The 57,671-nt window shown below is 62.3% G+C and carries 49 protein-coding genes and 1 pseudogene (2 of these 50 cut by a window edge); 28 read left to right on the forward strand and 22 right to left on the reverse strand.

Features of this window, described 5'->3' with window-relative positions; genetic code table 11:
* The 4 genes in view from J4E63_RS11240 to J4E63_RS11255 are tightly spaced (at most 46 nt apart) and all read right to left on the reverse strand, a layout consistent with a single transcriptional unit that may run on beyond the window.
* On the reverse strand, positions 1–12 hold the 5' end (the start) of the coding sequence (locus J4E63_RS11240; protein ID WP_207281997.1) for an IucA/IucC family siderophore biosynthesis protein. Its footprint begins 1,836 nt before the window's first position; only the first 12 of its 1,848 coding nucleotides appear in the window; it begins with the start codon at positions 10–12; the stop codon falls past the left edge of the window.
* Between the two features lie 46 nt (positions 13–58).
* Positions 59–1,207 carry an NAD/NADP octopine/nopaline dehydrogenase family protein gene (locus J4E63_RS11245; protein ID WP_207281998.1) on the reverse strand — a complete coding sequence of 383 codons (1,149 nt, stop codon included), beginning with the start codon at positions 1,205–1,207 and terminating at the stop codon, positions 59–61.
* Positions 1,208–1,235: 28 nt separating this feature from the next.
* Positions 1,236–2,279 carry a PLP-dependent cysteine synthase family protein gene (locus J4E63_RS11250; RefSeq protein ID WP_192260732.1) on the reverse strand — a complete coding sequence of 348 codons (1,044 nt, stop codon included), beginning with the start codon at positions 2,277–2,279 and terminating at the stop codon, positions 1,236–1,238.
* A 14-nt stretch (positions 2,280–2,293) separates the two neighbouring features.
* Positions 2,294–3,688 carry an alanine racemase gene (locus tag J4E63_RS11255; protein WP_207281999.1) on the reverse strand — a complete coding sequence of 465 codons (1,395 nt, stop codon included), beginning with the start codon at positions 3,686–3,688 and terminating at the stop codon, positions 2,294–2,296.
* Positions 3,689–4,296: 608 nt separating this feature from the next.
* Here J4E63_RS11255 and J4E63_RS11260 point away from each other — a divergent pair.
* The 3 genes from J4E63_RS11260 (at position 4,297) to J4E63_RS11270 (ending at position 7,951) form a co-directional block, all read left to right on the forward strand.
* Complete coding sequence (locus J4E63_RS11260; protein ID WP_060742737.1) at positions 4,297–5,187, forward strand: CoA ester lyase; 891 nt, start codon at positions 4,297–4,299, stop codon at positions 5,185–5,187.
* A 26-nt stretch (positions 5,188–5,213) separates the two neighbouring features.
* Positions 5,214–5,618: a ParB N-terminal domain-containing protein gene (locus J4E63_RS11265; protein ID WP_060742736.1), complete on the forward strand. Its 405-nt coding sequence runs from the start codon at positions 5,214–5,216 to the stop codon at positions 5,616–5,618.
* A 110-nt stretch (positions 5,619–5,728) separates the two neighbouring features.
* Complete coding sequence (locus J4E63_RS11270) at positions 5,729–7,951, forward strand: TonB-dependent siderophore receptor (RefSeq protein WP_207282000.1); 2,223 nt, start codon at positions 5,729–5,731, stop codon at positions 7,949–7,951.
* Between the two features lie 134 nt (positions 7,952–8,085).
* Here the strand turns inward: J4E63_RS11270 and J4E63_RS11275 are convergent, their stop codons facing one another.
* The 3 genes from J4E63_RS11275 to J4E63_RS11285 all read right to left on the reverse strand — a co-directional run bounded on the left by J4E63_RS11275 (position 8,086) and on the right by J4E63_RS11285 (position 11,455).
* The gene (locus J4E63_RS11275) at positions 8,086–8,304 is read right to left on the reverse strand and encodes a tautomerase family protein (RefSeq protein WP_207282001.1); all 219 of its coding nucleotides are present in this window, start codon (positions 8,302–8,304) and stop codon (positions 8,086–8,088) included.
* Positions 8,305–8,441: 137 nt separating this feature from the next.
* Positions 8,442–10,226: an IlvD/Edd family dehydratase gene (locus J4E63_RS11280; protein WP_060742734.1), complete on the reverse strand. Its 1,785-nt coding sequence runs from the start codon at positions 10,224–10,226 to the stop codon at positions 8,442–8,444.
* Positions 10,227–10,273: 47 nt separating this feature from the next.
* The gene (locus J4E63_RS11285; protein ID WP_207282002.1) at positions 10,274–11,455 is read right to left on the reverse strand and encodes a fumarylacetoacetate hydrolase family protein; all 1,182 of its coding nucleotides are present in this window, start codon (positions 11,453–11,455) and stop codon (positions 10,274–10,276) included.
* 114 nt (positions 11,456–11,569) lie between these two features.
* Here J4E63_RS11285 and J4E63_RS11290 point away from each other — a divergent pair, with 114 nt between their 5' ends.
* From J4E63_RS11290 to J4E63_RS11305, 4 genes are all read left to right on the forward strand, one after another.
* Positions 11,570–12,508, forward strand: coding sequence for a LysR family transcriptional regulator (locus J4E63_RS11290; protein WP_207282003.1), 939 nt, complete (start codon positions 11,570–11,572; stop codon positions 12,506–12,508).
* Between the two features lie 328 nt (positions 12,509–12,836).
* Positions 12,837–14,219, forward strand: a complete 1,383-nt coding sequence (locus tag J4E63_RS11295) for an MFS transporter (RefSeq protein ID WP_207282004.1) — start codon at positions 12,837–12,839, stop codon at positions 14,217–14,219.
* On the forward strand, positions 14,216–14,956 hold the full coding sequence (locus J4E63_RS11300; protein ID WP_207282005.1) for an SDR family oxidoreductase: 741 nt from the start codon (positions 14,216–14,218) through the stop codon (positions 14,954–14,956). Before J4E63_RS11295 ends, J4E63_RS11300 begins: the two co-directional genes overlap by 4 nt.
* 30 nt (positions 14,957–14,986) lie before the next feature.
* Positions 14,987–15,835, forward strand: a complete 849-nt coding sequence (locus tag J4E63_RS11305) for a fumarylacetoacetate hydrolase family protein (RefSeq protein WP_207282006.1) — start codon at positions 14,987–14,989, stop codon at positions 15,833–15,835.
* A 209-nt stretch (positions 15,836–16,044) separates the two neighbouring features.
* Here J4E63_RS11305 and J4E63_RS11310 read toward each other — a convergent pair whose 3' ends face one another.
* From J4E63_RS11310 to J4E63_RS31250, 4 genes and pseudogenes are all read right to left on the reverse strand, one after another.
* A complete protein-coding gene (locus tag J4E63_RS11310) occupies positions 16,045–19,140 on the reverse strand; it encodes an efflux RND transporter permease subunit (RefSeq protein ID WP_060742728.1) in 3,096 nt (1,031 codons plus the stop codon).
* Positions 19,141–19,143: 3 nt separating this feature from the next.
* The gene (locus J4E63_RS11315; protein ID WP_060742727.1) at positions 19,144–20,313 is read right to left on the reverse strand and encodes an efflux RND transporter periplasmic adaptor subunit; all 1,170 of its coding nucleotides are present in this window, start codon (positions 20,311–20,313) and stop codon (positions 19,144–19,146) included.
* 101 nt (positions 20,314–20,414) lie between these two features.
* Positions 20,415–21,170: a methyl-accepting chemotaxis protein gene (locus J4E63_RS31245; protein ID WP_404943332.1), complete on the reverse strand. Its 756-nt coding sequence runs from the start codon at positions 21,168–21,170 to the stop codon at positions 20,415–20,417.
* Between the two features lie 102 nt (positions 21,171–21,272).
* Positions 21,273–22,466: pseudogene (locus J4E63_RS31250) on the reverse strand (HAMP domain-containing protein); the annotation flags it as partial.
* Between the two features lie 479 nt (positions 22,467–22,945).
* On the opposite strand from J4E63_RS31250, the gene J4E63_RS11325 reads away from it, so the two are divergent.
* From J4E63_RS11325 to J4E63_RS11340, 4 genes are all read left to right on the forward strand, one after another.
* Positions 22,946–24,394 carry an APC family permease gene (locus J4E63_RS11325; RefSeq protein WP_060742725.1) on the forward strand — a complete coding sequence of 483 codons (1,449 nt, stop codon included), beginning with the start codon at positions 22,946–22,948 and terminating at the stop codon, positions 24,392–24,394.
* A gap of 82 nt (positions 24,395–24,476) precedes the next feature.
* Positions 24,477–25,898, forward strand: coding sequence for an aldehyde dehydrogenase family protein (locus J4E63_RS11330; RefSeq protein WP_207282008.1), 1,422 nt, complete (start codon positions 24,477–24,479; stop codon positions 25,896–25,898).
* An 11-nt stretch (positions 25,899–25,909) separates the two neighbouring features.
* Complete coding sequence (locus tag J4E63_RS11335; protein WP_103308351.1) at positions 25,910–27,259, forward strand: aminotransferase class III-fold pyridoxal phosphate-dependent enzyme; 1,350 nt, start codon at positions 25,910–25,912, stop codon at positions 27,257–27,259.
* An 82-nt stretch (positions 27,260–27,341) separates the two neighbouring features.
* A complete protein-coding gene (locus J4E63_RS11340; protein WP_207282009.1) occupies positions 27,342–28,667 on the forward strand; it encodes a hypothetical protein in 1,326 nt (441 codons plus the stop codon).
* A 187-nt stretch (positions 28,668–28,854) separates the two neighbouring features.
* Here the strand turns inward: J4E63_RS11340 and J4E63_RS11345 are convergent, their stop codons facing one another.
* Positions 28,855–29,607 carry an IclR family transcriptional regulator gene (locus J4E63_RS11345; protein ID WP_060742721.1) on the reverse strand — a complete coding sequence of 251 codons (753 nt, stop codon included), beginning with the start codon at positions 29,605–29,607 and terminating at the stop codon, positions 28,855–28,857.
* Positions 29,608–29,880: 273 nt separating this feature from the next.
* On the opposite strand from J4E63_RS11345, the gene J4E63_RS11350 reads away from it, so the two are divergent.
* The 10 genes from J4E63_RS11350 (at position 29,881) to J4E63_RS11395 (ending at position 40,256) form a co-directional block, all read left to right on the forward strand.
* Positions 29,881–31,422, forward strand: coding sequence for an acetolactate synthase large subunit (locus J4E63_RS11350; RefSeq protein WP_207282010.1), 1,542 nt, complete (start codon positions 29,881–29,883; stop codon positions 31,420–31,422).
* A gap of 10 nt (positions 31,423–31,432) precedes the next feature.
* The gene (locus J4E63_RS11355; protein ID WP_207282011.1) at positions 31,433–32,923 is read left to right on the forward strand and encodes an aldehyde dehydrogenase family protein; all 1,491 of its coding nucleotides are present in this window, start codon (positions 31,433–31,435) and stop codon (positions 32,921–32,923) included.
* A 26-nt stretch (positions 32,924–32,949) separates the two neighbouring features.
* Complete coding sequence (locus J4E63_RS11360) at positions 32,950–33,744, forward strand: SDR family NAD(P)-dependent oxidoreductase (RefSeq protein WP_060742718.1); 795 nt, start codon at positions 32,950–32,952, stop codon at positions 33,742–33,744.
* A 12-nt stretch (positions 33,745–33,756) separates the two neighbouring features.
* Positions 33,757–34,797 (forward strand): YCF48-related protein, encoded by a 1,041-nt coding sequence (locus J4E63_RS11365; RefSeq protein WP_207282012.1) that lies wholly within the window; start codon positions 33,757–33,759, stop codon positions 34,795–34,797.
* 11 nt (positions 34,798–34,808) lie between these two features.
* Positions 34,809–35,258, forward strand: coding sequence for a VOC family protein (locus tag J4E63_RS11370; protein ID WP_060742716.1), 450 nt, complete (start codon positions 34,809–34,811; stop codon positions 35,256–35,258).
* A gap of 13 nt (positions 35,259–35,271) precedes the next feature.
* Positions 35,272–35,874 (forward strand): amino acid synthesis family protein, encoded by a 603-nt coding sequence (locus J4E63_RS11375; protein WP_060742715.1) that lies wholly within the window; start codon positions 35,272–35,274, stop codon positions 35,872–35,874.
* 26 nt (positions 35,875–35,900) lie between these two features.
* Positions 35,901–36,764, forward strand: coding sequence for an alpha/beta fold hydrolase (locus J4E63_RS11380; protein ID WP_207282013.1), 864 nt, complete (start codon positions 35,901–35,903; stop codon positions 36,762–36,764).
* Positions 36,765–36,766: 2 nt separating this feature from the next.
* Positions 36,767–38,374, forward strand: coding sequence for a bifunctional 3-(3-hydroxy-phenyl)propionate/3-hydroxycinnamic acid hydroxylase (locus tag J4E63_RS11385; RefSeq protein ID WP_207282014.1), 1,608 nt, complete (start codon positions 36,767–36,769; stop codon positions 38,372–38,374).
* Complete coding sequence (locus tag J4E63_RS11390) at positions 38,371–39,135, forward strand: 2-keto-4-pentenoate hydratase (protein ID WP_207282015.1); 765 nt, start codon at positions 38,371–38,373, stop codon at positions 39,133–39,135. Before J4E63_RS11385 ends, J4E63_RS11390 begins: the two co-directional genes overlap by 4 nt.
* A gap of 179 nt (positions 39,136–39,314) precedes the next feature.
* Positions 39,315–40,256 carry a helix-turn-helix domain-containing protein gene (locus tag J4E63_RS11395; protein WP_060742711.1) on the forward strand — a complete coding sequence of 314 codons (942 nt, stop codon included), beginning with the start codon at positions 39,315–39,317 and terminating at the stop codon, positions 40,254–40,256.
* Between the two features lie 117 nt (positions 40,257–40,373).
* Here J4E63_RS11395 and J4E63_RS30875 read toward each other — a convergent pair whose 3' ends face one another.
* On the reverse strand, positions 40,374–40,496 hold the full coding sequence (locus tag J4E63_RS30875) for a hypothetical protein (protein ID WP_257720542.1): 123 nt from the start codon (positions 40,494–40,496) through the stop codon (positions 40,374–40,376).
* Here J4E63_RS30875 and J4E63_RS11400 point away from each other — a divergent pair.
* The 5 genes from J4E63_RS11400 (at position 40,495) to J4E63_RS11420 (ending at position 45,293) form a co-directional block, all read left to right on the forward strand.
* Positions 40,495–41,163, forward strand: a complete 669-nt coding sequence (locus J4E63_RS11400) for a GntR family transcriptional regulator (RefSeq protein WP_207282016.1) — start codon at positions 40,495–40,497, stop codon at positions 41,161–41,163. The genes J4E63_RS30875 and J4E63_RS11400 overlap by 2 nt on opposite strands.
* A 76-nt stretch (positions 41,164–41,239) precedes the next feature.
* Positions 41,240–42,046 carry an ABC transporter substrate-binding protein gene (locus tag J4E63_RS11405; RefSeq protein WP_207282017.1) on the forward strand — a complete coding sequence of 269 codons (807 nt, stop codon included), beginning with the start codon at positions 41,240–41,242 and terminating at the stop codon, positions 42,044–42,046.
* Between the two features lie 12 nt (positions 42,047–42,058).
* On the forward strand, positions 42,059–42,835 hold the full coding sequence (locus tag J4E63_RS11410) for an amino acid ABC transporter permease (RefSeq protein ID WP_060742708.1): 777 nt from the start codon (positions 42,059–42,061) through the stop codon (positions 42,833–42,835).
* A 2-nt stretch (positions 42,836–42,837) separates the two neighbouring features.
* Positions 42,838–43,617 carry an amino acid ABC transporter ATP-binding protein gene (locus J4E63_RS11415; protein ID WP_192260755.1) on the forward strand — a complete coding sequence of 260 codons (780 nt, stop codon included), beginning with the start codon at positions 42,838–42,840 and terminating at the stop codon, positions 43,615–43,617.
* Positions 43,618–43,682: 65 nt separating this feature from the next.
* Positions 43,683–45,293 (forward strand): gamma-glutamyltransferase family protein, encoded by a 1,611-nt coding sequence (locus J4E63_RS11420; RefSeq protein WP_207282018.1) that lies wholly within the window; start codon positions 43,683–43,685, stop codon positions 45,291–45,293.
* A gap of 20 nt (positions 45,294–45,313) precedes the next feature.
* Here the strand turns inward: J4E63_RS11420 and J4E63_RS11425 are convergent, their stop codons facing one another.
* The 3 genes from J4E63_RS11425 to J4E63_RS11435 all read right to left on the reverse strand — a co-directional run bounded on the left by J4E63_RS11425 (position 45,314) and on the right by J4E63_RS11435 (position 48,390).
* Complete coding sequence (locus J4E63_RS11425; RefSeq protein WP_192260757.1) at positions 45,314–46,330, reverse strand: NADP-dependent oxidoreductase; 1,017 nt, start codon at positions 46,328–46,330, stop codon at positions 45,314–45,316.
* A 99-nt stretch (positions 46,331–46,429) separates the two neighbouring features.
* On the reverse strand, positions 46,430–47,218 hold the full coding sequence (locus J4E63_RS11430) for an SDR family oxidoreductase (protein WP_207282019.1): 789 nt from the start codon (positions 47,216–47,218) through the stop codon (positions 46,430–46,432).
* 77 nt (positions 47,219–47,295) lie between these two features.
* Entirely contained in the window at positions 47,296–48,390 is a 1,095-nt protein-coding gene (locus J4E63_RS11435) for an alkene reductase (RefSeq protein WP_207282020.1), read from the reverse strand.
* A 168-nt stretch (positions 48,391–48,558) separates the two neighbouring features.
* Between J4E63_RS11435 and J4E63_RS11440 the strand changes: the two genes are divergently transcribed.
* Positions 48,559–49,146, forward strand: a complete 588-nt coding sequence (locus tag J4E63_RS11440) for a TetR/AcrR family transcriptional regulator (protein WP_207282021.1) — start codon at positions 48,559–48,561, stop codon at positions 49,144–49,146.
* Positions 49,147–49,162: 16 nt separating this feature from the next.
* Here J4E63_RS11440 and J4E63_RS11445 read toward each other — a convergent pair whose 3' ends face one another.
* From J4E63_RS11445 to J4E63_RS11470, 6 genes are all read right to left on the reverse strand, one after another.
* Entirely contained in the window at positions 49,163–50,155 is a 993-nt protein-coding gene (locus J4E63_RS11445; protein WP_207282022.1) for a LacI family DNA-binding transcriptional regulator, read from the reverse strand.
* 76 nt (positions 50,156–50,231) lie between these two features.
* On the reverse strand, positions 50,232–51,734 hold the full coding sequence (locus J4E63_RS11450; RefSeq protein WP_207282023.1) for a glycoside hydrolase family 32 protein: 1,503 nt from the start codon (positions 51,732–51,734) through the stop codon (positions 50,232–50,234).
* Entirely contained in the window at positions 51,731–52,870 is a 1,140-nt protein-coding gene (locus J4E63_RS11455; protein WP_207282024.1) for an ABC transporter ATP-binding protein, read from the reverse strand. Before J4E63_RS11455 ends, J4E63_RS11450 begins: the two co-directional genes overlap by 4 nt.
* A gap of 32 nt (positions 52,871–52,902) precedes the next feature.
* On the reverse strand, positions 52,903–53,745 hold the full coding sequence (locus J4E63_RS11460; protein ID WP_060742699.1) for a carbohydrate ABC transporter permease: 843 nt from the start codon (positions 53,743–53,745) through the stop codon (positions 52,903–52,905).
* Positions 53,742–54,704 carry a carbohydrate ABC transporter permease gene (locus tag J4E63_RS11465; protein WP_060742698.1) on the reverse strand — a complete coding sequence of 321 codons (963 nt, stop codon included), beginning with the start codon at positions 54,702–54,704 and terminating at the stop codon, positions 53,742–53,744. The genes J4E63_RS11460 and J4E63_RS11465 overlap by 4 nt, the downstream gene beginning before the upstream one ends.
* Before the next feature lie 21 nt (positions 54,705–54,725).
* A complete protein-coding gene (locus tag J4E63_RS11470; protein ID WP_192260764.1) occupies positions 54,726–56,000 on the reverse strand; it encodes an ABC transporter substrate-binding protein in 1,275 nt (424 codons plus the stop codon).
* A 170-nt stretch (positions 56,001–56,170) separates the two neighbouring features.
* On the opposite strand from J4E63_RS11470, the gene J4E63_RS11475 reads away from it, so the two are divergent.
* Positions 56,171–57,671, forward strand: partial view of a carbohydrate porin gene (locus J4E63_RS11475; protein WP_207282025.1) — the 5' portion only. Its footprint extends 56 nt past the window's final position; 1,501 of the gene's 1,557 nt are visible here — the first part of the coding sequence; it begins with the start codon at positions 56,171–56,173; the stop codon falls past the right edge of the window.

Here is a 57,671-nt window from a genome sequence, read left to right on the forward strand (position 1 = left end):
GAAGTCATCCATATCGGTATCTGCTCGTCGATGAATAAGGAAGAGGGTGAAGCCAGGTTCAGGCCGAACGCGGCCAGTGGGTCGGGAAGTAGTCCAGCGCCGAGTCGCGCAAGCCTTCCATGTAGGCGATGCTCCACTGCAGGACTTCCTCGATGTAGGGGACTTTCAGTTCGAAACGCTTGGCCATTTCCACCAGCAGGACCAGGCCATAGGCGACGTCTTCATTGAAGGCTCGGCTCTGGCGCTCGATGACATAGCCGGGGCGGTTGCCGTCGGCCGGCACCATGGGCGCCAGGATGTCGTTGTAGGCCCGGTTGGTGCGCAGGATCGATAGCATGCTGCTGCGGTCGCGGATCTGCTCGCCGTAGGCCTCGACGATCTCCTGTTTCAAGGACTTGACCGAGGACAGGTCCACGCCCATGCGCTGGCTGATGACTGCGCACAGGTTCTGGCTTTCTTCATCCATGCGTTCGAGGAAATAGGCGCCCAGTTCCGGACACTCGGTCCACCAGCACAGGCGTTGCGGGAAGATCTTGCGGTGCCACTGGCCGTAAGGGCCGATCAAGCCGTAGATCACCGAGCTGTGCATGATCGGATTGCCCGGGGTCAGGGTGATCTCCAGGTAATGGTCGAGCAGGGTCACGCAAGGGCCGTACAGCCTGCTGAGCATTTGCTGGAGCTGCTGGCGCGACGCCTGGGTTTCCCGGGCGTGGGTGGCGACATACAACTGGCTTTTGCCGCCGCCCATCTTCACCGAGCGTCCGGGTTTCAGGTCGAACGCCGTGTGCGGGACGTCCTTCATGCCCCAGATCACCAGGTTCGGTTTATCCGCCAGTGTGGCTTGGGCCAGCCAGTCGAAACCGCAGAAGCCTGGAATGGCACCGACGTACACCGGCTTGGTCGTGCTCAGGTACGGTGCGATGTCCTGCAGGACCTGCGGCCGGGCATGGGCCGGCACCGTGATGATGACGATGTCGGCGTCCTCGACGGCGACTTTTGCCTCGGTGCTCACCCGGTCCGGCCGCGCGCTCAGCGTCGAACCATCGGGCATCAACGCCTGCATGGGGGGTTGGCGGGCGTGGAGGTCGACGATGTCCTGATTGCTGGTGAGCAGCGACACCTGGACATCAGGCAATTGCTTGAACAGGACGGCATTGAGATGGCCGGTTCTGCCACCGCCGCAAATGGCGACTTTCAGCACGTTCATGAAGAGGCGTTCCTGTGTGGGTGGAGGGTCATGCGACGCTCAATTGCAGCGGCGCAGAACTGGATTCCAGCCATTGGGTCTTGCCCAGCCAGCCGTCCAGTTGCACGGCGACGCCTGGGTCGAGCAAGTCGCGCTCTTGCAGCCATTGATCGTCGAATACGGTGTGCAGGTACTTCTCGCCGCCGTCGGCGATCGGGACCACGACATTGCCGGTCAGCACACCTTTGTGAATGAATTCCAGGGCCTTGAAAATCGCCCCGCCGGTAGAGCCGCCTACCAGCAGCCCCAGGTTGCGAGCGATATAACGGGCGGTTTCGAAGGCTTGGGAATCGGTGACCTGGACGCCCAGGTCGATGCAGCTGTAGTCGAGCACCAGGCCCACGGTGTCGCCGGCCGGGGTACCGGTGCCGGATTGATAGTACGGGTAGCCGGGATGACCGAAGACAATGGAGCCAGCGGGTTCCACGGCGACGGTCACGGTGTCGGGGTTGTGCAGTTTCAGCCCGCGGGCGATGCCGGTCATCGAACCGCCGGTGCCGACACAACCGACGTAGGCGCCGACCTTGCCTTCCACCTGGGCAATGGTTTCGCGGACGAAGTCGCTGTAGCCGCCGGCATTGGCGGCGTTGTCCGACTGGTTCATGAACACCGCTCCCGGGATCTGTTGCGCGAGTTCGGCGGCCATCCGTTGGCGCTCGACTACCGCGACTTCATCCTCGCGATAATGGCCGGCGACAAATCGAACGTCGGCGCCCAGCGCTTTCATGACGGCGATCTTGTCCTGGGCGGCATGGTGGTCGACCACGGCGATAAAATGCAGGCCGAATTCGACAGCGGCCATGGCCAGGCCGATGCCGGTGTTGCCAGAAGAGGACTCCACGACCACGCCGCCGGGCTTCAAGCGTCCGGACTTGAGCGCGGCCAGTACCATGTTCCGCGCCATGCGGTCCTTGATGCTGCCGCCGGGGTTGTTCTTTTCAATCTTGAGCAACAGCCTGGCATTAGTGTCGGGTATATCAATGCCCAGCATGGGGGTATTACCGATCAGGTCGGAAACTTTATTAAGTATCATGTGAAGTACTCCCTTTAGCAGTCAGGTGAAAACGCGTAGTGGCCTTGTGTACAACAAGTCGCCATTAATCGACGGGGTAGGGGGTGACGATGGAATTCGTTTTCCAGCAAATCCATCTGATAGCCGGCGGTATTGGCGTAGATCAATAAGTCGCCGGGCTGGGGTAAACATTCGAAGTTGATAAGGCGATAACTGATGACGTCATCATCCAGACAACTATGGCCGGCGATGTATGCTTGAGTCGGGTTATGGGGCGATTGCGTTGCGCTTATCAAGATGGGATCGACCAGATATTCAGACGCGAACCAGGTTTCACACGCGCTGAAACTACTGCCCTCGACGAAGATCACGGTTTTATTGTCGGCCAGCTTTTTGGTGCAGGTCACTCGAAATACCGAGATGGCGGCTTGATCCACCAGGCTTCGACCGGGTTGCAACGACAAGGTGATATTGCGTGACTTTAAGTAATTCGCTATCGAACGGCCGGGTGAATGATCGGATTCCAGGAAAAGTTCCAACCACTGGCTGGCTGTCAAACTGCCGCCATAGGGATAAAACGACTCGGGCACTGAATGGTTGTAGTAATGACCGGGTTTATTGTCGTTCTGCAGAAAACTGTTATAGATCTCGGGATCGACATAACGAATAGGCAGCCCTCCACCCATGTCGATCATGCTCGGAGTCAAGCCCATCTCGTGCGCCGCCTCGACAAAGGCGGTCACCTCTCGGAAGGCCTGTACCCGGGTTTCGTACCCGTAGCCGCCCAGATGGAAATGGAAGCCTTCGAAGTGAAAATGTTCGCCTTCTTCGGTCAATTGTCGCAGGCACTCCAGCAAGTCATCGGTGCCCATTCCGAAACGGCTCGCCAGGCAGTTCTGCGGCCGGTAACGCAGTAAAACCCTGGCCTGTAAGGGAGGGCGCGTGGCTTTTACCAGCGCTTTGAGATGAGCGAATTCTTCCAGCGAATCCACACAGATCAGTGAGCCAGCCTCTACCAGTGCCCGGTGGAAAACAGCCGTTTTGGCCGGCCCCGTTGCGCACAAAAGCGCTCCCGGCGTGCCGGCGCGCCGGGCCGCATTCAGTTCGTGAATGCTCGATACATCGACGCCGATACCCAAATCTTCTGCCGCGCGAAGCAGGCATTGGGACTTGTTGGCTTTGGCGCCATAGAAGATGACGTGATTCACGTCGTATTTCTTCAACACGCTCTTCAGCGCCGTTGTATTGGCTTTAAATGCATGGGGCCACATCAGGTTCAGGGGTGATCCATGTTGTGAAACAAGTTCTATAAGTCTTTGTGAATGATCATGAATAAATTGTCCGATCGCCGGGTCGAGTAGGGGTGTCAACAGTGTGGGTTGATGCACTTTGGTTCGGTTGTTGGATGTTGGCGTAGAAACATTAGGCATAGTTAACCCCTGGCGTCGAACATGCCATTTTTCATAGTTCGACAACCGCTGTTGTCGAGGCGGATATAAAACGTCCGTTTCAGGCTTAAGAAATTTCCGTGTTTGGCGGTGTAAGCCAAACGAAGCCTGAAGATAAAATCATCAGGCCGGACGTAATAAATATTTCATAAAGCACGGCATAAGAAACCCATTCCCTAAGGTTTATCCGAAGCGCGGAGCAGCCGCCATCGACGGATGGCGCGTCCGTGTTAAATAGCCAATGAATGGCATTCAAATGACATCACCGCTATGCACTTCCTGTGATGACAAAAACTTCCTTTGATGATTGGCTTGCATCAGCTCGATGGCGAGAACCATATTGCTAACGCGAACGATTATCAAGTAAGGTTTTCAAAAATTTTAAATAATTACTCGCTGAACGAGCGTGCATAAGCGCTTGTTTGCAGGTGCTTGTAAGCGTTCTTGCGCAGTTGAAGAAGTACCTTAATGCCTTGATGGAAAAGGAATTAAGGAGCGCTGGAACAGGCCGCAGCCGAGACCGGGATTTCCCTGCCTGAGGTACATGAAATTTTCGCTGATCACCACTGACGCATACCCAGGAGAGCTCCATGACAACTGAACGCCCCCATACCGTCGCCACGCTTCCCATCAGCTACCTGTTCGTTCCCGGCAACCGCCCCGAACGGTTCGCCAAGGCGGTCGACGCGACACCGGATGCGATCATTCTCGACCTCGAGGATGCCGTTCATCCCGACAGCAAAGCCGCGGCTCGAGCGGCCATTTGGGCTTGGCAGGAAAGCGTGCCGAGTGTTGCTTGCCAGCGCTACATCCGCCTGAACAGCGTTGACAGCACCTTCCTGCGCCAAGACCTGACATGGCTGGGAGACATGCGCTATCCCGAGCGTTGCGCGGGGATTTTCTTGCCCAAGGCGCAGTACGGCGAGGCCTTGTGCCAAGTGGTCGAGCAGTTGTTGGCGTGGCAGCCCGAGTTGCAGATCGTCGCCATCATCGAGACGGCCAAGGGCTTGCAGCAGGTCGAGGCGATTGCCGGCATTGCCGGGCTGTCGCGCCTGGCGTTCGGTTCGCTGGATTTTTCCCTCGACATCAACTGCAGCCAGGTGCCCGAGGCGTTTCTGTTCGCCCGCAATCGGATCGTGCTGGCATCGCGCACGGCCGGTTTGCCTGCGCCGATCGATGGTGTGACACCGGCCATCAGCGACCTGGCGATGGTCAATCACGATGCGCATTACGCAAGGTCCCTGGGCTTTGGCGCCAAGCTGTGTATCCATCCCGCGCAATTGAACACGGTCCAGCGGGCTTTCCTGCCCAATGCGGGTCAGCTGGCCTGGGCCGATCGCGTGATGCGTGCCGTGGCCAGCGGCTCCCATGCGGTGCAGGTGGACGGCGAGATGGTGGATCTGCCGCTCATCGAACATGCCCAGCGCCTGCTGGACGTGGCCAGCCTCTACGCGGTGCCCGCCAAGGCGGACGCCTGCTGAACCCGCTGCCGACCAGGAGATTCGCCATGGAACACCAGGGTTATCAGATTGCGCTGCGCCCGCTGTGCGAAGTGCTGCAATCGGAGCACGTCGATCCGGCCAATGTGCAATGGCTGCGGGAGTCGATCATCCGTGCCGGGCATTGGCTGGAACCGATCATCGTCGAGCGTTCGCGAGGCATCGTGATGGACGGCAATCATCGCTTCAACGCGGCGTTGCAATTGGGCTTGAAGCGGGTCCCGTGCATCCAGCTCGACTACGCGGATCCGCGGGTGTGTGTGCGGCATTGGCAGACCGGCAAGGCGTTCGAGGTGGCGCGGATTTTCAGCACCATCGCCCGGGGCGAGCTGTTCCCCTACAAGACCACGCGGCACGCATTCGACCCGGCCCTGCCCGTCGTCGCGATACCGCTGGAGCGCCTGTATGCCTGAGGGATCCGGCGCAGTCTGAAAAATAATCCCCAGGAGGTGATACTTTTCCGCAGGTCGACTGGCAATAGGAGTGATTACCATTTTCTCTCGTTGGAAAGGATCCTTAAGCCATGTCTGTTGCACGTCGACCTTGTGGTGAGTCTGCGTTATCTCTCGCGATTCGTAACGCCACGCTGAGTTTCATTCTGGTCGCAGGAAGCGCCACCGCCTGGGCGGCAACCCCCGAACAGGCGCCTGCCGCCGATACAACCCAGGACGCCTCCACGGGCAACGGGCAAGGCTTGACTCTTGACGCCACCACCATCAGCGGCACCCACAACGACCCAGGCGCACTACCGCCCGTGCTGGCCGGCGGTCAGGTGGCGCGCGGTGCACGCTTGGGGATGATGGGCAACAAGGACGTGATGGACACGCCGTTCAGCGTGACCAGCTACACCGAAAAGACCCTGGCCGACCTGCAAACCGTGACCGTGGCCGACGCCCTGCAACGAGACCCTTCGGTGCGCTCGACGGGGCAGGTGGGCGGCATCGTCGATTCGTTTTTCATCCGTGGTTTTCCCATCGGCGAGGGCAACCTCGGCGAGTTGGCCTACGACGGCGTATACGGCGTGGCACCCAACTATCGGGTGTTCACCGACTACGCCGAACGGGTCGAAGTGCTCAAGGGGCCGGGTGCGCTGATGTACGGCATGTCTCCGAACAGCGGGGTGGGCGGGGTGATCAATATCGTTCCCAAGCGTCCGTTGGACGAAGACCTGACGCGCTTTACCGGCAGCTACGCGTCCGATTCACAAGTGGGCGGGCACCTGGATGTCAGCCGTCGATTCGGCTCGGAAAACCAGTTCGGCGTGCGCTTCAACGGCAGCCTCCAGGGTGGCGACACGGCCATCGACGACCAGGAACGCGAGCTCAACATCGGTGCTATCGCCCTGGATTATCGGGGCGAGCGTTTGCGCTTGAACCTCGACTTCATCAGCCAGAAAGAAAGCTTTGAGGGTGCCTCGCGGCCCTTCACTGTCGCGCGTGGCGTTGAAATTCCATCCGCCCCCAACGGTCGTACCAATGCTTCACAGAAATGGGGTTGGTCCGACACCAAGGAACAGTCGGCGTTGCTGGGTGGCGAATACGACCTGACGGACGCGGTCACGGTGTTTGCCCACGCCGGTGGCGGTCGTTCGGACGTCAAGCGAATGTCCGACCAGGTGCCAGATATCATCAATAGTGCAGGCGATATCAGCAACAGGCCGGGGTACTACAAATTCAACGTGGACCGTTCGACAGCCGACGTGGGGATCCGCGGGATATTCGACACCGGCCCTGTCAGCCACACGACCACGCTGATGGCGAGCACTTATCAGGATGAGCTGTCCCGGGGCATCAACCGGGGGGCAGATATCCCCTCGAACATCTATCACCCGGTGGACGTGCCCAAGCCGGCCATCAATGCACCCAAGGTGCTGCGGGTTTCCGAGTCGCAATTGTCCGGTTTCGCCTTGACCGACACCTTGTCGGTACTGGATGACCGTCTGCAACTGTCCCTGGGGTTGCGCCGGCAGAACGTCGAGTCACGCAATTACAGCGAGACTGGCTCGGTCAGTTCCCGTTATGACGACAGTGCTACGACCCCGATGGTCGGCGTGGTGGTCAAACCCTGGGAGGACGTGTCGCTGTACTACAACTATGTCGAGGGGCTGAGTAAAGGTGACGCCGCGCCAGCCAACGCGAGCAATCCCGGCGAAACGTTTGCACCTTATGAATCCAAGCAGCACGAGATGGGCGTCAAGTACGAGCACGGCACGTTCATGACCACCTTGGCGCTGTTCCAGATCGAGAAGCCCAGTGGCGAACTCGGTGCGAACAATGTTTTCTCGGTGCAGGCCGAACAGCGCAACCGTGGCGTGGAGCTGAGCGTGTTCGGCGAAGTGGCCCCCGGCACACGCTTGATGGGTGGCGTGACATTGCTCGACGGTGAGCTGACGGATTCCGCCACCGCGGCCAACCGTGGCAATAAGCCGGTGGGTGTGCCAGACGTGCAAGCCAACCTGTGGGCCGAATGGGACACCCCGTGGGTGGAAGGCTTTACCCTCACCAGCGGCGCGATCTACACCAGCAGCCAATACGTGAACCAGGCCAACACCCAGGAGCTGGATGCCTGGACCCGTTTCGATGCGGGCGCTCGCTACGCCACCAAGATCGAAGGTCGACCGACGACTTTCAGGGCCACGGTCCAGAACGTCTTTGACCGCGAGTACTGGTCGGGTGTCGCCTCGTACGGTGCCTTCTCTCCAGGCTCGCCGCGCACATTGCAGTTGTCGGCCACGGTGGATTTCTGAGGCATGGCGAGGGGTGGCTCTAGCACAGGGTCACCCCTCTCACTTTTCTTTCCCGATCTCTTCTATATAAGGTAATGCTGTTCACTTAGGAAAAACGATGAACCTGTGGCCAGACAAACCTTAAGCGAACAGCATTATTGGCCTTTGGCAGGCAGCCCCATTTTCGCCAGCGTCAGCGTTTCATCGGCGCGCCCCCAGCCACCGTCTGCCACCTCTTCGACCAGGACCATGGTGAATGGACGGACCCCTTCGCCGAAGTATTCGACGAACATTTCCGTGGTGCGATGGATGATCTCTTCCTTGCGGGTGTGGTCCAGGATTCCTTCGGGAAATTTGTAGTTGGCAAATGGCATGGATCGACTCCGTAGGTGTGAAAGATTCGCCAGGGGCGATGGCCCCTGGCGCGCATCTTTCTCCTTTATGCCCGTGGAATAAATCCTTCTGGATTGGCATCTGAATTCAACGTACGTGAACAATCGGCCGCTTGGACTCAGTGCGAATGACGCGGCTCGCCACTGCGGGCGATCACGCGCAGATGCAGCGTGGCAGGCTCCAGGCATCCCCCGGTGGACAATTGCCCGACCAGTTGCCGGTACAGTTCCTGCCAAGGCGTTTGCGACGGTGGGATGTTCGGTGTCCATTCGAGTCGGCGCCGGGCCATCTCTTCGTCGTCGATCAGCAGGTTCACGGTGCGTGTATTCAGGTCCACTTTCAGCCGGTCGTTGGTTTGCAGCAACGCCAGGCCGCCGCCCACGGCTGCTTCAGGGGACATGTTGAGGATCGATGGGCTCGCCGAGGTGCCGCTCTGGCGACCGTCGCCCAGGCAGGGCAGGGAGTCGATGCCCTGTTTGATCAGCGCGGCCGGTGGGGCCATGTTCACCACCTCGGCACTGCCGGGGTAGCCCACGGTGCCGACACCGCGAATGACGAGGATGCAGCGCTCGTCGATGTCCAGCGCCGGATCGTCGATGCGGGCGTGGTAATCCTCCGGTCCTTCGAACACGATGGCCCGGGCTTCGAAACTGTTCTCGGCACCGGGCTCGGAGAGGTAGGTCTTGCGAAACGCTTCGCCCACCACCGACATCTTCATGATCGCGCTGTCGAAGAAATTGCCGCTGAGCACGATGAAGCCGGCGCGGTGCTTGAGCGGGGTGTCGAAGGGATGGATCACGTCGGCGTTGCTGGTCAGGCTGCTGCTGACGATTTCGCCGATGGTCCTGCCGCTGACCGTGGCGCAGTCTTCGTGCAGGCGTCCGGCTTTTTGCAGTTCGTGCATGACCGAGGGCACACCGCCGGCCCGATGGAAACCTTCACCCAGGTACTTGCCCGCGGGCATGCAATTGACCAGCAGCGGCACGTCCTCGCCAATCCGTTGCCAGTCATCCAGGCTCAGTTCGACGCCCATATGCCGGGCGATGGCGATCAGGTGCGGCGGGCAGTTACTCGAAGCACCCAGGGCCGAGGCGACGGCGATGGCGTTCTCGAAGGCCTGGCGGGTCATGATCTGTGACGGACGAATGTCTTGCAGCACCAGCTCGCAGATGCGCTTGCCGGTGGCATAGGCCATTTGCCCGCGCTCGCGATAGGGCGCCGGAATGCTCGCGCAACCGGGCAGCGACATGCCCAGGGCTTCGGCCAGGGCGTTCATCGACAAGGCGGTGCCCATGGTGTTGCAGTGACCCACCGATGGCGATGCCGCAGTGGTCATTTCCATGAAGCCTTCGTAATCGATCTCGCCGGCGGCCATCAGGTTGCGCGCATGCCAGAGCACGGTGCCCGAGCCAATCAACTCGCCCTTGTGATGGCCGTCGAGCATCGGTCCGCCGGACAAGACAATGGCGGGCAAGTCGGTGGTCGCCGCCGCCATCAGGCAGGCAGGCGTGGTCTTGTCGCAACCGGTGGTGAGCACCACGCCGTCCAACGGGTAGCCGTGGAGGATTTCCACCAGCCCCAGGTAGGCCAGGTTGCGGTCCAGGGCAGCGGTGGGGCGCCGTGACTGTTCGGCGATCGGGTGCACCGGGAACTCCATGGGGATGCCACCGGCGTCACGGATGCCGGCCTTGACCCGTTGGGCCAGTTCCAGGTGATGACGGTTGCAGGGGGTCAGGTCGCTGCCGGTCTGGGCGATGCCGATGATCGGGCGTCCTGATTGCAGCTCTTCGCGGGTCATGCCGTAGTTCATGTAGCGTTCGACATACAGGGCGGTCATGTCCGCATGAGCCGGGTCATTGAACCATTGTTCGCTGCGCAGGCGGCGTTCAGGCGTGTCACTCATGATTCATGTCTCTCTTGTAATTGGATGAATCGGTCACGGTCGTAGCGTCAGCGGCCCAGCAGTCCGCGGGCAGCGAGGTTGCGCAACAAGGCGCTGACGCCAAAGGTCCAGGGGGCGGCGTCGCAGCTGTGGGTCACCTGGTTATGCAGGCTGCCGAGCAAGGGGCTGCTGATGCTGACCCGGTCCCCGCGCTTGTGGGTGAAACCACTGCCGGGATGGTCACGGTCTTCGGTGGGGGCGAACAGGGTACCGAGAAACAGCACAAAACCATCCGGATATTGGTGGTTGGCGTTGAGTGTCTGGCTTGCCAGGTCCTGCGGGTCACGGCTGATCTGGCTCATGGAACTCGAACCGTGCAGGCGGTAGCCATCTTCGCCTTGTACCTGGAGGTCGACCACGCAGGCGCGTACGTCATCCAGGCTGAAGTGTTCGTCGAACAGGCGAATGAACGGCCCGATGGCGCAGGACGCATTGTTGTCCTTGGCCTTGCTCAGCAACAGCGCGCTGCGGCCTTCGATGTCTCGCAGGTTGACATCGTTGCCCAGGGTGGCGCCGTGGATCTGGCCACGGCTGTTTACCGCCAGTACCACTTCCGGTTCCGGGTTGTTCCATTGCGATACCGGATGAATGCCAATTTGGCTGCCGCTGCCCACGGCGGACAGGACCGGTGCCTTGGTGAAGATCTCCGCATCCGGGCCGATACCGACTTCCAGGTACTGCGACCACATGCCCTGTTCGATGAGCAAGGCTTTCAGGCGTATGGCTTGCTCGGAACCCGGCACGATCGCCCGCAGGTTATCGCCGATCACGCTGTGCACGGTGGCGCGTACCGCCTCGGCCCTTGCCGCATCGCCGCCGGCCTGTTCCTCGATCACTCGCTCGATCATGCTGGCGGCGAAGGTCACGCCGGCGGCCTTGATCACTTGCAAGTCCAGCGGCGGCAACAGAAATGGCTTGGCCGGGTCGGCATGAATGCCGGTGTTGGCCAGCAGCGCTTCGACGCTGGCGATGAAAATGCCGGGCGTTTGCCTGACTTCCGCCAACGGTGAGGACGTTTCCAGCAAATCGCTCAAGGTCGCGAAACGGTCCGACAGGTCGAACACCCCATCGCTGCGCAACACGACGGGTGAAGGTCCGGCGACACGGCCAGGCACCCAGGCACGACCGATGAGGGTGCCGGCGACGCCATCGACGGGCAGGGTGTTCTCGGGAGTAAGCATCAGTGACATGGGCAGTCTTCCGGGTTCGTAAAGCTTTCAAGCTAGGGCCCGCGGTTGATGAACTCCAATGAGATATATTCAGTATCTGATAACGTCCGGTTATTGCATCGTCGAGGATTGCCCATGTCCGATCTGTCTTTCTCCAGCTTCTGCGGCTGGCTCAAATTCCGCCATCTGCTGTTGATCGATACCTTGGGGCGAACCTGCAACATGCATCTGGCGGCCGAGCAGATGAACCTCAGCCAGCCCGCCGTGAGCAAGATGCTCAAGGAAATCGAAAGCCTGCTCGGCTTCGCCCTGTTCGAGCGCCGCTCCCGGAGCATGCCGCCCACCGCATTGGGCGAACATGTGCTGCGTTACGCGCAGATCGCCTTGAACGATGCCCGTTCGTTCGTCGAGCAAATCAGCAGCCTGCGCGAAGGTGGCCATGGCTACCTCAAGGTCGGCGGTATTTTTGCCGCGACGGCGGTGGCCTTGCCTGAGGCGATCCTGCAGATCAAGCAACGCTGGCCCTTGCTGTCCATCGAGGTGGTGGAGCAGACCAGCAACCATCTGATGAAGATGCTTGAAGAGAAAAAACTCGATCTGGCGGTAGCCAGGTTTACCGAGCAAAGCCAGCAACAGCGCTACGACTTCCAGCCTCTGGCCCCGGAACCGTTCTGCATCGTGGTCAATGACCTCCATCCCCTGGCGAACGCCGGGCCGACCTCCCTGCAGCAACTGGTGGACCTGCCGTGGATTCTCTACCCGGTCGGCACGCCGATCCGTGCCCGCATGGAACTGGCCTTCGCCGAGGCCGGGGTGGGAATGCCGCGCAATACCATCGACACCATTTCCATGCAGACCTTCCTCCAGGTGCTGCAACGCGGGCCCATGATCGGCATGCTGCCCAATGCTATGGTCGATCCGCTGCTCGAAAGCGGCCAGCTCAAGACCCTCGATACCCCGTTGCACCTGGTGCCCCAGGACTACGGCATCCTCACGCGAAAGGACGAACCGCTGGTAGGCGCGGCGCTGGAGTTCGCCGAGATTCTCAAGGACAACGCCCGTCTGAGCGGTTGAGTGTGCCGCCGCCATCGCGAGCAAGCTCGCTCCCACCGTTGTTTCGTGGTGACTGAAAGATCCGCGACACTCCCGCCTCCTGTGGGAGCGAGCTTGCTCGCGATGGCGGCGGATCAGCCTGCACTGAACCCTGTGGCGAGGGAGCTTGCTCCCGCTGGGCTACGCAGTAGCCCCCCTTGCCAAACCCAAGCCTCGATAACAATACGTTATCGACTAATCCAAAAATGCCATTGGGAAAGAATCGATTCCCGACAGTAGAGTCCTCGTTCAACCGCCGGATGAGTCACTCATTCGACGTGACCCAATAAAAACAATCAGGGGTTACCTCATGCAAACCATCTCCGAGCCGTTGCCCGCCCAGGCACAAGCCGGCCAGCTGGATTTCGAAGACCGGACCTACCGCAAGGTGATCTGGCGGATCCTGCCCGTGTTGCTGTTGTGCTACATGGCGGCGTACCTCGATCGGGTGAACATCGGGTTCGCCAAGCTCGACATGCTCAACGAGCTGCAATTCAGCAACACGGTGTATGCCTTGGGCGCCAGTATGTTTTTCTGGGGCTATTTTCTCTTCGAAGTGCCCAGCAACCTGTTGCTGCATCGCTTTGGCGCACGGTTCTGGATCGCCCGGATCATGCTCAGTTGGGCGGTGATCTCCATGGCCGTGGCCTACACCGTACCGCTGGCGGCTTTCTTCCACATCGAATCGAGCACGATGTTCTATGTGCTGCGCTTCCTGTTGGGCATCTGCGAAGCGGGCTTTTTCCCTGGCGTGATCCTCTACCTCAACTACTGGTTTCCGACCCACCGGCAGAGCCGGGTGATGTCCGGATTCCTGCTGGCGCTGCCCGTCAGCCTGACCCTGGGCGGCATACTCTCCGGCTGGCTGATGAACAGCATGCAAGGGGTGCATGGCCTGTCCGGCTGGCAATGGATGCTGCTCATCGAAGGCATTCCGTCGATCATCATGGCGTTCGTGGTGATCGTCTGCCTGGCCGACAACATCGACAAAGCCAAATGGCTGACGGTCGCGGAAAAAGCCCTGCTCAAAGCCAATCTGCAAACCGACAACCAGGGCAAGGCCACGCGCTTGAGCGAAGTGTTCTTCAACCCTAGGGTGTGGTTGCTGGTATTGATCCTGCTGACCTTCAACACCGGTTTCTATGGCCTGGCGTTCTGGATGCCTTCGATCATCAAGAGCACCGGCATCACCAACAGCTTGCACATCGGTTTGCTCACCGCCATTCCTTATTCGGTGGCGGTGGTGGCGATGCTGCTCAACGCCCGGCACTCCAACCGCACCGGTGAGCGACGCTTGCATGCGGCGATCCCGGCGTTCATTGGCGGCGTCGGCCTGATCCTCAGTGCCTTCTTCGCTGACAACCTGGTGTTGTCCGTGCTCTTTCTCAGCGTCTCCGCTTCGGGGATCCTCAGCCTGATGCCGATTTTCTGGACCCTGCCGGGCACCGTGCTGTCGGGGGTCGCCGCCGCAGCGGGCATTGGCATGATCAACGCCATCGGCAACCTGTCGGGCTTTACCGGCTCGATGATCACTGCCGTGGCCGAAACCCTCACGGGCAACATCAACAACGGCACTTATGTACTGGCCTTGTGTCTTTTGGTCAGCGGCGGGCTGATCCTGGCCATCCCCGCTTCGATGCTCGGCAGGCCCCCCAAGCACGCCGCTACGGCAGCGCAACTGGAGGCCGCATGAACCTGCAGAACAAGCGCGTGCTGGTGACGGCAGCGGGGCAGGGCATTGGCTTGGCCAGCGCCATTGCCTTCGCCCGGGCTGGGGCCGAGGTGATCGCCACGGACATCGATATCCATGCACTGGCGGGGATCGAAGAGGTCACCGTCATGCCCCTGGATGTTACCTCGACCGCCGCCATTAGCGCCGCCTGCGAGCGCATCGGCGGGCTCGATGTGCTGTTCAACTGCGCAGGCTACGTGCACAGCGGCAACATACTGCAATGCGACGAAGCGGCCTGGGCGCGTTCGATGGACCTCAATGTCACGGCCATGTATCGGATGATCCACGCGTTTCTGCCGGGCATGCTGGCCCGTGGCGGCGGCTCGATCATCAACATGTCGTCGGTGGCCTCCAGCGTCAAGGGCGTGCCCAATCGCTTCGCCTATGCCACCAGCAAGGCGGCGGTGGTGGGCCTGACCAAGGCTGTCGCCATCGACTTCGTCAACCAGGGCATCCGCTGCAACGCGATCTGCCCGGGCACCGTGGACTCGCCTTCGCTGCGCCGGCGCATCGCCGCCCAGGCCGTGCAACAGGGCGTCGATGAGGCGCAAGTCTATCGGCAATTCCTCGACCGCCAGCCCATGGGACGCATCGGCAGCACTGAAGAGATCGCCCAGTTGGCGGTGTACCTGGGCAGCGATGCATCGGCCTACACCACGGGTGCCATTCACGTCATCGACGGTGGCATGAGCATCTGAACCCGGTCTTCACTTGAGCAGGAGCACGACATGAAACTATTGCGCTACGGCGAAAAAGGTTCGGAAAAACCCGGGCTGTTGGATACTGACAATCAGCTGCGCGATCTCTCGGGCCATGTGCCGGACATCGCCGGGCAGGTCCTGGGCACGGACAGCCTGGCAGCGCTCGCCGCCCTTGACCCGCGCAGCCTGCCGCTCGTTGCCGGCCAGCCGCGTATCGGTGCCTGCGTCGGCCAGGTCGGCAAATTCATCTGCATCGGCCTGAACTACGCCGACCATGCGGCCGAGTCGAATATGGAGGTGCCGAAAGAGCCGATCATCTTCAACAAATGGACCAGTGCCATCTGCGGGCCGAACGACGATATCCAGATCCCGCGCGGCTCCCTCAAGACCGATTGGGAAGTCGAGTTGGGTGTGGTCATCGGTAAAGGCGGGCGCTACATCGACGAAGCCAATGCCATGGAGCATGTCGCCGGCTACTGCGTTATCAACGATGTGTCCGAACGCGAGTGGCAACTGGAGCGCGGCGGCACCTGGGACAAGGGCAAGGGTTTCGACACCTTCGGCCCACTTGGCCCCTGGCTGGTGACCCGGGATGAAATCGCCGACCCGCATACGCTGGATCTGTGGCTGGAGGTTGACGGACACCGCTATCAGAACGGCAATACCCGAACGCTGATCTTCAGCGTGCCGCAACTGATTGCCTACCTGAGCCGCTGCATGAGCCTGCAACCGGGGGATGTGATCTCCACCGGCACGCCACCCGGCGTCGGCTTGGGCATCAAGCCCGAACCGGTGTTCCTGCGGCCGGGCCAGACCATTCGCCTGGGGATCGAGGGTTTGGGCGAACAGCGTCAGGTCACGGTGCAGGCAGACTGATCGCAGGGCTCGCTGCCCCCTCAGGTCCCTGTGGGAGCGGGCTTGCTCGCGAAGGCGGCGTCACAGTCAATGAAGAGGTTGACTGTGCTGGCCTCTTCGCGAGCAAGCTCGCTCCCACAGAAGGATTCCGGATGCACGCGGATATTGTGTTCGCTGAAGACCCAATGTGGGAGCGAGCTTGCTCGCGATAGCGCTGGCCCGGCCTGGCCTCACTTCGGATCAACCCGCCTGACACGCTTCATCACCACCACGAAAAACACCGGCACGAACACCACCGCCAGCGTGGCGGTGATCATCCCGCCGATCACCCCGGTGCCGATGGCCTGCTGGCTCGCCGAGCTGGCGCCGGTGGCAATCGCCAGCGGTACCACTCCGAGGATGAACGCCAGCGAGGTCATGATGATCGGTCGCAGGCGCAGGCGTGCGGCCTGGAGTGTGGCGTCGATCAAGTCGTGGCCTTCGTCGTACAGGCTCTTGGCGAACTCGATGATCAGGATCGCGTTCTTCGCCGACAGGCCGATGATGGTGATCAACCCGATCTTGAAGAACACGTCGTTGGGCATGCCGCGCAACGACACGGCCAGTACCGCGCCAAGCACACCCAGTGGTACCACCAGCAACACCGAGGTCGGGATCGACCAGCTCTCGTACAGCGCCGCCAGGCACAGGAACACCACGAGCAACGACAGGCCCAACAGGATCGGTGCCTGGCTGCCGGACAAGCGTTCCTGCAAGGACAACCCGGTCCATTCCTGGCCCAGGCCCGTCGGCCCCAGGGCCACCAGCCGTTCGATTTCGGCCATGGCTTGTCCGGTGCTGTAGCCCGGTGCCGGTTCGCCGGAAATGCTCACCGCCGGATAACCGTTATAGCGGGTCAATTGCGCCGGCCCCTGGGTCCAGCGGGCCTGGACGAATGCCGACAACGGGACCATTTTCCCGCTGTTGTTGCGCACGTGGATCTTCAGCAGATCCTCGACCTGGCTGCGCTGGTCGCCCTCGGCCTGGACCACCACCCGCTGCATCCGCCCCTGGTTGGGAAAGTCGTTGATGTAGGCCGAACCCACCGCCGTGGACAACACGCTGCCGACATCGGCAAAGGAAATGCCCAGGGCATTGGCCTGCTTGCGGTCGACCTCCAGTTGCACCTGCGGCGCCTCCGCCAGGGCGCTTTCGCGCACATTCATCAGCATCGGGCTTTTTTCGGCGGCGGCGAGCAATTCGCTGCGGGCCTGCATCAAGGTGGCATGGCCGAGTCCGCCACGGTCCTGCAAACGGAACTCGAAACCGCTGGAGGTGCCCAGGCCATCCACGGGCGGCGGCAGCACCGAGAACGCCATGGCATCCTTGATTTGACCCAGGGCCAGGTTGGCGCGGTCGGCAATCGACGCCGCCGAATCCTCGGCGCCGCGTTGCGACCAGTCCTTGAGGGTGGTGAAGGCCAGGGCTGCGTTCTGCCCGCTGCCGGAAAAGCTGAAACCGAGAATGATCGTGCTGTCGCCGACCCCCGGCTCGCCGGCGTTGTGGGCTTCGATCTGCTCCACCACCTGCACCGTCCGGTTTTTGCTCGCACCCGGTGGCAGTTGGATGTCGGTGATGGTGTAGCCCTGGTCTTCCACCGGCAGGAACGAGGAGGGCAGGCGACTGAACAACAGGCCCATGCCCACCAGCAGCACGCCGTAGATCAGCAGATAACGGCCGCTGCGTTTCACCGCATAGGCCACCCACCCCTGATAGTGGTCGCCGAAGCGGTCGAAGCCACGGTTGAACCAGCCGAAGAAGCCGCTTTTGGCGTGGTGATCACCTTGGGCGATCGGTTTGAGCAAGGTCGCGCAAAGCGCCGGGGTCAAGGTCAGGGCGAGAAAGGCCGAGAACAGGATCGATGTCGCCATCGACAGTGAGAATTGCTGGTAGATCACCCCCACCGAACCCTGCATGAACGCCATCGGAATGAACACCGCCACCAGCACCAGCGTGATGCCGATGATCGCACCGGTGATCTGCCCCATGGCCTTGCGCGTGGCCTCCTTGGGCGACAAGCCTTCCTGGGCCATGATCCGCTCGACGTTCTCCACCACGACGATGGCATCGTCCACCAGGATACCGATGGCCAGCACCATGCCGAACATGGTCAGCACGTTGATCGAGAACCCCAGCGCGAGCATCGTCGCGAAGGTACCCATCAATGCCACCGGCACCACCAGGGTCGGGATCAGGGTGTAGCGGATGTTCTGCAGGAACAGGAACATCACCGCGAACACCAGCAACATCGCCTCGCCGAGGGTGTAGATCACCTTGGTGATCGAGACCTTGACGAACGGCGAGGTGTCGTAGGGAATCTTGTACGCCACGCCGGCCGGGAAGTAGCGCGACAGCTCGTCCATCTTGTTGCGCACCAGGGTCGCGGTGTTCAAGGCATTGGCGCCCGGCGACAGTTGCACCGCCACCGCGGTGGACGGCTTGCCGTTCAGGCGCGTGGAAAACTGGTATTCCTGGCTGCCGATCTCCACCCGTGCCACGTCGGCGATGCGCACCGTCGAGCCATCGGGATTGGCCTTGAGCACAATGTCGGCGAACTCTTGCGGCGTGTTGAGCTGGCCTTTGACGACGATGGTTGCGGTGATTTCCTGGGTGCTGCGGCTCGGCAATTCCCCCAGGCTGCCTGCCGATACCTGGGCGTTCTGCGCCACGATGGCGGCATTGACATCGGCCGGGGTCAGGTTGAAGCCGACGAGTTTCTGCGGGTCGATCCAGATCCGCATGGCGCGCTCGGCCCCGTACAGCTGGGCCTTGCCGACACCGTCCAGGCGCTTGATCTCGTTCATCACGTTGCGCGCCAGGTAATCGCTGAGGGCCACGTCGTCGAGCTTGCCGTCGCTGGAGGTAAGGGTGATCAGCAGCAGGAAGCCGGCGGAGACTTTGTCCACTTGCAAGCCCTGCTGCGTGACCGCTTGCGGCAGGCGCGACTCCACCGCCTTGAGGCGGTTCTGCACGTCGACCTGGGCCAGTTCCGGGTTGGTCCCGGGTTGGAAGGTCGCGGTGATGGTGGCGCTGCCCAGGCTGCTCTGGGATTCGAAATACAGCAGGTTGTCGGCGCCGTTGAGTTCTGCCTCGATCAGGCTGACCACGCTTTCGTCCACGGTTTGCGCCGAGGCGCCCGGGTAGACGGTGTAGATCTCGATTTGTGGCGGCGCCACCACCGGGTATTGCGCCACCGGCAGTTGGGGGATGGCCAGGACACCGGACAACAAGATGAACAAGGCGACGACCCAGGCGAATACCGGACGGTCGATGAAAAATTGTGGCATGGCTTAGTGTCCTGCCTGTGGCCCGGGAACCTGGGCGAGGGGGAGTGGAGAGTCGTCGATCCGGACGTGCTCGCCGGGACGGGCGTGTTGCAGGCCTTCGATGACGATGCGGTCGCCGGGTTTCAAACCGTGGGTGACGACCCAGCGATCGTTTTGCGCGGCGCCCAGTTGCACCGGTTGCTGGCTGACCTTCTGCTCGGCGTCCAGCAGCAACACCTGGGCGATGCCGGCGCTGTCGCGCAAGATGGCCCGTTGCGGCACGGTGATGCCCTGGCTGTTGACCGCCTGTTCCAGGCGCACGCGGATGAAACTGCCCGGCAGCAGGTCCAGGTCGGGGTTGGGGAACTCGCTGCGCAGGGTGATCTGGCCGGTGCTCGGGTCGACGCTGAGGTCGGTGAACAGCAACTTGCCGGGCAGCGGATAAGGGCTGCCGTCGTCCTGGATCAAGGTGGCCTTGGCCTGGCCCTGGCCAACCGCTTGCAGTTGCCCTGCGCGAAAGGCGCGGCGCAGGTCATTGAGTTCGCGGGTCGATTGCGTGAGGTCGGCGTGGATCGGGTCCAGTTGCTGGATCAACGCCAACGGCGTGCTTTCGTTCTGCCCCACCAAAGCACCTTCCGTCACTAGGGCGCGGCCGATGCGCCCGGATATCGGCGCGGTCACCGTGGCATACCCGAGGTTCAGTTTCGCCCGTTCCACCGCGGCCTTGTTGGCGGCGACGTCCGCGGCCGTCTGGCGCACGTTGGCCCTGGCGTTGTCGTAGTCCTGGCCACTGATCGCCTTGTCATCGATCAACTGGGCATAACGTTGTGCCTGCAAGCGGGCCTGGAACGCATTGGCCTCGGCCTTGCGCAACGCCGCTTCGGCACTGTCCAGGTCGGCCTTGAACGGTGCCGGATCGATGCGAAACAGCACCTCGCCCTGTTTGACGTCGCGGCCTTCGTGAAACACCCGCTGCAAGACCACGCCGGCGACCCGCGCCCGGACTTCGGCGACCCGTGGCGCGGCGATCCGGCCGCTCAACTCGTTGCTGATCGACAGTGGCCGGGCCTGGACCGTTTCGACACGCACGCTTGCCAGCGGGGCGGAGGCTTGCGGGTTCGAGGCACTATCACAGCCACTGAGCAGCAACGCGCCGACCAACAGGCCCAGTGTGACGAAAGGAATCTTGGACATGGTGCTTCCCCAATATTGAGCCGCCCATGGTAGGGGTCGAGGCCAATGCCAGGGGTGAAGCTTTGTAGGCGCTCTGTGAAATTGTGTAAGCGCACAGGCCACTAGATCCGAAAATGCCCCACCAACTGCTGTTGATGATTGGCCATGGCATGCAACGAGTGGCTTGCCTGCGACGCTTCTTGCATCCGGCTGGTCAAGGTTTCGCTGATTGCGCGAATGTCGCTGACGCGATGGCTGATGTCTTCCACGACAGTGCTTTGCTCCAGGGCGGCGCTGGCGATCTGTTGGTTCATGTGTTCGATCACTTCCACGGCGTCGGTGATGTGTTGCAGCGCCACATGGGTCTTTTCGACTTGAGCGACGCTGTCCCTGGCCTGTTCGCGGCTCAGTTGGGTGCTGAGCACGACCTCCTGGCTCAACTGTTGCAGCGCTTCGATCACTGTGCGTATCTGCTCGACCGAGTTCTGGGTGTTGCTGGCCAGATGGCGAACCTCATCGGCCACCACGGCGAAGCCGCGCCCCTGTTCACCGGCCCTGGCCGCTTCGATGGCGGCATTCAAGGCCAGCAGGTTGGTCTGTTGGGCAATGGCACAAATCACGTCCAGCACCTGGCCAATGTGTTGACTGTTGCCGGCCAGCGCCTGCACTTGCTCAAGCGTGGTTTCCAGGCGCCGGTCGAGGCTGTCGATGCTGGTGACTGCGTTGGCGAACAATTCCCGCCCCGATCGGCTTGCGTTTTCGGCGACGGTGGCGGCATCGGCCGCCTGGTGGGAATGGCGAGCCACTTCCTGGGCGCTGGTGCTCATTTCATGCAAGGCGGTCGCTGCCAGCTCGACTTCCCGGTACTGCGTGTGCATGCCGGCGCTGACTTCCCGGGCCACCCGCGCCGACGTATCGGCGGTGTTGCGGGTGTCCAGGGAGGCTTGCTGGATATCGCGGATAATGGGCTGCAACTTGTCGAGAAATCGGTTGAAACCCCTGGCCAGATGGCCCAACTCATCATGGCGGTCGTTGGGCAGGCGCTGGGTGAGATCGCCGTCGCCTTCGACAATCGCATCGAGCATATGCGCCACCTTCAGCAGTGGCCGGGTCACGCCGTAAGCGGTGAGCCAGATGAGCAACAGTCCCAAGCCGGCAGCCAGCAAGCCGAGGCTGAGGTTGAGCCAGTTGGCCTGGCGATACTTGTCGTCCAACTGCGCCTGCATGTGCAGGGCTGGCGCTTGCACAAGCGCTTCAGGTACGCGTATCTGCAATTGCCAGGGGCTATTGTCGGGAGCGGTTTGCACGGCTTGCCGAACGTCGACCGAGGTGCCGTCAACCGTGCCGCTATGGCCGGCAACTTGCCCTGATGGGGAAAGAATGTTGATCTCGCTGTGGCCGGGATACAGGTCGTTGGCCAGGCTGGCGGCCAGTTGCTGGAGGGTATCGAGGCTGATGTCCATGCCCACCACGCCGATGACGTTGCCCTGGTCCAGCAGCGGTATGGAGATGCTGCTCATCAACGTCTTCTGGCCTTCGACCTCGATCGCGTAGGGCTCTGTCACGCAGGTGCGCCCCAGGGTCTGCGGGCAGACGTACCAGGCGTTGGCCGGCTCGCTGCCCGGTGGTGCGGTGTTGGCGCTGATCTGGGCTTCGCTGAGCACCTCCTGCACCAAGTGGCCGGGTTGGCTTTGCGACCAGTACAAGGCGAAGCGACCCTTTTCGTTGCCGGCCAGATCGCGCTGGCCAATGAAACCGGCATCTTCACCGACCAGCGCGTCGGGAAGCAGCACCACGTAGAAGCCGAGGACTTTTTCGCGGTTCTGGAGGGCTTGGCGGGTCGCGGCGATCAGGTCCTGGCGCAGTTGCCCCGGTGTCAGTCGTCCGTTCCACGCCTGGGCGCGCAGTTGCAGGACCTGCTGGGCAAAACCTTCCCCATAGATCGCGGTTTCGCTGAAAAAGCGCTCCACCCGCTGACCGTGTGCCAGGCCCTGCGCCTGCAGGCCTTCCAGGGCCGAGCGCCCGAGCAGTTGACTGCTTTGCTGCTTGAGCAGCGTTGCGCCTTGCTGGTTCTGATACAGGGAGGTACCGGTCAATGCCCCGACGACGGCCAGCAAGCACAGCCCACTCAGGAGCGTGATCCGCCATTGGATAGAGAGACGAGCGAAGAACATGCTGAGATTTTCCTGCGCTTAGGGATTTTTATTGTTCTGTGCCCCGCACTGTTTGAACGATGGGCGAGGCTATCTTGCGGCAGGAAGCGCTTGCCGGTTATCCCGAATCGGCAGCCGTTGTGCCCAGGCGTTGGGCAATGCGGTTCCGCCAAGAAAACACAAAACCTGTGGCGAGGGAGCTTGCTCCCGCTGGGCCGCGAAGCGACCCCTCTTTTCTGGGCCTGCTGCGCAGTCCAGCGGGAGCAAGCTCCCTCGCCACAGGTTGTCGTTTGGTCCAGGGACATGGTCAGCGTTACAGCATTGGGCTGACCTGTTTTGGGGCGCCGCCTCGGATGCTGCCGTTTTGGGATAGCGAAGGGTTTTGGCAAGGGCCTAGCATCGAATCCAGCGTGCAAGCAGAACAATAAGCTTTTGGACGTCGGCGAAACTGGCCGTCTCCGATCCAGCAACAACTGCCTCATACAATAAGGTCAAGAACAATGAGCGTATCTTTCCCAATCAGCAGCTCGACGGAGCTGAAGCGCGGCGCCCTGGGCGTCGGCTTCATCATCTTCTTTGTGATTTCGGCGGCGAGCCCCTTGAGCGTCATCGCCGGCGGTTTCCCCATCGGCATCATGCTGGGCAACGGCGCGGGTACGCCGGCGTTGCTGCTCCTGGCGCTGTTGGTGTTGCTGGCCTTCTCGGCGGGCTACACGGCCATGTCCCGGCACATGACCAACGCCGGTGGTTTCTATGCGTTCACCTCTCGCGGTTTGGGTGGCCTGGCCGGTGGCGCGGCGGGGGTGCTGGCGATGTTTGCCTACAACATTCTCCAGGTCGGGCTGTACGGCATGTTCGGCGGCGTGGTCAGCGGCACGATGGCCAGTGTCTTTGGCCTGGATTTGCCGTGGTGGACGTATTCGCTCCTGGCGATGGCGAGCATCGCGATTCTCGGTTATCGCAAGATCGACCTGTCGGCCCGGGTGCTGTCGGTGGTGGTCATTGCCGAGTACCTGGCGATCCTGACGCTGGATTTCGCCATCCTCAAGACCGGTGGCGACAGTGGCATCAATCTCGATTCGTTCGATCGCAGCCACGTGTTCAGCGGCACGCCGTCCATCGGCTTGCTGTTCTGCTTCGCGGCGTTCATCGGCTTCGAGGCCACCACCATCTACGGCGAGGAGGCCAGGAACCCGCACCGTACGATTCCCATCGCCACCTACAGCTCGGTGCTGTTGATCGGCGGGTTCTATGCCCTGTCGGTTTGGGCCATGGTGGTTGGCGTAGGCGCGGACAAGATCGTACCGACCTTGCAGGCGCTCCAGGATCCCACCACGTTCATCTACGGCATGTCCGATCACTTTGTCGGCCCACACCTGACCCAGATCATCCGAGTGCTGTTCATGGTCAGCATCTACGCCGGCCTGCTGGCGTTCCACAACGCTGCGGCGCGTTATTTCTATGCCATCGGGCGTGACGGTTTGCTGCACAGCCGGTTGGGCACCACCCATCGCGTGCACCAGAGTCCGCACATGGGCTCGGTCCTGCAGAGCCTGATCGCAGCGGTGGTGGTGCTGATCTTCGCCGCGCTGGACGCCGATCCGATCCTGCAATTGTTCGCCTGGTTCTCCAACCTGGCCACGTTGTGCGTGATCCTGCTCATGGCCCTGACCTCGGCGGCGGTATGGGTCTATTTCCGCTCGCATCCGGAGTTGAAGCTGGGGCTCTGGCGTGGACGGATTCTTCCGGGCTTTTCGTGCCTGGCATTGCTGGCGGTCCTGGCCCTTGCGGTGATGCATTTCGACGTGCTGACCGGCGCCAGCCAACTGTTGTCCTACGGCCTTTGCGCCGTCATTCCCGCCGCGCTGATTGTCGGCGTATTCCTCGCCGCCCGATTGCGCAAGTCCTCGCCCGAGCGGTTCATGGCGTTGGGCAGCCACAAGCTCTAGGGCGCCACGCGACCACGTCAAACCACACAAAAAATTGCGCTGTCGTTCGGGACGGTCCGGCCGCGCGTGAAAGGAAGATGTTATGCACGATTATCAAATGCTCATCAATGGGGCCCGGGTCGACGGCGAAAACGGCCACTTCGATGTGATCAATCCGGCGACCGGCAGCGTGTTCGCCCGTTGCGCGGCCGGTTCCCTGGCCCAGCTGGGCCTCGCCGTCGAAGCGGCGCAGTCGGCCTTTATCGAATGGCGATACAGCAGCCATGAGGATCGCCGCCAGCGCCTGCTGAGCATCGCGGCGGACATCGAACAGGACGCCGAGTCGTTGGCCCGGCTGATTGTCCTGGAGCAGGGCAAGCCGCTGGAACTGGCGTTTTCCGAAGTGATGGGCGCGGTGGCCTGGACGCGTTACGCCGCCGAACAACAGATCCACGTGGAGTTGGTGGAGCAGACCCCGAGCCAGCGCATTGAACTGCACCGCAAGCCGTTGGGCGTCGTCGCATCGATCACGCCCTGGAACTGGCCATTTATGATCGCCGTCTGGCACATCATGCCGGCGTTGCGGGCCGGCAATTGCGTGATCAGCAAACCGTCGAGCCTGACCCCGCTGAGCACTTTGCGCCTGGTGGAGATCATTGCGCGCCATGTCCCTCGGGGCGTGATCAATAGCGTGACCGGCGAACAGGGTTTCGGCAGCGCGATCACTGCCCACGCCGGCATCCAGAAGATCGTCTTCACTGGCTCGACCGCCACCGGCCAAAGCGTGATGCGCGGCGCCGCGGGCAACCTCAAGCGCCTGACCCTGGAACTGGGCGGTAACGATGCCGCCATTGTGCTGCCCGGCACGCCGGTCGAGGCAGTGGCCGAAGACATTTTCCAGGCGGCCTTCCTGAACATGGGACAGACCTGCGCCGCCCTCAAGCGTTTGTACATCCACCAATCCCAGTACGAGGCCTTTGCCGAGGCCCTGACCGTTATCGCCAGGCGTCAGGTGGTGGGTGACGGCCTGGCGCCTGGGGTCACGTTTGGCCCGGTGCAGAACCTCGAACAACTGACACTGGTTGAGGAACTGGTGGCGGACGCCCGTGCCCAGGGGGCGCGGGTGTTGTGCGGCGGTGCCCGTCTGGACCGCCCGGGCTTTTTCTATCCGCCGACGCTGGTCGCCGATGTGACCGACGGACAGCGCCTGGTGGACGAAGAACAGTTCGGTCCGGTGTTGCCCCTGATCGCCTATCAGGATGTCGAGGATGTCCTGCGCCGCGCCAATGCCGGCGACATGGGCCTGGGAGGGTCGGTCTGGGGCCGCGACAGCGAGCAGGCACAGGCATTGGCCAGTCGCCTGGAATGTGGCATGGCCTGGGTCAATTGCCATGCGCAGATCCAGCCGAATACGCCGTTTGGCGGCAGCAAGATGTCCGGGTTCGGCGTCGAGTTCGGCCTTGAAGGGCTGCTGGAGTTTACCGGCCAGCAGCTGCTGTACGTACGCAAGCGTGAAACTGAGTGAGGACTGCAACCATGTACGAGCACTACAAGACAGCGCAGAAGAAATTCTGGCACCCGATGAGTTCTTCGGCGCCAGCCAACCGCTCCAAGACGTTGATCATCGCCCGTGGCGACGGCAACTACATCACCGATATCGAGGGCCATCGCATGCTCGATGGTGTGGGTGGCCTCTGGAACGTGAACGTGGGCCATAACCGGCCTTCGGTGAAGGCGGCCATCGCTGCGCAACTGGACGAACTGGCCTATTACCAGACCTTCGACGGCATCGCCCACCCGCGGGTGTTCGACCTGGCCGAGCGGCTGACGTCGATGTTCGCCCAGGAAAACATGGCGCGGGTGCTGTTCAGTTCCGGCGGTTCCGATGCGGTCGAGACGGCCCTGAAAATGGCCCGTCAATACTGGATCGCCAGCGGCGAGCCAGGGCGCACGCGCTTCCTGTCGTTGCGCAATGGCTACCATGGCGTGCACGTGGGCGGCACCTCCGTGGGCGGCAACGGGGTCTATCACTACAACCACGGGCCGCTGTTGGCCGGTTGTCATCTGCTCGATACGCCGTGGCTGTACCGCAATCCCTGGGACTGCCGCGATCCGGAGGAATTGACCGCTCACTGCATTCGCCAGTTGGAAGACCAGATCGCGCTGCTGGGTTCGCAGACCATTGCCGCGTTGGTCGCCGAGCCGGTGCAAGGTGCCGGTGGCGTAATCGTGCCGCCGGCGCATTACTGGAAGAGGCTGCGTGAAGTCTGTGATCGCCACGGCATCTTGTTGATCGCCGATGAAGTGGTCACAGGGTTCGGCCGCACCGGCTGCATGCTCGGCAGTCGAGGTTGGGGCGTCGCGCCCGACGTGCTGTGCCTGGCCAAGGGCATCACCGCCGGCTACATCCCCATGGGGGCGACGGTGTTCAACCAGCGTATCGCCGATGCCATCGAGAACGGTCCGGGTTTCAGCAGCGTGATCATGCACGGCTACACCTACAGCGGCCACCCGACGGCGTGTGCGGCGGCCCTGGCGGTGCTGGACATCGTCGAAGCCGAGGACTTGCCGGGCAATGCCGGGAAAGTCGGTGCCCAATTGCTGGAGCAACTGCAGCCGCTGACCGAACGTTATGCCGTGGTGGGCGAAGTGCGCGGCAAGGGCTTGATGATCGCCGTGGACCTGGTGGCGGACAAGGTCACCCGCGAGCCGCTGGACCCGGCCAACGGCCTGGCCTCGCGTATCGCCGAGCAGGCGCGCCGCGCCGGCGTACTGGTGCGCCCGATAGGCAACAAAATCGTGATGTCGCCACCGCTGACCCTCACCTCCGACGAGGCCGCCATGATGGTTGGTGCGTTGGACGGCGCGCTCGCCGACTGCCGCTAGCCCGACCAGCCGGCGCAGCGTGCTGCGCCGGCTCCTGAATATAAAGACAGCCTTTGAAGGCGCACCACAAGGAGCTCCCGCCATGCGGAACCTATCGCGTATGGAATTTTTCGGCAGTGGCCTTGCCTGTACGCTGGCGCTCTGCGCCGCGAGTCAGGTCCAGGCCTATGCGTTGTATGCCGATGACGACACTCACCTCGACGCCGACATGCTGGCGGTGTTCGGCCACTTCAACAGTCGCAAGAACTACGACGGCAGGCCCGGCGGTTCAACCTGGCGCGAAGGCTTCATCAAGTATGGCGTCAGCGGCGACCAGGGCCTGGCCGGCCGTGGCAGCGCCTACGGTGCGTTCAGCCTGGTCAGTTCCGCCACCTGGGGCGATGGCGACGCGGCCGGCAATACACTGGGCAGCGAGCGTACGACGAAGATCGAAGACGCTTACCTGGGCTGGCGCTCCGCCGATCTGTTCCCTGTGTTGGGGCAGGACGGTGTCGATATCTCCGGCGGTCGCCAGGTGGTCAAGCTGGGCAGGGGGTTCTTGATCAACGATGACGGGCCGAACCTGGGCAAAGGGCCTGCCAATGGTCGCTTGAATCGCGGGGGGGCCTATTACCTGGCCGCCCGGCATGCGTTCGACCAGACCGCCGTATTGCGTCTGGGCGGGCAGGAGGGGTTGCATGGCAGTGCGGTCTGGCTCAAGTCCGACAACCGTGCCCAGGCCGAAACCGAACTGGCCGCTGGCACGCTGGACTACACCGCCAAGGCCGGGACCTTGGGCTTGACCTGGATCCATGGCCTGGATGTGAGCGAGCAGTGGGCCAGTGACTTCCAGAAGCAACGCAAGGGCATGGATGTCTACAGCATTCGTGGTGAAGGCGACGCGGGCATCGAGAACGCCAGCCTGGCATTCGAGTACGCCTGGCAGGACAAGGACGCCGGCCCGCAGAACGCCTGGTACGCCGAGGCCGGCTACACCTTTGCCGATCTCGCCTGGGCGCCCAAGCTGACGTACCGCTACAGCCGCTATTCGCAGAAGTGGGATTCGCTGTTCACCGGGCAGAGCACGGGTTATGGCACGTGGTTCCAGGGTGAAGTCGCGGGCAATTATGCCGGGCCCTTCAACAGCAACACGGGCATTCATCATGTCGGCCTGACAGCCACGCCGTTGGAAAACCTGACCCTCGGTGCGTTGTACTTCGATTACAACACCGTACGTAAAGACAACGCCCTGAACCTGGATGCCCGTGAGCTGGATGTGTATGCCGAGTGGGCCGTCAACGAGCATTTGATCGTCACCCCGCTGATCGGCCTCTACAAGCCGGATCGGGATGCAGCGACGGGGGGCAATCAAGTGACGGGCAATGGCACCAACGTGTACAGCCAGGTGACGGTGGCTGTGCCGTTCTGAGGCCGGAGTTGTTCGATAAACCTTGTGGGAGCGAGCTTGCTCGCGATGACGGCGGCCCAATCAACACCAATCTCAACTGATCCACCGCAATCGCGAGCAAGCTCGCTCCCACAGGGAATTTGGGGGGAATTCAAATCTTGTAGTCATCCCTCGCCACAGGACACTGGTATCGCTGCACCTCCGGTTTCTAGCCGACGGCAGGCTGGGTATGCATCCGCTCGGCAATCCGCCGGGTGGTGTCCATCACCATTTCAACCACGGTTTCCTGGCGCAGCAGTTTGAAGCTGTGGGTGCTGCCCACGGCCGAAAGGCTGCCCACCACCTCGTCGAGCTCCGGGTTGACGATCGGCGCCGCGATACCGGTGAGGCCCAGGTTGAGTTCGTCGTGGGTCATGCAATAGCCATCCTTGCGGATTTTTTTCGTGGCCTTGGAAAAGCTTGCCCAGTCATGGCCGCTGTCGGGGTCGTTGGCCAGGTGTTCTTCGAACAGGCGTTGCAGGCGCCGACCCTTTTGGAAGGCGATCAATACCTTGGATTGCGCGCCGCGAAAAAACGGCAGTGGTTGGCCGCGGCCGAATGAGAACTGGTAGGTGTCACTGGGTTCGGCGATGTAGGTGTTGATGATACGGCCGTCGTAGAAAACGCTGGCGAACACCGCCAGGCCAGTGGCGTCGGACAGCTCGTGCATCAACTCGCGGCCTGCCACGAGGATCGGGTCGTACTGCCGCATCATCCAGTCCAGCTCAATGATGCGTGGCCCCAGGCCGTAGCTGCCGGCATCCACCCGCACCAGCAGGCCGGCATCGCACAAGTCCTTGACGTAGCGGTACACGGTCGCCCGTGAGAGGCCCATGCGCTCGGCGATGGTCTCGGGGTCGATCTTCAATGTGGCCGGGCCGAAAAGGTCCAGCACACTCAGCATTTTGCTCAGACTGCTCATTTCGCTCCTAAAGGGGGAATGGCGCGTAGGGGGTCGTTGGGTGAGCACTATAGGTAGCCGCGGCGCTGATGAAAAGCCCGCGCGCTCGCTCAGGAGCGCGTTATCACGGTAACTCAATGCTTGAGAAATACAAGCGGATTTCCAGTCGTTTACTCTCACAAAATATGCATTAATCTCAAAATATGATTTTAATGCAGAAAAATATCTTGTTTTGTCGATTGTGCTGTGTGATAAATCTCAGCCACTGCAAACGCTCGATGAAGAGGGCTGGAAATGAATGGTGCGCAACTGATAGTGAAGGCGGCGGTGGCAAGCGGTATCGAATACTGCTTCGCCAATCCCGGAACGACTGAAATTCCCCTGGTGGCAGCCATGGCCAGCGCGCCAGCCCTCAAGCCGGTGTTGTCCTTGTTCGAAGGGGTATGCACCGGTGCGGCGGACGGCTACGGCCGGATTGCCGGCAAGCCGGCGATGACCCTGACTCACCTCGGCCCAGGCTTTGCCAATGGCATTGCCAACCTGCACAACGCCCGTCGCGCCAACACTCCGATCGTCAACGTCATCGGCGATCACGCGTCCTGGCACGTCAATTACGATCCACCGCTGGCCAGTGACATCCAGGCCTTGGCCGGCAGCGTTTCCAAGTGGGTACGGACCTCGCGCACGGCGTCGGGCGTCGGTGAAGATTTCCAGGAGGCGGTGCGTGCCGCCTGGCAAGCCAACGGCCAGATCGCCAGCCTGATTCTGCCGATGGACCTGCAAGCCAACACCGTGCAGCACGAGAAAGCCTTCACAGCATTGCAGGCTCCGGTCCGGCGTTTTGCCGGTGACCGGGTCGAGGCGGTCGCCCAGGCATTGCGCGATGGTCGGCGCCTGGTGTTTATCGTCGGCGACCAAGGCTTGTCCGTCGCCGGCCTGGAAGCGGCGGGGCGCCTGGCGCAACTGCCAGGCGTGCGCCTGTTCGCCGAAACCTTTCCGCGCATGAGTTATCGCGGCGGTGGCCTGCCAGACCTGGATCGCCTGCCTTACTTCCCCGAAGTGGCCATCGAGATCCTTGACCAATACGACGCGGTGGTCTGTGCCGGCGTCCCCGAGCCCATCAGCTACTTCGGCTACGAAGGCATTGCCTCCCGGCTGGCAGAGCGTGAACGCCTGCTGTGTCTGGCCGAGGTGGGGGACGACGTTGCCGGGGCACTCACTGCGCTGGCCGATGCGCTCGAGGCGCCGGCTTATGTGCCCACGCCAACCGGTATCGAACTGCCGCCCGGCGAAGCCACGTTGACACCGCAATCGGTGGGCCAGGTGCTGGCCGCATCGTTGCCGGACGACTGCATCGTTTCGGTGGAAGGCGGCACGTGCGGCTATCCGTTCTTCACCGCTTCGGCCCATGCCGCACGGCATCGGGTCCTGACCAACACCGGTGGGGCCATCGGCCAGGGCATCCCGGTGGGCTTTGGCGCCGCCATGGCCGAGCGTGGCAACAAGGTGTTCTGCCTGCAATCGGACGGCAGTGCCCAGTACACCATCCAGACCTTATGGAGCATCGCCCGCGAGCAACTGCCGGTGGTGATCCTGATCGCGGCCAACCATCGCTACGCCATTTTGCAGAACGAGCTGCGCCGCTTCGGCATGACCGAGCTGGGCCCTGAGGCCCTGAGCCTGACGGTGCTGGACCGTCCGCGCATCGATTGGAAGGCCCTGGCCAAGGGCTACGGCTTGCCGGCCAGCACTGTGCACACCAACGGTGAGTTGCAACGCGCCTTGGCCAACGCCAAGGCCGACGGTGGTCCTTGCCTGATCGAAATGGCGCTGTGAAGGAGCGGATATGAACCCGATTCAATTGTTACCTGCGGTCGAGAAGTTCCTGTCGCAACCGGGGCGTCTGTTTATCGGCGGCACTTGGCAGGACGCCGCCAATGGTCGCCGGTTTGCCGTGGAAAACCCGGCCACTGAACACCCCCTGGCTGAAGTCGCCGAAGGTGGCGAACGCGACGTGGATGCCGCCGTCGCTGCCGCCCGCGCGGCCTTCACGGGGACCTGGGCACAGCAGTCCCCGGCCCAGCGCGGGTTGTTGCTGTTTCGCCTGGCGGAACTGCTCGACCAGCATCGCGAAGAGCTGGCGCAACTGATCACCCTGGAAAACGGCAAGCCGATCGGTGCGGCCCGGGGCGAAGCGGCCAGTGCGGCCAATATCATTCGTTACTTCGCCGGTTGGCCGACCAAGATCGAAGGCAGCACGCTGCCGGTGTCGCCCTCCAGTGGCGCACCGATGCTCAATTACACCTTGCGCGAGCCGGTGGGCGTCTGCGCGTTGATCGTACCGTGGAACTTCCCGCTGACCATGTGCGTGTGGAAACTCGGCCCGGTGCTGGCGACCGGTTGTGTCGCGGTGCTCAAGCCCGCCGAGCAGACGCCCCTGGTTGCCATTCGCCTGGTGCAGTTGATCGAGGCCGCCGGTTTCCCGGCCGGAGTGGTCAACCTGCTCACTGGCCTGGGTGCGCAGACCGGTGCACCGCTGGCCCAGCACCCGGACGTGGACAAGATCGCCTTCACCGGCTCGACCCAGGTGGGACGACTGATCGCCCAGGCGGCCACTGGCAACATGAAGAAGGTCTCCCTGGAACTGGGGGGCAAGTCCCCCAACATCATCCTGCCGGACGCCGACATTGTCCGGGCCGCCAAAGGCGCCGCCGATGGCATTTTCTACAACCAGGGCCAGGTTTGCACCGCCGGATCGCGTCTGTACGTGCACGCCAGCGTCCTCGACCAGGTGCTTGAAGAACTCCAGCGCCACGCGGCCGCCCATGTGTTGGGGCCAGGCCTGGATCCGGCCAGCAGCATGGGCCCACTGGTTTCGGCCCGGCAATTGGGCACGGTGCGTGGCTACCTGCAACGGGGCCAGGAAGAGGGCGCCGAACTGATCTGCGGCGGTGATCGGCCGGCCCACCTGGAGCGTGGTCATTTCATCCGCCCCAGCGTGTTTCTCGACCGCGCCGAGCGCGCCTGTGTCGCCCGGGAAGAAATCTTCGGCCCGGTACTGACCGTCATGAGCTGGACCGAAATCGATGAACTGGTGCTGCGCGCCAACGACTCGCCTTACGGCCTGGCGGCCGGTCTCTGGACCCGTGACTTGCGCTCCGCCCATCGCGTGGCGGCGCAGTTGAAGGCCGGTTCGGTGTGGATCAACTGCTGGAACGTCGTCGACCCGGCCTCGCCATTTGGCGGCTACAAGCAATCCGGCTGGGGTCGGGAAATGGGTAAGAACGTGATCGATGCCTACACCGAAACCAAAAGTGTCTACGTCGATCTGGCCTGAACCGAATAATCACAAGAGGAACTGTTATGGATCTGGAATTGCAAGGCCGCGTGGCGATCGTCACCGGCGGCGGTATGGGCATCGGCAAGGAAGTCGCACGCTTTTTGTCCCAGGAGGGTTGCAAGGTGGTGATCTGTGCGCGGCGCATGGAGTTTCTCCAGCAAGCCGCCGAGGAAATCACCGCCGAGACCGGCAACGAAGTGCTGCCGCTGTACTGTGACACCAACCAGATGTCGGCGGTGTCCGACATGGTCGAGGCGGCCCACAAGCACTTCGGCCGCATCGACATCCTGGTCAACGGCGCCGCGGCACCGTCCGGCGTGGTGCGCAATGACATCGAACATGCCGGCGACGACGAGTTGCTCTCGGACCTCAACACCAAGGTGATCGGCTATTTCCGTTGCGCCAAGGCGGTGACCCCGCACATGAAGGCCGGTGGCTTCGGTCGCATCATCAACATCGGTGGCTTGACCGGGCGTGGCAGCAAGGTCCTCTCGGGCATGCGCAACCTGGCCATCGCCCACATGACCAAGACGCTCTCCGACCAACTGGGCCCTTCCGGCATCACCGTCAACCTGATCCACCCCGGCGTGGTCGACACCCCGCACATCCAGGAGCTGTACGAGCGCGAAGGGGTCAAGCAGGGCAAGACGCCTGAGCAGGTGGAGCAGGGCTACATCGACGCGACGCCGATCCGGCGCACCCTGGCACCCATCGAAATGGGCTGGCTGATCGGTTTCCTTGCATCCCCCAAGGCAGGTGCCGTGACCGGGGAATCCATTGGCATCGACGGCGGCTTGACCCGTGGCATCTTCATTTGAGGAGCAGCAGTGATGAGTAACGGAACCCTTTTGGTCGCCACCGTAGGGCAAGCGGTGATCCGCAGCGCCGACGATGGCCGTACCTGGCATCGCCTGGGCCTGGGCCAGGACCTGGAATTCGATGCGATCACCCGATCCCTGAGTTTCCATCCGGCTACGCCCGAGGTGATCTACGCCGGCACCGACGTCGGCCTGTGCGTCAGCCGTGATACCGGCGGCCATTGGCAGCAGGTGGATTCGCCGTTCAACGGGCAGACCGTCTGGAAGGTGGCCGTGGATCCCCAGGATGCACAGCGCATTTTCGTGGGCACCGGTGCGCCTTCGCGCGCCGTGCTGTGGCGCACCCTCGACGGTGGCCAGCACTGGGATCGTGCCCCCGTGGAGATCCCGGAGTTCTGCGACGGCGTCAGTCGCCCACGCCTGCTGGCTTTCGCCTACGATCCGACGGACCGCAACCAGCTCTGGTTCGGCCTGGAGGAGGGCGGGTTGTTCCACAGCCGTGACGGGGGCGAGAGCTGGACCCGTGTCGATGATCGCTTGTTGTGGGACTTCAACTCGGACGTGCACAACATCGTGGTCCTGCCCAACCATGGGCAGAAGGTCATCGTCGTGGTGTGCGTCAACGCCGTTTACCGCAGCCTCGACGAGGGGCAGACCTGGACCGGCATCGTCGCCCGGGAAGCCTTCGGTCTGTATTACGTGCGCGCCATGAATGCACCGTTGGGCGGCGAGGATACGCTCTACCTGAGCATCTCCGACGGCACCCCAGGCACGACCAGCAAGGTCCTGGTTTCCCGGGATGCCGCCCTCAGTTGGGAAGTGCTGCCGCTGCCGCAACAACCCAACTCCTGTGTCTGGGCGATTGCCTTGAACCCTGCCGACCCTCGCCAGATCGTCGCCGGCACCAAGTACGGGCATCTGTTCACTTCCGAGAACGGCGGTGACGGCTGGCAGAAGCAGTGGCGTGAATTCAGTGAAATCGCTGATGTGCTCTGGACCCCCGCCGTGGCGCAAATCAAGTCCGGGCATCAATCCATCATCAAGAAAAACTGAGGTATCGCGCGATGAAAGTCGAAGTCGTTCGTACTCACCTGTCGTTGTTCGTGAGCGACCCGGAAGTGTCGGCCCGCTGGTACGCCGATGTGCTGGGCATGCATGAAAGCGCCCGGGGTGAAAGCTGGATCATGATGGCGTTTGGTGCCAAGCATCACGACATCGCGTTGCTCCGCGCAGAGCCCGGGGCTCACCAGGGCGGCCTGGGTTTGCAGCACTACGGGCTGGAGATCGCGGGCGACATGACCACTCTGCGCAAGCTCTACGGCATGTTGCTGAACAAGGGCGTCGAGGTGGTGAAGATCACTGACCACGAGATCGGCAACGGCGTGTACTTCAACGACCCCGATGGCAATCGCATGGAGTTTTTCCTCGAGTCCGAACACGACGACGAGCGCGGCAAGGCCCGCTTCAAGGCCGCTGGGGCCCCCAGCCGGCATTTCGATCTCGACCCACTTTAAAGAGGCAAGTCTGATGAAAACCGCGAATTTCGCCAGTTACCACATCCGCAAATGGTACAGCTTCGTCGAGGAAACCCTGGCCAACGAAACCGGCCAGTTGGCCGATGGCGAGCCGCTGTTCAAGTACGCCATTGGGGCGGTGATCGCCAACCCTTATGCCGGACGTTTCAGCGAAAGCCTGGCCGAGTTGATAGAGCCGTCACCCTTGCTGGGCCAGGAGTTTGGCCGGCGTATCCAGGCCCTGGCCGGCGAGCGTGAGATTGTCAGTTATGGCAAGGCGTGCCTGGTGGGCAGCCAGGGCGAGTACGAGCATGGCAATGCGTTGCTGACCAATCCGGCGGCGGATCCGATCCGTGTCGCATTGGGCGGTGGCAAGTCCTGGGTGCCCTCCACCGGCAAGCGTGGCGGGCCTGGCGTGACCATCGACGTACCGCTGGCCCACAAGGACGCGCTGTATGTCCGCTCCCATTACGACAGCATTTCCCTGTCGTTCGGCGATGGTCCCTCGGCCGACGAGTTGATCATCATCTGGGCCTTCGCCACGCGCGGGCGTTTGCATGCACGTCTGGGTGGTCTGCAAGCCGCTGACGTCAAGGGCAATGACGGCCTGTATTGAGGTGCGCTGACGTGGGAAGCCAACGAATGTCTGCAAACAGCCAGTTCTTCACCAATCGTTCGGGGATGCGCCTGCACTACTTGTCGTGGGGCAATGCGTCAGGCATTCCCGTGTTGCTGCTGCATGGGCTGCGGGCCTATGCCCAGACCTGGGCGTCCCTGGCCAATGCCTTGGGCGAGCAATTCTGTTGCCATGCCCTGGACCAGCGCGGCCGTGGCGACAGCGATTGGGCGGAGGCTTCCAGCTACCGGACGGAAGCCTATGTCAGCGATCTGGAAGATTGGGTCACGCACCTGGGGCTGGAGCGTTTCGTCCTGGTCGGGCATTCCCTCGGCGGCACCAATGCGCTGGAGTATGCCCGGCTCAATCCTGGACGCCTGCAAGCCCTGGTGATCGAAGACATTGGCCCCGGCTCGTCGATCAGCGGCGACGGTGCCGAGCGCATCCGTCGCGAAATGAACCAGACGCCCCTGTCGTTTCCCGACTGGGAAAGTGCCGCGCAATTCTGGCGCCGCTCACGTCCCGGTCTGTCCGCCCAGGGGCTGGCGTCCAGGTTGACCCATTCGATGAAGGAAACCCCGACAGGCATCGGCTGGCGTCATGATCAGGCCGGAATTGCCCAGGCGCGCCTGAGCATCACCCCGACCGATCTGTGGCCGGCGGTCCGGGCACTGGATTGCCCGACGCTGTTCATCCGTGGCGCGCGTTCCGATTTTCTGCCCGAGGCGACCCTGGAGGCCATGAAGGAGGCCAATCCACGCGTGCATACAGCGCAAATCGCCGACGCCAGCCATTATGTCCATGACGACCAGGAGGACACGTTCAACCGTGTCGTCATGGATTACTTGCACGACCAATGCCTACAACCACAACAACAAAGCGGTGAATAACGATGAAGCAGGAGAAAACCCAGGTTGTCATCGTGGGCGGCGGCCCGAACGGGATCACGGCCGCTCATTACATGGGGCTGTACGGTATCGACTGCATCGTCCTTGAATTGGCTGACGGCGTCCTGCCGTATCCTCGCGCGGTGGGCATGGATGACGAGGCACTGCGGGTGTTGCAGGGCATCGGCATCGCCGAACTGGCCGCGCGCGACATGATCTGCAACGTGCCCCTGCGTTACTACAATGCGCGAGGCGTCTGTTTTGCCGAGGTCAAGCCGAGCACGGCGAACTATGGCTGGCCGATGCGCAACATCTTCATGCAACAGTTGCTTGAAACGACATTGCGCGAGCAGTTGGGCAAACACGCCAGTGTCGAGTTGCGCCAGGGCCATGAAATGCTCGACCTGGAGCAGGATGCCGAGGGTGTGACCTTGCAGGTGCGCGATGCCCGGGGCGAGCTCTATCAACTGCAGGCGCAGTACGTGATCGGTGCCGATGGCGGACGCTCCAGCGTGCGCAAGAAACTCGGCATCGAACTGCTGGGGCTGACCCATCCGCGCAAATGGGTGGTGATCGATACGGCCAACGACAGCCTGGATGCACCTTATACGGCGTTGCATGCCGACCCCCAGCGACCTTTCGTCTGTATCTACCTGCCGTATCAGCAGCGGCGCTGGGAGTTCATGCTCCTGGAGGGCGAAGACGAAACCCGGATGTGCGAAGAGGCGACGATCCGGGACTTGATCCGTGGGCATATCGGCGACGCGGTCGACCAGCTGGAAATCATCCGGATCCGCGCCTACACCCACAACTCCCGGGTCGCGGCGCGCTTTGTCCAGGGCCGTGTGGCATTGGTGGGGGACGCGGCGCATATTTCCCCGCCCTGGGCCGGGCAGGGGCTCAATTCGGGCTTGCGTGATGTCGCCAACGTCAGTTGGAAGCTCGCCGCGATTCTCCAAGGGCGGGCGTCGCCGACGATCCTGGCCAGTTACGACCAGGAGCGCCGTGGGCATGCGACCGATCTCATCGCGTTGGCCGACAACATGGGCGCCGTCCTGGGGCTGACCAACCCGTTGATGGCGGGTGTACGGGACTGGTTGTTCCAGGCCGTCAACAGCGTCGACAACCTGCGTTCGCACTTGCTGGAATTCAAGTTCAAGCCCAAGGCGACCATCACCAAGGGCCTGGTGTATCACGAGCGCGCCGAGCTGCATGAGGATGATCTGGTCGGGCAGTTGTTCATCCAACCGTCCATCGAAGATGCCCAGGGCCAGCGCCGACGCCTGGACGAGGTGCTGGGGCATTCCTATGCGGTGCTGGGGTATCGGGTCAATCCGAACGAACAACTCAGCGAAGAAACCGCCGCCTGGTGGGCGCGCTGGGAGACGCGCTTCATCCAGATCAATCGCTCGCGCAGTGGCGTGGGGCGCAACCAACCCTTGTCGGCCAGCGGGGCCATTTGTGTCGAGGATGTCGATAACCGCCTCGGCGAATGGTTTGCCAAAGTGCGTGATTGTGTCGTGGTGGTGCGGCCGGATCGGTTCGTGGCCGCGATCACCACGCCCGAGCGGCTCGAGGGCGTGTTGCGCAAACTGGCGGAGCAACTCTCATGAGCCGCGAAGATCATCTGTTGGTCCGGCTTCACGATGCCGCGCAGGCCGTGCACGCCTTGCCTTCGTTGGAGCCACAGGCCGTCGACCTGCCGATGGGCTACACCTTGCAGCGCGAGGCGCTGCGTCGGCGCCAGGCCGGTGGTGAGCGCTTGACCGGATGGAAAGTGGCCTTCGCCGGCCGCGCCGCCCAGGACCGTTTCGGTATTGATGAGCCGGTCTTGGGCGCACTGACCGATGCCATGGTCGTGGAACCCGGCCGTGGGGTGTCGCTTGCGCGGCTGATCCAGCCGAAGTTGGAAATCGAGCTGGCGTTTGTCCTGGGGCGTACGCTGGTGCCCGGTTTCTACAGCGACGAGGACATCCTCGCCGCGGTGTCCGAGATCGCGCCGGCATTCGAAATTGCCGATTGTCGCTGGCAGGGCTGGCGTTTCGGCGTCGGCGCGTTTCTTGCCGACAATGCCGCCGCGGGGCTGTATTGCCTGGGGCCGCGGGTCAGGTTCCATCCCGAGCAATTGGCCCACCTGAACTATCGCCTGGCGTGCGATGGGGTGCCCTGTGGCGAGGGCAATGCCCAGGCGCGCGAAGACACGCCCCAGGCCAACCTGTGCTGGCTGGTCCGGCGCTTGCTGGCCGACGGGCAGTGCGTTGAAGCGGGCCAGGTGGTGCTGTCCGGCGCTTTGTTGGCACCGTTGGAGATCAAGGCCGCCGAGTATCGGTTGTACATGCTTGGCATGGAACTGGCTTTGGTTTTCCGGCAGTAAGCACCGTTCACCCAAAGGAGCCCGTGGTGAGGGAGCTTGCTCCCGCTTGAGTGCGAAGCGCTCACAAAAATGGGTCTGCTGCGCAGCCCAGCGGGAGCAAGCTCCCTTGCCACGGGTTTTAGAGGTCCTTGAACAACGGTACCAGGCAATAAACGCAGGGCCACCGAGGAACAATGATCATGTTCGCCGAAGTCCGTACCTTCAATGATCCTCAGCAACACGCCGGTTCGATCCTGGGCTGGCAACAAGTCTATGACCAGCTCGGGCGTGGATGTCTTTCCAGCGAGCTGCGCCAGGTGTGCGCCGAACGTTTCCAGATTTTCCAGGAGGTGCTGGATAAACGCGTGGTGCAGCACGGTTGCGCGCCAAAAGGGCGCTTGTGCATCGCCATGTCGCTGGGCGGTGCGCCGGTGGTCCAGGGGCACCAGGTGGGCGCCCACAGCGTCGTGTTGTTGCGCGATGGCGAGGACTTCGTCTTGCACGCCCCGGAGGGCATGCATTTCTTCGCGGCCAATGTCGACACGGTGCGGTTCGCCAAGCTGGCGGCCTACGAACTGTCGAGCGAACAGCTCAAGCGTTTGAAAAACGTGTCCCAGGTCAGCGTGGATGAGGTGGTACTGCGCCGCGTGCAACAACGCATCCACCCACTGTTTCGTCGCCTTTTGGAACAGGCGGACGCCGTCAATCCCGCCTCGGAAAAAATCCTCGAAGACGTTCTGCTCAATGCCTTTCTCGACCTGTTCAGCCACGCCTCGGACGAGGTGCGTGGCCGACGCGGCAACTTTGCCGTCAGTGCCTACCTGGTCAAGCGTTGCCAGGAGCTGGTCGTCGCCAGTGCCGATGTGCCCTTGAGCATTCTCGACTTGTGCGAGCAATTGCGAGTCAGCCGCAGGACCCTGCAGAACAGTTTCCAGGCGGTGACCGGAATGCGCCCGGTAGAGTACCTGCGCAACCTGCGGCTCAATGCCGTGCGCCGCCGTTTGATCACGACCCGTGCGGCGGCGCAGAACGTCAGTGAGATCGCCGTGGAGATGGGGTTTTTCCACCTGAGCCATTTTGCGTTCCATTATCGGGCGCTGTTTGGCGAGTCACCTTCGGATACGCCCAGGGCGCCGGCGTGATGAGCCGTCGTTTGCGGTGTTACCGAAGCGCCATCCTGCACCTATAAAGCGCAACCGCTGAGCTGTTTGGTAGCACACGGCTGGCCTCCCGCTTGTGGCAGGGCTCACGGCAGCCAGTCATTTTTCCTCGGTAAATTCCTTCAAATCAAACGCTTGCACGATTGCGTGAGAAGTTGGCACGCATTCTGCCTTTTTGAATCCGTGGATAATTGGATACAAAAATGCAGAAGGTGCTGCCATGCAATTTGCTCCGACATACGCTGAACGCCCGCCCATGACCGCCGAGGAGGAGGCCTACAACTTCCTGCTCGATGCCATTTGTGGCGGTCGGTTACGCAAGGGCGACCGGCTGATCGCCGAGGACATTGCCAACGAGATCGGCATGAGCCGGATGCCGGTGCGCGAGGCCTTTCGCCGTCTGGATGCTCAGGGCCTGGTGACCCTGCGGCCCAATCGCGGGGCGATTGTCAGTGGCCTGGACATCGATGAGTTGCACGAAGTCTTCGAAATGCGCAGCGCCCTGGAAGGCCTGGCGGTCCGTGTCGCGACAGCAAGAATTGGCGAGCGCCAGTTGGCCGCCTTGGAGCGCTTGCTGGACGAGATGGACGACTACCGCGAGGAAAGCGCCGAGTGGGTCAGCCGCCATCGCGCCTTCCATGAATACCTGTGCAGCCTCAGCGGTCGCCCGCGACTGCTCAAGCAGATCAGCGCGCTTTATTCCCTGATCGAAGCGCCCATGCGCCTATGGCTGCAGCATGTGGAAAAGCCGCTGAGTGCGCGTCAGGAGCACATGTTGATTCTCGATGCCCTGCGTGCGGGCGATGCCGAGAAGGCCGAGGCGGTGGTGCGTGGGCACATCGAAGGCACCGTTCCTGAATTGATCGAGTTCCTGCAATCGAAAAAATAACGAGAGCAGGCCCCGAGCCTGCCCGTGTTCTGACTTTGAGTACTGCCCGTTACCTACTGAACTGGAGTGTCTGGTCATGCATAAGCCTCGCCTGTTGGTTGCCGCTTTATCATTGAGTTTCTGTGCGCAGTGGGCGGTTGCCGCGCCCGTTGTCCCGGAGCGTTTGCTCAAAGTCGACAAACTCGTCTACTGCTCAGGCATGGATTCGCCGCCGCTGGTGTCTTTTGACGAGGCGCAGAAACCCAAGGGATTGACCGTGGACCTGGGGCTGGAAATCGCCAAGCGCCTGGGTGACAAGAAGGTGGAGTGGCGGGTCATTCCCTTTTCCGGATTGCTCCCCGCGTTGCTGGCCCGCCAGTGCGACATGATCGTCGATCAGCTGTTTGACAAGCCCGAGCGCCGCGAGGTGATCGACATCGTCAACTACATGTATTCCAGCCAGGCGGTGGTGGTGCCCAAGGGCAATCCGAAGGGCCTCAAGACACTGCCGGATCTCTCCGGGCACAAGGTCGCGGTGCTCAACGGTTCCACCATCAAGACCCTGCTCGACGCCGAGAACGAAACCCTGGCCAAGGCCGGCAAGCCGGCGATGAAGCTGGTGGTCTACAACACCGACACCGATGCCTTCCAGGCCCTGCGCATCAGCCAGGTCGACGCCTACGGCACCACCGTGGAAACCGCCGGTTACTACGCGGCCATGGCGCCCGATCTGTTCGAGGAAGGGGTGCCGGCCTTCAGCCGGATCCTTACCGGCCTGGGCATTCGCAAGGACGATCCACAACTGACCGCCGCCGTGCAGCAGGTGATCGGCGATATGCGCAGCGATGGCAGCTACAGCCAACTGCTTGGCAAATGGCATGTCGCCAGTGACACACTTGATTGAGGTGAACCATCGATGAATTTCAATTGGGATGTGTTCTGGCAGTACCTGCTGCAGCCCAGTGGGGTTTATCTCACCGGGCTCTGGCTGACCTGCCTGATCAGTGTGCTGGCGATGCTGCTGGGCTGTGCCCTGGGGCTGGCCGCCGCGTTGCTGCGGTTGTCGAGCAACCCGTTGCTGCATTTGCCGGTGCGCTTTTACGTGTGGCTGATGCGCGGCACGCCGTTGCTGGTGCAGATCGTCTTTCTCTACACCGCGCTGGCCGCCGGCGGGATTTTCCGCTTCGAAGACATCGACCTGTTCGGCCTGGTGATCCCCGGCAATATCCAGGCGGCGATCATCGCCCTGGGCCTCAACGAGGGGGCCTACATGGCCGAGATCATACGCGCCGGCATTGGCGCGGTGGACAAGGGCCAATACGAGGCCGGGCGCTCCCTGGGCATGACCTTCGCCAAATTGATGCGCCGCATTGTCCTGCCTCAGGCGTTCCGGGTCATCGTTCCGCCGCTGGGCAACGAGTTCAACGTGATGCTCAAGAACACCACGCTGGTCAGTGTGATCGGCGTCCAGGAACTGTTGCTCAGTACCCAGATGGTCACGTCGGCGACGTTCCGGGTGTTCGAACTGTACCTGGTGGTGGCGATCTACTTCCTGTTACTGACCACGTTGTGGGGCTTTTTCCAGCGCTGGCTGGAGACCCGTTTCGGCCAGTCGGATCGGCCTTCGTCGCCACCGCCGGCGTCGACGCGAATGTTCGGTCGCAGCACCTTGAATCTGCTGAGGGCACGTTAACCATGGCGCATAAAAGCGAAGAGCTGATCATCGAGGCGCTGGATGTTCACAAGTCCTTCGGCGAGCTGCAGATTCTCAAGGGCATTTCCCTGCAAGTGCGGCGTGGCGAAGTGGTGGTGCTGATCGGTGCGTCGGGCTCCGGCAAGACCACTTTCATTCGTTGCATCAATCTGTTGGAAGACATCCAGGGCGGACGCATCCGCGTCAATGGCCGGGCCATGGGGTATCGCGAGCGGGCCGACGGCAGCCTGGTGCGTGAGTCGGAGCGCAACATCGCCCGGCAGCGGCGGGACATCGGCATGGTGTTCCAGCGCTTCAACCTGTTCCCCCACATGACCGCCCTGGAGAACATCATCGAGGCGCCCATCCAGGTGCTCGGGGTGTCGCGTGCCGCTGCGTTGGAACAGGCCCGCGGGTTGCTGGAGCGGGTCGGCCTGGCGGACAAGGCCGATCACTACCCGTCGATGCTCTCCGGCGGCCAGCAACAGCGGGTGGCGATTGCCCGGGCCCTGGCCATGAAACCCCAGGCCATGCTGTTCGACGAGCCCACCAGCGCCCTCGACCCGGAGACCGTCGGCGAGGTGCTGCAAGTGATGAAGGAGTTGGCCGAGGAGGGGATGACCATGGTCGTGGTGACCCACGAGATGGGCTTCGCCCGGGAAGTGGCCGACCGTGTGGTGGTCCTGGACCAGGGCGAGCTTATCGAGCAAGGGCCGCCGGAGCAGATCTTCTGTCACCCCATTCACCCGCGGACCCGGGCTTTTCTCAGCCGGGTGCTATGACCCCTGCAAGGTTGTCTAGCCCCCTGAGTCCGGTCAATCAATTCCCGTATTGAAGAGTCTTCGCCATGCTGACATTTTCTGCCCACGAATACCCTTATCCATCCCAGCGCCAGAGCGTTTTCGCCCGTCGGGGCATGGTCGCCGCGTCCCAGCCCCTGGCGGCCCAGGCGGGCATCGAGATCATGCAAAAAGGCGGCAATGCCATCGACGCCGCCATCGCCACGGCAGCAGCGCTGACGGTGGTGGAGCCCACTGGCTGCGGCATCGGCGGTGACGCCTTCGCCCTGGTCTGGTGCAAGGGCCAGCTACACGGCCTCAACGGCAACGGTCATGCGCCGGCGGCCTTGAGCATCGAGGCGGTCAAGGCCGCCGGTCATGGGCAGATGCCGATCCATGGCTGGACACCGGTGACCGTTCCGGGCTGTCCATCGGCTTGGGCGCAGTTGTCGCAGCGCTTTGGCAAGCTGCCCTTTGCCGAGCTGCTGCAACCGGCCATCAGCCTGGCCCGGGACGGCTTTGCGCTGTCGCCGGTGGTTGCCCATCAATGGCAGATCGCGCTGAACGAGTTCACGCCCCATCGCGATGCCGCCCTGGAGGCCTGGTTCGAGACTTTCCTGATCGAAGGCCGGGCGCCCCGGGCCGGGGAGATTTTTCGCAACCCGGCCCAGGCGCGCACGCTCCAGGAACTGGCCGACACCGGCTGCGAAAGCCTCTATCGCGGGGCGTTGGCCGAGCGCCTGGACGCCCACTCCCGGGCCAGCGGCGGCTACCTGCGTGCCTCGGACCTCAGGGATTATCGCGCCCAGTGGGTCGACCCGATCCACGTCAATTACCGAGGCGTGGATGTCTGGGAAATCCCGCCGAGCGGGCAGGGCCTGGTGGCCTTGATGGCGCTGAAGATTCTGGAAGGTTTCGACTTCGATCAGCGTGACAGCCAACAGACCTGGCATCGTCAACTGGAAGCGATGAAGTTGGCCTACAGCGACGGCCTGCACTACATCACCGACCCCCTGCACATGCGCGTGGCGGTGGCTGACCTGCTCAGCGATGACTACAGCGCCCACCGGCGCGGACAGATCGGTGAACAGGCCCGACCGCCCAAGCCCGGCGACCCCCACGCCAGCGGCACGGTGTACCTGGCCACCGCGGATGGGGAGGGCAACATGGTCTCGTTCATCCAGAGCAACTACCACGGGTTCGGCTCCGGCGTGGTGCTGCCCGACAGCGGAATTGCCCTGCAGAATCGCGGGCAGGAGTTCAGCCTCGATCCGAGCCACGCCAACTGCCTGGCCCCGGGCAAGAAAACCTTCCACACCATCATTCCCGGGTTCCTTACCCGTAATGGCGAGCCCCTCGGCCCCTTCGGCGTGATGGGCGGCTACATGCAGCCCCAGGGGCATGTGCAGATGGTCATGAACCTGGTGGATTTCGGCCTGAACCCGCAAGCGGCCTTGGACGCACCGCGTTGGCAATGGCTGGGAGACATGAAGGTCGGGATCGAACACGGGGCTTCACGGGACCTGGCCAATGCCCTGGCGCGACGGGGGCATGAGGTTCAGATCGCCAGCGACCTGACCGACTATGGGCGCGGCCAGATCATCCTGCGCGACCCGATCAGTGGTGTGCTGTGCGGCGGGACCGAGCCCCGGGCGGATTCGCATATTGCTGTGTGGTGATGAGCTCAGGCAAACGGTTTTCACTCATCGGCTATTCCTGAGTGGATCTTGATGACGACCTTGCCCTTGGACCGTCCTTGCTCGACATAATCCAGGGCATCGGCCGTCGCGTCGAAGGCGAAGGATCGGTCAACCACCGGCTTGATGCTGCCGGACTCGACGAGGGTGGCGATCTCGCGCAGTTGAGGACCACTGGCGCGCATAAACACGAAGGCGTAGCTCACACCCGTTCGGCGCGCCTTGCGGCGTATGCCACTGCTCAGCAGGCCCATGATCAGCCGCAGCGGCCAGGAAAATCCCTGGGCCTGGGCGAACTGTGGGGTGGGTGGTCCCGAGATGGAAATGAGTTGGCCACCGGGTTTGAGGATCTTCAGCGACTTCTCCAGTTCATCGGCGCCCAAGCTGTTCAACACGACGTCATAGTCCTGCAGCACGCTTGAGAAATCCTGCTGTTTGTAATCGATGACAACGTCCGCTCCCAGCGCCTTGACCCAAGGCACATTGGCGGTGCTGGTGGTGGTCGCAACGAAGGCACCGAGGTGTTTGGCCAGTTGGATGGCGAGGGTGCCGACGCCACCTGAACCGGCGTGGATGAACACCTTTTGGCCTTTCTTTACCTGGGCGGTTTCAACCAGCACCTGCCAGGCCGTCAGGGCGACCAAGGGCAGGGCGGCGGCTTCCTCCTGGCTGACGTTCGTGGGTTTCAGGGCCAGGGCATTTTCGTTCACTGCAATCTGCTCGGCGAAGGTGCCGATGTGCCCGTCCGGGACGCGGGCATAGACTTCATCCCCCGGTTTGAAATGCTCGACACGGGATCCCACCCGCATCACGACCCCGGCCACGTCATGCCCCAATACCAAGGGAAACGAGTAGGGCAGGATCAGCTTGAATTCGCCTTTGCGGATCTTTGAGTCCAGGAGGTTGACGCTGGCGGCATGCACGCGGACCAGAACATCGTGGTCAGCCACTGCTGGGGCCGGTATGTCGCCCATACGGCCACTGTGCTTGGCGTAGCGGTCGATTAAAAATGCCTTCATGGTGCTTTGCTCTCATAAGGGATGCTGCGGACGGGTCACCCGGCCAGGCATCCAGGAATGCCAGCGCTGTCCTTCGCGCTGGCGCCCGCTGAACGATGATTACGCCAGGTCTTGATAGCGCTCGGCAACCTGGGACTGCTTGATTTGCCCGAGCAGGCCTTGGCGCGCCGCCTGCAAGGCATCCCAGCGTGCCTCTTCCTGCAGCGGCGGGATGGTCACCGGCTCGCGACGGTCAAAACCGACCAGCGCGGCGTCGACCAGGTCACCGACTTCCATGACTTCATTCAAGGTGTTGATATCGATGCCCGCGCGCTCCCAGATCTCGGTACGGGTAGCGGCCGGCAGGACGGCTTGCACGTAGACGCCTTTAGGCGACAGTTCCAGGCTGAGTCCTTGGGAGAGAAACAGCACGAACGCCTTGGTCGCGCCGTAGACCGACATGCCGAATTCCGGTGCCAGGCCGACCACGGAGCCGATGTTGATGATCGCACCGTCACCCGCCTTGACCAGGCGTGGGGCGATGGCGCTGGCCAATCGAACCAGCGCGGTGGTATTGAGCGACACGAGGTTCGCGACGCTGTCGGTCGACTGCTCGATGAAGGTGCCGGACTGGGCGGCGCCGGCGTTGTTGACCAGGATACCGATGCTGGCGTCGTCCCGCAGCCGGGCTTCGACAGTCGTCAGGTCGCTGATCTGGGTCAGGTCGGCCTGGAGAATGTCGACGGCAACAGTGTGTTCGCTGCGCAGCTTGGCGGCCAGGGCTTGCAGGCGCGCGCCGTCGCGGGCCACCAGGACGAGATTGTGGCCGCGTTGCGCAAAGCGCTGGGCATAGACTGCGCCGATGCCGGTGGAGGCGCCAGTGATGAGAACGGTTGTGCGAGTGTCCATGGGTGATTCTCTTCTTCAGGGATTGATGAGTGAATCGCGCGCTGTTGTCCAGGCGCTCAGTTGGGGTCGGGGCAGTGTTACCGCGCGCTGGATTGCGCGAGCGTTGGGTAGTCGATGTAGCCCGCCGCACCGCCGCCGTAGAGGGTGGCGGGATTGAACGCCGACAGCGGCGAGCCGGTTCTGAGTCGCTCCACCAGGTCTGGGTTGCCAATGAACGGCCGGCCAAAGGCGATCAGGTCAGCCTGGTCTTCGGCGAGTCGGGAAGTGGCCAGGTCCAGGTCGTAGCCGTTGTTGGCGATGTAGGTGTTATTGAAGCGCTGGCGCAACGCGGCGAAGTCGAAGGGCGCAACATCGCGCGGCCCGCCCGTCGCGCCTTCGACCACGTGCAGGTAAACGATGTCCAGGGCGTTGAGCTGGTCGACCAGGTAGTCGAACTGGGCTTGTGGCGCGCTGCTGGACACGCCATTGGCCGGCGACACAGGCGAAATGCGCAGGCCGGTGCGTTCGGCGCCGACTTCTTTCACGACGGCCGCGGTCACTTCCAGCAGCAGGCGAGCACGGTTTTCAATCGAGCCACCGTAGGCATCGGTGCGCACGTTGGCGCCGTCCTTGAGGAACTGGTCCAGCAGATAGCCGTTCGCGCCGTGGATCTCTACGCCGTCAAATCCTGCCGCGATGGCGTTCGCTGCCGCCTGGCGAAAATCGTTGACGATCCCGGGCAATTCGCTGATGTCCAGCGCTCGCGGTTCGGAAACGTCCTGGAAACTGTTGTTGACGAACACCTTGGTCGCCGCACGCAAGGCGGAGGGGGCCACGGGCGCGGCGCCGTTCGCTTGCAGGTCGACGTGGGAAACCCGCCCGACATGCCACAGTTGCAGGAAGATCCGCCCGCCTTTGGCATGCACGGCATCGGTCACCTTGCGCCAGCCGTCGATCTGCGCCGATGTGTAGATCCCGGGGGTGTCCTGGTAACCCTGCCCCTGCTGGGAAATCTGTGAGGCCTCGGAGATCAGCAGGCCGGCGGACGCTCGCTGGCTGTAGTAAGTGGCCGCGAACTCGCTCGGTACAAAACCTTGCCCCGCACGGTTACGTGTCAGCGGTGCCAGGACCACTCGGTTGGAAAGCGTGAGACTACCCAGCTTGTGAGATGTGAACAGATTCTGATCGGTCATGGCGTCTTGTTTCCGTGGGTTTGGATAAGAATTGCGTGCAACCTGCCGAGGTGAGCGCGGCTTTTCATTAGGATGATGACCGAAATCTAAACTGTCAATGAATTTGATTATGCTCGACATCTATGTATGATGTGAGCGTGATTTTCGAGCGGCACGAGGAGTTAAAAAATGCGGGTAACCAAGGCCCAGGCCCAGGCAAATCGGGAGCACATCGTCGAGACGGCGTCTGTCTTGTTCCGCGAGCGAGGCTTTGACGGCGTGGGTGTGGCGGATCTGATGGCGGCCGCCGGTTTCACCCATGGCGGTTTCTACAAGCATTTCGGCTCCAAGGCCGACCTGATGGCCGAAGCGGCCGCGCGCAGCCTTGCGCAATCGCTGACCAACAACGCGGGTCTCGATGTGCCTGGGTTCGTCAATCTCTACGTGTCCCGGGATCACCGTGACGCCCCGGGCGGTGGTTGCACCATGGCGGCACTGTGCGGGGACGCTGCCCGTCAATCGCCCGAGCTGAAGGCGACTTTTTCCAGCGGCATCGAAAATATGCTGGCGGCGCTCGCGAGTCGGTACGAGACCGGGCAAGACGCGCCGCAGGCAGAGGTCAGGGCGAAAATGCTCGACATGTTGGCCCATGTCGTCGGCGCGATCATGTTGTCGCGGGCCTGCCCGGACGATTCCGCCCTGGCTGATGAAATCCTCGAGGTCTGCCGCGCCCGGATCATCGCATCACTGCCGCCATCGCCCGCGCAGCAGCCTTGACGGATACCGGTTGGCCTTATAGCGACGCCCTGACCACCAGTGGGCAATCCACCGGCTGGGCGCCCGTCAGTTCGAGGGTCTCGATCAGGTGCCGGGCCGCCTGGCGACCGATCTCGTAGTAGGGCAGTTGGACCGTGGTCAGCGGCGGCATGAACAGTTCGGCGATGCCGATCATGTTGTCATAGCCCAGCACTGCGACATCGTCAGGAATTTTCAAGCCGCGACCCAACAGCAGTTGATAGGCGCAGAAGGCGATGCGGTCGTTGCCACAGACCAGGATGTCGAATTGCGGACGGCCGTCGACGATATGCCGGTCGAGAATGGCGGCGGTTTCACCGTAGGCATCGTGATCGGAAAGGTCGTATTGCAGGAGTGCTTCAGGCGCCAGCCCGAATGCCTGGCAGGCGCGTTGCAGCCCTTGTTGGCGCAGATTCCAGGCGACACTTTTCCTGGGTAAGTTGATACACAGCGGGCGCCGATAGCCTTGGCTCAAGGCATGATGCGCGGCGCGGTACTGCCCGGCTTCATCATCCGGCACGTAGCTGACCAGTTGGCTGTCATCGGCCAGGCAATTGGCGAGTACCAGCGGCTTGCTCTTGAGTCGCTCGGGAATGCTCACCTGGCGCAACCCCATGGCACTGAAGATCAACCCGTCGGGGCGATGCGACAGCATCAGGTCGATGTTCTGGTCGGTGGGCGGGTTGCTCAGCAGGTTGAGGATGAAGACGTTCCAGCCAGCCTGCTGCGCGGTCTGTTCTATGGACAGCAGCAACTCGACGGCGAACGGCGTGGTCGCGGTGTCCAGGGCGAACACACCGATGGTGCGCGCCTGCAAGTTGTCGCCGCGCATCCTGCGCGCCGACAGGCTCGGTACGAATTGCAGTTCATCGATGGCGCGGCGTACCCGCTGAAGGGTCTCGGGGCTCAGTTTTTCCGGCGTGTTGAGCGCGCGCGAAACCGTCATCAGGGATACGCCGGCCAGCTGTGCAACGTCTTTCACGGAAGTCATGCGAAGTGCGGCCAGTCAGGTTGACGCAGAATCATGACACAGCGTCCGGGCTTCTCGCGACTACGAATGACGCGACTCACAGCCAACCCGAGGCCAGGGGCCAGGCGTTGGAAATGGCGACGTGCCCGCCCGTCCCGCTCGCCAACAGCTTCACCCCGAGGCTGTCGGGCCGCGGATAGAGACGACTGCTGAGGCTGAAGCGGCCGCTTTGTTCAAACACCTCGATGGAGGAACGATCGAGAAACACCCGCAGATGCAGTTGCGTTTGCGCCGGCTCTATCGGCACGCTGCGCTGGCCGCTCACTTGCGCACCCGAGCGGCTGCGATCGAGCACCAGGCGTCGCAGTGACGCGTCGTAATACAGCAGGGTCTGTTCCTGCTCATCGGCACTGCAGCGCAAGGCAATGCCCAACTGACCTTCGGTGCAATCGAGCAGGTCCAGATGCACATGGATCTCCAGTCGGTCGCCACTCACTTGCGGCACCCAGCGGCTGCCCGACTCACCCCACGGCGCAATGTTCGGCAACGGCGCCTGACGCAGCGCAACCAGTTCCCGCGCCGGAAACACGCCGAGGCGATCGCCCTGCAGTTCCAGCTCCCGTGGCAAACCGAGCATGCCGCACCAGTGATGGGCCTGACTCGGCATCGGGCTTTCCCACATGTCCAGCCAGGCCCACACCAGGCGCCGGCCATCAGCGGCCACCAAGGTTTGCGCGGCATAGAAATCGTGGCCGTTATCCAGCTCGATGAACGGCCCGCCGCTGAAGTGCCATTCGCTGTCGAGGTGGCCAATGCGATAACCGGTCTGATACTTGTTCAGCCGTTCGTAACCCGTCGATTGCATGCCTTGGGGGGAGTACAGCAGTACGTCGCGCCCGTCGAGGCGAAACAGGTCCGGGCATTCCCACATGTAGCCGTCGCCGTCAGTACCACTGGACACGTAATCGAGAAATTCCCAAGTGCGCAGGTCCGTGGAGCGATACAGCGGCAGCAGCGGCGTGTCGCCCAGGCGCGCCCCGGCAATCAGGTACCAATAACCATCCTCCTGCCAGACCTTGGGGTCGCGAAAGTGCATGATCGCCGCTTGCGGCGCGTCCTCGATGACGGCGCCATGCTTGACGAAGCGGACGCCGTCGACACTGGTGGCCAGGCACTGGACCTGGCGGATCAGGCGTTCGTCGCCCACCTCCCCCAGCCAGGTGTGCCCGGTGTAGATCAGCGCCAGGGTGTCGCCACACACCACCGCGCTACCGGAAAAACAGCCGTCGCGGTCGAAATCGTCACCCGGTGCCAGGGCAATGGGCAGATGTTGCCAATGAACCAGATCGGCGCTCTTGGCGTGGCCCCAGTACATCGGGCCCCATTTGGCGTCGAAGGGGTGGTGTTGGTAGAACACGTGGTACTCGCCCCGAAAAAACACCACCCCGTTAGGGTCGTTCATCCAGCCCGTTGGCGGGGCCAGATGATAGTCGGGTCGATAGTCGTGGATCAGGCGAGACAGGCCATCACGCAGGGCCTGCTGCGCATGTTCGAGAGAGGCGGGCATCGGATTGCTCAGGCTATTCAAGGATAAAGTCATAGGGCGCCCGCATGGGTCGGGCGCAGGGCGACGTCATCGGGCAGGCGGTCGATGGCGTGGCGCTGCAACGCCGTGCCGTGTGTGTCGAACACATGCAGATTGTCGATATCCAGTTGCAGTTCGACCCGATCGCCCACTCGCCATCCGGCGTTGACCTCACAACGACAGACCATGGGGTCGTCCTGGCCGGTGTCGAGGTGCACATAGGTTTCACTTCCCAGGTATTCGACCCCGCTCACCACGATGCCGGCCGCTCCCTGGGCCGCCTTGAGAGCGATATGTTCCGGACGAATCCCCAGGCTCAGTTGCGTATTCGCCGCCAGCCCCGAGCTGTCGAAGGGCAGGGACGTCATGCCCAGCACCAGGCTTTCAACCTGGCTGGTTTCGCCTGGCGCATGCAGGAACGCGGCAAGGAAATTCATCCTGGGTGAGCCCAGGAAACCGGCGACAAAGCGGCTGGCCGGACGCTCATAGAGTTCCCGTGGCGAGCCGACCTGCTCGATGCGGCCGCCATTGAGCACGACAATCTTGTCGGCCAGGGTCATCGCTTCAACCTGGTCGTGGGTCACGTAGATCATGGTCGAGCCCAAGCGCCCATGCAGCCGGGCGATTTCGTTGCGCATCTGCACGCGCAGGGACGCGTCGAGGTTGGACAGTGGCTCGTCGAACAACAGAATGTCCGGCTCCCGCGCCATGGCCCGGCCCATGGCCACGCGCTGGCGCTGGCCGCCCGACAGTTCCCGTGGCTTGCGTTGCAGCAGTTTGTCCAATTGCAGGATCTGCGCGGTTTTCAGCACCCGCTCGCGCAGGCTGGTCTTTTCGGTCTTGGCCAGCTTGAGGCCAAAGCTGATGTTGTCGTAGACGCTCATGTGCGGGTACAGCGCATAGGACTGGAACACCATGCCGACGCCACGCTCGCGCGGCTCCAGGTCGTTGACCCGGCGTCCGTCGATCAGCAGGTCGCCGTCACAGATCGAATCCAGCCCGGCGATCAGCCGCAGCAGGGTCGACTTTCCACAGCCCGAAGGGCCGACGAAGACCACGAATTCGCCTGCCGAGATTTCCAGGCTGACGTCGCGAAGAATGCGTGCGCCGCCCAATTGTTTGTTCACGTTGTCCAGCTTCAACTTGATCACGATGCTGTTCCTTTTTTTGTCTGTGTTGGGCCTCAACCCTTTAACGCACCGGCAGTGAGGCCGGAAACAATGCGGCGCTGGAAGATCAGCACCAGAATCACCAAGGGCACCGTGACCAGCACCGACGCCGCCATCAACAGGCCCCAAGGCAGCTCATGGGGACTGCCGCCGGAAATCAGCGCGATGGCGACTGGGACCGTGCGTTGCGAGTCGGTCAGGGTGAAGGTCAGGGCAAAGAGGAACTCGTTCCATGCGGCGATGAAGGCCAGAAGGCCGGTGGTGACCAGTGCCGGCCAGAGCAGCGGCAACAGCACGCGGGTCAGCGTGACCCAAGGTGACGCACCGTCCATGATGGCGGCCTCTTCCAGCTCATGAGGCAGTTGCCCCATGAAGGTGGTCAGCACCCAGACGGTGAAGGGCAGGGTGAAAATCGTGTAGCTCAGGATCAACGCCCAGGAGGTGTTGTACAGGCCCAGGGCACGGATCACCTCGAACAGCCCCGACAGTACCGCGACTTGGGGAAACATCGAGACGCCCAGGACCATCATCAACACCGGACCGCGCCCGCGAAACTTCACCCGGCCCAAGGCATAGGCGGCGGTCAGGCTGAGGAACAGCGCCAGCGCGACCACGCACAGCGCAACCACCAGCGAGTTGCCGATAGCCCGCAGGAACGAGGCCTGGTTGAGCACGGCGGCGTAGTTGGAGAAGTCGGGCTGGTCGATCCAGTAGCTCACCTGGAACAAGGCGCTGGACGGTTTCAGCGACGTTACGATGGCGTAGTAGAAAGGGAAGACCGCATACACCAGCAAGATTGCGATCAGGCACCAGAACCCGAGGCGCAACAGGGCTTTTTTCAGTAGGCGCGGGCTCATGAGCGGACCTCCAACTGACGGCGTCCGAGGTACAGATAAACCATGGCGATCACCGCGACGACCAGGAACAGCAAGGTCGAGGCGGCGCTGCCATAACCCACGTCCTGGAATTCCACCAAGTGCTGGCGGGCATAGACCGACATGCTCATGGTGCTCGACGAGTTCGAGGTCAACACATAGATCACGTCGAAGACCCGCAGGGAATCGAGGATCCGGAAGATCGCCGCCACCAGCAAGGCCGGCATCAGCAGCGGCAGGGTGACCCGCCAGAACACTTTCACCGGGTGGATGCCGTCGACCCTGGCAGCTTCGTAACAGTCGCTGGGCAGCATCTGCAAGGCCGCCAGCATCAGCAGGGTGACGAAAGGCACGGTCTTCCAGACGTCGACGATGATCACCGCCCACATCGACAGGTCCGCGTCGGCGGTCCAGGCCAGGGGCGCGTCGATCAGGCCGAGGCCGAGCATCAGGTGATTGATGATGCCGAACTGGTCGTTGAGCATCCATGACCAGATCTTTGCGGAGACGATGGTCGGGATCGCCCAGGGGATCAGGATCAACGCCCGCACCAGGGCGCGTCCGCTGAACCGGACGTTGAGCAGCAACGCCACCAGCAGCCCCAGGACGATTTCCAGTCCCACCGACACCACGGTGAAATGCAAGGTGTTGCGCACCGCATTCCACCACTGTGGATCGACGAGCAGGCCTGACCAACCGGCACTGCTGTGGAACAGATAATTGCTCAAGCCGACAAAGGTTGCATCCCCCGTATCGGCGAGGCTGGCGTCGGTCAGGCTGAACCAGAATGTACGCAACAGCGGCCAGGCCGCCACCAGCGCCAGGCACAGCAGCATCGGGGTCAGGAACAGCCAGGCGGCGCGAACGCGACGGCGTTGTACCGGCGTTTCCCGGGCGGGCAGGTACTCGTCGTCGGGGACGAGTGTGGTGGAGACAGACATGGTGATTTCCTTCCTTGTGGCTTACCAGTTCCGGCGTTTGATCCGCGTGAGTTCGCTTTCCAGCTCGGCCAGGGCCTGATCCACCGGTCGCTCGCCCGCCAGCACGCCGTGCACTTGATCGAAGAAGGCATTGGAGACCCGTGGATAGCGGTCGGCAGTGATCGAGGCGGGGCGCATGACCCCATCGTTGAGAATGCTGTGCAGTTGGCTGTAGTAAGGCATGGCCGCGAGCAACTCGGGATCCTGGTAGAGCGATTCGATCACCGGGTTGTAGGCGCCGACCAGGGCACGATGTTTCTGTTGTTGGGCGCTGCTCAAGTAGCTCACCAGTTCCGCGGCAAGCTTGGGGTTGGCGCTGTAGCGCGACACCGCCAGGCCCCAGCCGCCGAGGGTGGACGCGTGAGTACCCATCGCGCCGCCGCGGGGCAGGGGCGCGACGCCGACCTTGTCTTTGACGGCGCTGTCCTGGCTTTGCACCAGGGCCCAGACATAAGGCCAGTTACGCATGAACAGCGCATTGCCCGACTGGAAGACACCGCGTCCTTCTTCCTCGGTGTAATTGAGCACGCCACGGGGGGCGATGTCTCCGACCCAGCTTTTGGCCAGGGTCAACGCCGCCCGTGAAGCCTGGCTGTTGACCACGATATCGCCCTGGGCGTTGACCAGCCCGCCTTGCGGTTGGCTGCTGATCCACTCCAGGGCATTGCATGTCAGGCCTTCGTAGGCGCGTCCCTGGAATATATAACCCCAGGCATTGGCGTTCCCGGCAGCGCGCTCCGCCTGCTGGACAGTCCTGGCGGTGGTCGTCATTTCTTCCCAGGTCTGGGGCACGGGCTTGTTGTATTTCTCGAGCAAGTCCTTGCGGTAATACAGCAACCCCGAATCGGTGAACCACGGCATGGTCACCAGGCGCCCGTTCACCGTGGCGTTATCCACCTGGGCCTGGAAATACCCCTGGGTGGCGTCGGCCGCAAGCACCTGGCGCAAGTCCAGCAAGTGTTTGGCCAACATTCCCGGCCACACCATGTCGATCTGGATGATGTCGATATCGCTGGATTGCGCACTGAGGATCTGTTGGTAGAACGACAACCGCTCGGTCGCCGAGTTAGGTGTGGAAACCACTTCGACACTGTTGCCGGTCTGCTTCGACCACGCTTCGACGGCCTCTTTGCACAGTTGCAGTTCGGCACCTACGGCACCACAGGAAATCGTCAGGTTGGCGGCAGTCGACAGGGCTGGAAACCCGACGCAAAGGCCGAGCAGCGCCGCTGGAAGGAGCGATTTGAGCTGTTTCATAAAGCCCTCTTTATTTTTGTTTTTAGAAAAGTTAACGTTAACATCGCCAAATGTAGCAGCGTATTTGCGATGAGGCATCCTTTTTTTCCTCTGCTTTGACAATTCAGAACCTGGGCGGAAAAGGCTGGTCGCGGCAACAGAACAATAAAAACAAAACAGGGAAAATCCACATGCAGAAAGCATCAAGCTGGCTACTCGCAAGCGTGCTCGGCGCCTCGGCGGCCACCTCTCAGGCCGCGACTCTGGAAGAGCGCATGGCGGCGTTCGAAGCCCGTGCCAGCGCAGCGGAAAAGCGTGCAGCCGCCGCCGAACAACAAACCCAGGCACTCGCCAGGGAACTGCAGCAAATCAAACTCGCCACACCTGCCGCGCAACCGACCGTGTCCGCCGTTGCGATACCCACGCTCGATGCCCGCCTGGCAAAACTCGAAGCCCGCCAGCAAAGCACGGAAAAGCAGGGCGGTAGCGCGCACCTCACTGACGGCTTCAGTTTCAAGGGCTACGCCCGCTCCGGGTTGCTGATCAATGATGGGTTGGGTGGCGGGCGCGGCGGTCCGTACACCACCCCGGCCGGTTCTGTCGGCGGCGCTGTGGGGCGACTCGGTAACGAGGACGACACCTACATGCGCATCGACCTGTCGAAAGAGCTGTACGCGCAGAACGGCACCCGCTCCAAATTCACGGTGTCCATCGCCGATGGCGTAGAAAGCTCCAACGACTGGACTGCCGAGGAAAGCAATCTGAACGTGCGCCAGGTGTTCACCGAACTCGATCACCTCGCGGCATTCAAGGGCAACTCGATGTTCGAGCATTCCACCTTGTGGGCTGGCAAGCGCTTCGACAGGGACAATTTCGACATCCACTGGCTGGACTCCGACGTGGTCTATCTGGCCGGCACCGGGGGTGGCATCTACGACGTGCAGATGACCAAGGACTGGCGCTCGAACTACTCGTTGATCGGGCGTAACTACGGGGATTTCAGTGAGGGCGGGGTCAATGCCGATGTGGAAAGCTACATCCTGACGTCCAACCAGTTTTTCGACGGCGGACAGTGGCAGTGGATGTTCAACGCCATAGGCTCGAAGAAAAACGACTTCGGCACTCGCACCAATGAAGCGGGACTGGCGCCGGCCGATTCCGGTTTGCACAGCATGGTCGCCAATCACCAGAAAACCTTTTTCGGTCGCGAAGGCTTCTTCAAGACAGCGCTGCTCTATGGGCAGGGGTTGGGGGCTGAGGTCAAGAACGTCGGCGCCGATGGCGAATTGATCGACGATGCCCGGGCTCTGCGTGTGGCACTGTACGGCGAAACGCCCCTGGCCTCCGACTGGCGCATCGGCCCGAGCCTGCTGGCCGAGCGAAGTAAGGATCGCTACGTCAAGGGCGACGACTACCGTTGGATGACTCTGAACGTGCGCTTGGCCAACGAAATCAACAGCAATTTCGAGATGGCCTACGAGATGAGTTGGCAAACCATGCAGCTCGACCCCAAGGGCTACCTGCAACGCAATGCGGTTGACGGCAACTTCTGGAAGTTCACGGTGGCCCCGACCTTCAAGCCCGACTTGGGCGATCTGCTTACGCGCCCTGAGCTGCGTCTGTTCGCCAGTGTCATGAACTGGTCGTCGGACCTGGACAGGTACAGCTCCACAGACGCCTTCGGCAAGACGG

Origin of the sequence: Pseudomonas sp. FW300-N2F2, from assembly GCF_017351655.1 — a bacterium.
GTDB classification, from domain to species: Bacteria; Pseudomonadota; Gammaproteobacteria; order Pseudomonadales; family Pseudomonadaceae; genus Aquipseudomonas; species Aquipseudomonas fluorescens_AA.

Coding starts and splice junctions, on each gene's coding strand:
- J4E63_RS11440 (WP_207282021.1), top strand. CDS start 48,559: ATGCGGGTAACCAAGGCCCAGGCCCAGGCAAATCGGGAGCACATCGTC.
- J4E63_RS11400 (WP_207282016.1), top strand. CDS start 40,495: ATGCAATTTGCTCCGACATACGCTGAACGCCCGCCCATGACCGCCGAG.
- J4E63_RS11315 (WP_060742727.1), bottom strand. CDS start 20,313: ATGTCCAAGATTCCTTTCGTCACACTGGGCCTGTTGGTCGGCGCGTTG.
- J4E63_RS11365 (WP_207282012.1), top strand. CDS start 33,757: ATGAGTAACGGAACCCTTTTGGTCGCCACCGTAGGGCAAGCGGTGATC.
- J4E63_RS11405 (WP_207282017.1), top strand. CDS start 41,240: ATGCATAAGCCTCGCCTGTTGGTTGCCGCTTTATCATTGAGTTTCTGT.
- J4E63_RS11280 (WP_060742734.1), bottom strand. CDS start 10,226: ATGAGTGACACGCCTGAACGCCGCCTGCGCAGCGAACAATGGTTCAAT.
- J4E63_RS11255 (WP_207281999.1), bottom strand. CDS start 3,688: ATGCCTAATGTTTCTACGCCAACATCCAACAACCGAACCAAAGTGCAT.
- J4E63_RS11470 (WP_192260764.1), bottom strand. CDS start 56,000: ATGAAACAGCTCAAATCGCTCCTTCCAGCGGCGCTGCTCGGCCTTTGC.
- J4E63_RS11360 (WP_060742718.1), top strand. CDS start 32,950: ATGGATCTGGAATTGCAAGGCCGCGTGGCGATCGTCACCGGCGGCGGT.
- J4E63_RS11450 (WP_207282023.1), bottom strand. CDS start 51,734: ATGACTTTATCCTTGAATAGCCTGAGCAATCCGATGCCCGCCTCTCTC.
- J4E63_RS11340 (WP_207282009.1), top strand. CDS start 27,342: ATGCGGAACCTATCGCGTATGGAATTTTTCGGCAGTGGCCTTGCCTGT.
- J4E63_RS11385 (WP_207282014.1), top strand. CDS start 36,767: ATGAAGCAGGAGAAAACCCAGGTTGTCATCGTGGGCGGCGGCCCGAAC.
- J4E63_RS11260 (WP_060742737.1), top strand. CDS start 4,297: ATGACAACTGAACGCCCCCATACCGTCGCCACGCTTCCCATCAGCTAC.
- J4E63_RS11420 (WP_207282018.1), top strand. CDS start 43,683: ATGCTGACATTTTCTGCCCACGAATACCCTTATCCATCCCAGCGCCAG.
- J4E63_RS11415 (WP_192260755.1), top strand. CDS start 42,838: ATGGCGCATAAAAGCGAAGAGCTGATCATCGAGGCGCTGGATGTTCAC.
- J4E63_RS11290 (WP_207282003.1), top strand. CDS start 11,570: ATGTCCGATCTGTCTTTCTCCAGCTTCTGCGGCTGGCTCAAATTCCGC.
- J4E63_RS11250 (WP_192260732.1), bottom strand. CDS start 2,279: ATGATACTTAATAAAGTTTCCGACCTGATCGGTAATACCCCCATGCTG.
- J4E63_RS11465 (WP_060742698.1), bottom strand. CDS start 54,704: ATGTCTGTCTCCACCACACTCGTCCCCGACGACGAGTACCTGCCCGCC.
- J4E63_RS11410 (WP_060742708.1), top strand. CDS start 42,059: ATGAATTTCAATTGGGATGTGTTCTGGCAGTACCTGCTGCAGCCCAGT.
- J4E63_RS11390 (WP_207282015.1), top strand. CDS start 38,371: ATGAGCCGCGAAGATCATCTGTTGGTCCGGCTTCACGATGCCGCGCAG.
- J4E63_RS11275 (WP_207282001.1), bottom strand. CDS start 8,304: ATGCCATTTGCCAACTACAAATTTCCCGAAGGAATCCTGGACCACACC.
- J4E63_RS11350 (WP_207282010.1), top strand. CDS start 29,881: ATGAATGGTGCGCAACTGATAGTGAAGGCGGCGGTGGCAAGCGGTATC.
- J4E63_RS11270 (WP_207282000.1), top strand. CDS start 5,729: ATGTCTGTTGCACGTCGACCTTGTGGTGAGTCTGCGTTATCTCTCGCG.
- J4E63_RS11435 (WP_207282020.1), bottom strand. CDS start 48,390: ATGACCGATCAGAATCTGTTCACATCTCACAAGCTGGGTAGTCTCACG.
- J4E63_RS11460 (WP_060742699.1), bottom strand. CDS start 53,745: ATGAGCCCGCGCCTACTGAAAAAAGCCCTGTTGCGCCTCGGGTTCTGG.
- J4E63_RS11305 (WP_207282006.1), top strand. CDS start 14,987: ATGAAACTATTGCGCTACGGCGAAAAAGGTTCGGAAAAACCCGGGCTG.
- J4E63_RS11380 (WP_207282013.1), top strand. CDS start 35,901: ATGTCTGCAAACAGCCAGTTCTTCACCAATCGTTCGGGGATGCGCCTG.
- J4E63_RS11325 (WP_060742725.1), top strand. CDS start 22,946: ATGAGCGTATCTTTCCCAATCAGCAGCTCGACGGAGCTGAAGCGCGGC.
- J4E63_RS11430 (WP_207282019.1), bottom strand. CDS start 47,218: ATGGACACTCGCACAACCGTTCTCATCACTGGCGCCTCCACCGGCATC.
- J4E63_RS11300 (WP_207282005.1), top strand. CDS start 14,216: ATGAACCTGCAGAACAAGCGCGTGCTGGTGACGGCAGCGGGGCAGGGC.
- J4E63_RS31245 (WP_404943332.1), bottom strand. CDS start 21,170: ATGCACACGCAGTACCGGGAAGTCGAGCTGGCAGCGACCGCCTTGCAT.
- J4E63_RS11395 (WP_060742711.1), top strand. CDS start 39,315: ATGTTCGCCGAAGTCCGTACCTTCAATGATCCTCAGCAACACGCCGGT.
- J4E63_RS30875 (WP_257720542.1), bottom strand. CDS start 40,496: ATGGCAGCACCTTCTGCATTTTTGTATCCAATTATCCACGGATTCAAA.
- J4E63_RS11295 (WP_207282004.1), top strand. CDS start 12,837: ATGCAAACCATCTCCGAGCCGTTGCCCGCCCAGGCACAAGCCGGCCAG.
- J4E63_RS11345 (WP_060742721.1), bottom strand. CDS start 29,607: ATGAGCAGTCTGAGCAAAATGCTGAGTGTGCTGGACCTTTTCGGCCCG.
- J4E63_RS11370 (WP_060742716.1), top strand. CDS start 34,809: ATGAAAGTCGAAGTCGTTCGTACTCACCTGTCGTTGTTCGTGAGCGAC.
- J4E63_RS11245 (WP_207281998.1), bottom strand. CDS start 1,207: ATGAACGTGCTGAAAGTCGCCATTTGCGGCGGTGGCAGAACCGGCCAT.
- J4E63_RS11285 (WP_207282002.1), bottom strand. CDS start 11,455: ATGTCACTGATGCTTACTCCCGAGAACACCCTGCCCGTCGATGGCGTC.
- J4E63_RS11355 (WP_207282011.1), top strand. CDS start 31,433: ATGAACCCGATTCAATTGTTACCTGCGGTCGAGAAGTTCCTGTCGCAA.
- J4E63_RS11335 (WP_103308351.1), top strand. CDS start 25,910: ATGTACGAGCACTACAAGACAGCGCAGAAGAAATTCTGGCACCCGATG.
- J4E63_RS11425 (WP_192260757.1), bottom strand. CDS start 46,330: ATGAAGGCATTTTTAATCGACCGCTACGCCAAGCACAGTGGCCGTATG.
- J4E63_RS11330 (WP_207282008.1), top strand. CDS start 24,477: ATGCACGATTATCAAATGCTCATCAATGGGGCCCGGGTCGACGGCGAA.
- J4E63_RS11375 (WP_060742715.1), top strand. CDS start 35,272: ATGAAAACCGCGAATTTCGCCAGTTACCACATCCGCAAATGGTACAGC.
- J4E63_RS11265 (WP_060742736.1), top strand. CDS start 5,214: ATGGAACACCAGGGTTATCAGATTGCGCTGCGCCCGCTGTGCGAAGTG.
- J4E63_RS11310 (WP_060742728.1), bottom strand. CDS start 19,140: ATGCCACAATTTTTCATCGACCGTCCGGTATTCGCCTGGGTCGTCGCC.
- J4E63_RS11445 (WP_207282022.1), bottom strand. CDS start 50,155: ATGACTTCCGTGAAAGACGTTGCACAGCTGGCCGGCGTATCCCTGATG.